Genomic DNA, 57,671 nt, shown 5'->3' with positions numbered 1-57,671 from the left:
CTGCCATCAAGCGCGATAACGCACTGCCCAATTGATCTTGCGCCTGTTGATAGCGTTGGAAAGCCGCTGGGTCATTGAGCACATCAGCACTTACATTGATAGTCGTCGCTTGTGAACGCGCTTGTGTGACTTGGGTTAAGGTCGCTTGTTCGTGCTGGGCATAACGCTCAACAACTTTGACTAAGTTTGGAATCAAGTCAGCACGGCGCTGATACTGGTTGACTACTTCTGACCATGAGGCGTTGATTTGCTCATCTTGCGCTTGCATAGCGTTATAACCACAACCGGTTAAATTGGCAGAACCCACCACTAACGCTGCGGCTAATACGGTGTTTTTTGCTGTGGTATTGAATGATTTCATAAGTTTTCCTCAAAAATAAATTAAATAAAGTGATGTCTAGGTTTTTGAGAAATTATGAAGCTATGTGTGACTACTGTAAATTTACGTTTTGTATAGTGCTGTATGGTTTTGTATCAAACCGCAGCCCTATGAAACCGCGCTCACAAATCCTACTCGGTTTGGTTGAAAGATGCCCTATCAGTGTTCCATAAAAAAAGACCAGCCAATCAGTGTTCCATAAAAAAAGACCAGCCAACGCTGATCTTTTTGATTACTTTGATTGTTTGCTAAATAATTATTGCTGTACCGCTTCAACTTGGATATTAAGTTTGACGTCTTTAGCAAAACCCATTTTGACATAAGTATCCATGCCCCATTTGGTGCGGTCAATGGTAGTCTCAAAATCACCACCACATACTTGTGCATTTTTTAGCATTGGGCTGTTGTAGCAATTAAATTTGGTGGCTTTTAGGCTGACTGGGTTGGTTTTGCCCAATAGCGTTAAATTACCGTCAACTTTCGTTACTTTGCCATTTTTGAAATGGAATTTAGTTGATTTAAAATTAGCCGTTGGGTATTTTTCAGCGTTAAAGAATTCAGCTGATTTTAAATGATTGGTAAAATTTTCGTTACCGGTGTCAAGACTATTGATAGGAATATCAACATTGATGCTGCCCATACGCTTGGCAGGGTTGTATTCCATGTCACCGGTTAAGCCGTAAAATCCGCCGGTATTGGTGGTCGTACCAAAATGATCAATGGCAAAACGTACATTGGCGTGGTTTGGGTCTAGTTTGTAGCTGGTGCTAGTGCTTGGCTTAACTTTTTCTACTTTGGCGGTTTTAGGCGCTTTTGTGACCGCTGCAGATTGAGCTGCGGCTTCACCAATTTTTTGCGTTTCACCGTTTTGCGAGATAATTAATTCTGCGTTGGCAAATTGTGTGGCTAACAACGCTGCGATAGCGGTAGTGACTAAAAGTTTGCTATTCATGGGATTTTCCTCGATATATTATAAAAACTGTATGGGCTTACAAAACATTGTTAATGAAACTTAACTTATTCCATGTAGGATTAAGTTATTATAACATATAGTTTTTCCTTGTTATCGTGTATTGTTTGTAAATTGTTGCTAGTTTTTGACCGAGCCAAGGTTTTTATCGTGACAGCCTTTATTACCCAGCCTTTATTAATTAAGTCGGGTTAGGTCATTAAAAAAGGATAGCTTTTGCCATCCTTTTATAAAAAAATCCACTATGTTAACTTTTATCTTAACTTTTATCTTAACTTTTATCTTAAGAATGCCCGAGCATTTCTAAACATCCGCATCCACGCCCCGTCATTGTCCCAAGCTTTAGGCTTCCAGCTGTGGTTATATGCCATCAAATTGCGCTCTGGGTGTGGCATCATCAAGGTCACACGCCCATCGGTGCTACAAATCCCTGTCACCCCTTGCGGTGAGCCATTTGGATTGAGCGGATAATGCTCGGTTGCTGTGCCAAGACTGTCCACATAACGCATCACAATTTGCCCATGTGCGCTCATCCCTGCGATATCGGTATCGCTCAAGCTCGCAAAGCCTTCGCCATGTGCCACAGCAATCGGTAGAATGCTCTCTTGCATACCTTTTAACAGCACCGACTTGGTACGTTCAATTTTCACATTCACCGTGCGCGCTTCAAACCGTGCCGATTTATTGGCGACAAAACGGGGAAAATTTTCTGCGCCTGGTATCAAGTCTTTAAGCTGGCTCATCATCTGACAGCCGTTACACACGCCAAGCGAGAAGGTTTCTGGTCGGGTAAAGAATCGCACAAATTGCATGCGTAGTTCGTCATGGAACAGTACCGATTTTGCCCAGCCAGCACCAGCGCCAAGCACATCGCCATAACTAAAGCCGCCGCAAGCCACCAGCCCATCAAAGTCACGCAAGTTGACACGCCCTTTGAGCAAGTCACTCATATGCACATCGACGGCTTCTAGTCCTGCGCGTTTAAAGCCTGCCGCCATTTCTAGCTGACCATTCACGCCTTGCTCACGCAAAATGGCGACTTTAGGCTGCACCGTGCGGCTATTGATGTAGGGGGCTTCAATCGCTTGATTTAAGTCATAATTGGCTTGGGCAATTAAGCCTTGATGTGAGTTATCACCAATCAAATCAAAGGCCTGTTGTACGCATTCGGGGTTGTCACGGTTTTTGGTGATATGGTAGCCCACTTTGCTCCATTCTTGCTCAAGCTCGCTACGCTCAAAACGTAAATTTTGCGTGGCCGTTTGGATGAGTAAACTGTCTTCATCGGTGCTTTGACCAACTAGGCTTAACAACTCGCTGACGCCTGTGGTTTCGGCAAGCGCTAGCAATTGAGCCACTTGATGGGTTTTAACTTGAATCACCGCACCGAGTTCCTCAGCAAACAACTGACCGAGTAAATTATCATCAGTTAACACCAATTTTACGCCTTGACGACTGGTGAATTGCATTTCAGCGATGGTGGCAAGCAAACCGCCATCACCAATGTCATGATATGCCGTGATTAAGCCTTGGTTGTTGGCTTCTTGGATAAAGTTAAAAAAGTTAATTAAATCTTGCGGATTATCCAAGTCTGGGCACGTATCACCCAGTTGGCTTAGGGTTTGGGCAAGGATTGAGCCACCCAAGCGGAACTGACCTTTTGATAAGTCTAAGCGATAAAAAGCGGTTTCGCCAAGCGCCGAGCTGGTTAGCAATTCTGGGGTTAGGGTTTTGGTAACATCTTGCACAGGGGCAAAGGCAGTGATAACGAGCGACATCGGTGACACCACGGACTTGTTTGCCTGCTCATCTGACCAATTCGCCCGCATCGACAAGCTATCTTTGCCCACAGGAATGGCAATGCCAAGTGCCGGACAAAGCGCTTCGCCCACGGCATACACCGCATCAAACAACGCTTGGTCTTCTTTGTCCTCACCACAGGCTGCCATCCAGTTCGCCGACAAGGTAATGTCTGATAACTTGGCGATATTCGCCCCTGCGATATTGGTAATGGCTTCAGCGACCGCAAGGCGCGCAGATGCCGCAGGATTAATCAAAGCAACTGGGGTACGCTCACCCATACTCATGGCCTCGCCTGTCATCGGTTTGCCATCGACAGGGATGAGAGCAGAAGCGGTAACAGCACAGTCCGCCACTGGCACTTGGTAACGTCCAACATATTGGTCACGTACTACCATACCCGTGATGGAACGATCACCAATGCTGATTAAGAAAGATTTACTGGCAACTGTGGGGTGACGCAGCACGTCTTTGACCGCTTCAGCCAAATCGACTTTATCAAGGTTTAACGCTGTCAAATCTGGCGTGCTACGGCTAAAGCTACGCTGCATTTTTGGCGTGCCACCGAGTAGCACTTGTAGGGGCATATCGACCGGTTGTTGGTCGCCTTTGGTGTTGAGTAGTGGGTCATTGACCACCAACTCACGCACGTCAGTCGCTTCACCCAAAATCGCATACGGGCAACGCTCACGCTCACAGATACTATCAAATAGCTCACGGCTCTGTGGACGGATTGCCAATACGTAACGCTCTTGGGCTTCATTTGACCAAATCGCCATTGGCGACATACCATGCTCAAGCGACGGCACTTTACGCAAGTTTAACACCGCCCCAAGTTCGTGGTCATTCACAAGCTCGGGCATGGCATTTGATAAGCCACCTGCCCCCACGTCATGAATCGACACAATCGGATTGTTATCTTCATCTGGTTGGTTTCCCGCCATTGCCCAACAGCGGTCAATGACTTCTTGACAGCGGCGTTCCATCTCGGCATTGTCACGTTGCACGGACGCAAAATCCAAGCCTTCATCAAGCTCACCACTATCCACCGAACTTGCCGCGCCGCCGCCCAAGCCGATTTGCATGGCAGGACCCCCTAGCACAATCAGCAAATCGCCTTGCTGAATCGGATTTTTTTCCACCAAATTGCGTTTGATATTACCGTAACCACCGGCAATCATAATAGGTTTGTGATAGCCCCGCATTTGGCTGCCATCTTGGTCTATTGAGGTATCCAATTGAAATGAGCGAAAATAACCGACCAGATTTGGACGACCAAATTCATTGGAAAACGCCGCACTACCAAGCGGTGCTTGGGTCATGATTTCTAATGCAGACGCCATACGCGCGGGCTTGCCGTAGTCAGCCGTGGAGACTTTTCCGCTGTGCTCCCATTTTTCTGGCATATCAGGCAGCTGCAAATGCGACACATGGAATCCTGCCAAGCCTGCTTTGGGTTTACCGCCACGACCTGTCGCGCCCTCGTCACGGATTTCCCCGCCCGAGCCTGTCGCCGCGCCTGCATACGGTGCAATCGCCGTTGGGTGATTGTGGGTTTCTACTTTCATCAAGATATCAATCGGCTCTTGGTGAAAATCGTATGCTAAATGATTGTTGTCGCTGTTTAATAGCGGATAAAAACGCTGCCCTTCATGCCCTTTTACCACCGCGGCATTGTCTTTATAGGCGGATAAAATGTCGTTGGGATTTTGCTCGAAGGTATTTTTAATCATGCCAAACAAGGATTTTGGCTGTACTTCGCCATCAATCGTCCATTGAGCATTAAAAATCTTGTGGCGGCAATGCTCCGAGTTGGCTTGGGCAAACATCATGAGCTCAACATCGGTCGGATTGCGTTTGAGTTCATTGACGTAGGCATCCATCAAGTAGTCAATATCTTGGCTCGATAACGCAAAACCAAACTCACGGTTCGCCGACTCTAACGCCTCACGCCCTTTGCCCATCACATCGACATGGTTGAGCGGTGCTGGCTCGTGGTCATCGAATAAGTGCTGAGCCTTTGCCAAGTCATAAAATAGGCTTTGGGTCATGCGGTCGTACAACATCATCTCGATATCATGCGGTAGCTTTTCAGGCAAATTTTCGCCGATGAGCGTGTACACCACCAAGCGCTCAACACGTTCAATCGCTATCTCACAATTATTAAAAATATCCGTCGCTTTACTTGCCCAAGGGCTAATCGTACCAAAACGTGGGCTGACGATAATTTGCAGCGCCTCTTGGTTTTCATTTTGATTCTCACCTTGGCTTGCTTGATTGAGCGCGATTTCGTCACCATGATTGAGCAAATCTATCGCTTTCTTATAATCGTGTTCTGCCAAATCTTTAGAAAAAATATAAACTTGCTGGCTTTTTAAGTGAGTGATTTTGAGATTGGTTTTTTGGCTAAGGGAATTTAGCAGTTTGGTGGTTTGAAAATCGGTTAAAAATGGGTGTCCAGCGATGATAGTCATAGAAAGTTCCGCTTGCTTTGGGAAAAGTTGGGAAAATAACAGAAAAATTTGCGGCTATTATAGCATTAAACCCACGGGCGTATCACTTGTCTTGATGGCGATAGACTGTGATTTTACCCTGTGTTTTTTATAAAGTACCTTTCAATTGCGTTACCTTGCGATAACATCGTTAACGGTTTTATACCATTTATTTGCAGCTTTTCGACAGACTTAAATAACAAAAGCCGATATTATCGGCCAAGTTAATGACTTTAACCCAGTTTTAGCGTAACTTTTTAACCAGTTAGCAATAAATTTTTTAGTAGTAAATTCGAGACGTATAATAACCATATAATAACAAGGACATTCTCATGGCAGATCTCACCAAAGAGCAACATATTGAAAATATTAATAAAGTGATTAAAGGCGTCAAATATGCAATGATGACCACCATTACTGCAGACGAAAAACATTTACATGCGTGCCCAATGACCACCAATAAAAATGAATTAGAAAATGGTAAAATTTGGTTCATCGGCGATCGTAAATCAGAAACTATCGAAGACTTGGAAAAAAACCCACAAGTCAACTTATCCTATACCTCAAGCGACCAAAAAGACTTTGTATCTATCAACGGTACGGCTAAGCTAGTTAATGACAAAGCCAAACTAGATGAGCTTTGGAGCCCAATTTATGCGGCGTTCTATGAAAAAGGCAAAGAAGATCCTAACGTGCAAGTGATTTGCATTGAATGTAACGGTGCGCAGTATTGGCTAAGCGGTAATACGGTGGTGGACATGTTTAAGATGGTATCCGCGGCTGTCCAAGAAGGTAAAACTGCAGAAAATATGGGTGAAAACCACTCCGTGACGTTTTAATTATTGGCTTTAAAAAAATACAACCCCAGTTTTTAACTGGGGTTTTTTATGGTAAATTCTGAACTAACAATTTTTTAGAATAATCCATTTTTTTAACGTCATTAGCTTTTTTTAAAGTTATCAATTAGGGCTGTTTTAGATAGGGCCATGCCGCTTTTAGATAAATAAACATTGACCATAACGTCAACACCACTGAAATGACCAATAGTAAATATCCCGTCATTTCAAGTGATTCCCAATTGAGTAGTAATACCGTAATCGCCACCATTTGAAAAGTGGTTTTCATCTTGCCCACATATGACACTGCAACGCTGGTACGATTGCCCAGCTCTGCCATCCACTCACGCAAGGCTGAGACGGCAATCTCCCGTGAGATGATAACAATCGCTGAAATCGCCATGACAATATCAGGATGCCACTGCACCAAAATAATTAACGCAGCAGCAACCATCAATTTATCCGCCACAGGGTCAAGAAACCGCCCAAATGCCGATGTCATATTGAGCTTGCGAGCAAAGTAGCCATCTAACCAATCGGTAATTGCCGCCAAAATAAATACGGCTGTCAATAAAAAATGGCGTAGTAGGCTATCGCTAAACTGATACATGCCGATGTTGGCAATTGCATTGTCACTAATGGCGCTCTGCCCAATCCCCATCGCAGGCGGCCAATAAGCAATCGCCACAAACAGTGGAATCATCACGATGCGCGCAATGGTCAAGTTGTTAGGCAAGTTAAAAATACTGCCCGAGGCAACAGAGGGGTTGGCTGTCTCGTCGGTCACTGGCTTATCGGTCATGGGATTTTTCGTTCATTCTTGTTGTAAGGCGCGGCGTAACGCTAATTTTAGTTGAAATAATTATAACGGTTCTCAAATTAATGTCATTATTTTTTGCCCATAATGCTCGTTTTTGTCATACTTATCAACAAATAAGCGGCTTTACCGTATTGATTTTATGGTATTTTTTACCAAATATGTCATTGTATAAAAAACACTTCAAAAGTAACAAGGTGTAATTAGCTAGTCAAAAATTTAGACTTTTATTGCTATGATAACGTCCGACAACGAAATAATAATAACAATAATAAGAATTATTTCGCTATTAGCAAATTTTGCTGTTGTTAGGTGATTGAAATTTAACTATTTTTTACCCAATTCATTCATCATAGCGTATCAACTTGCGAATTTTTTTATCAATATAGTACTTGGACAATTTTGATAAACCGCGTTTATTGTCAAAAATTTTCGGACTTTTAACACTTACTTGTGCTTTTCCTCAGCCCATTGCTCACCTCCTGCAATGGGTTTTTTTTATTCTCTTAAACCATTGATATATATATACTTATTAAAATTAATATGAAATTTGACCACACTTTTGACCACACTTTCGCAATTCCGCTTGCCCTTTTCTGACTTAAACTATTTTTGTAACTGCGAAAAAATACCCCTGTCCATACTTGGGCAAGGGTAAAAAAATCTTAGGGTAATTATTTCGCAATCAATAACATCTAATTTGGTGCAAACCTATATTTCATTTAAAGAATTATTTTGTTATATTTGACCTTGGATATTAAGTAAGGACTAGGAATGTTAAGTAATTCAATTTACTTTTCACTAGTAGGTACTACTTAATATCCTTTTTTTTACTTCGCAAAACCATACTCCACGTGCTCAATATATGCGATATATAGGGGCTATAATTATTGGTGCTATGGTTATCTATCCAATGGCGTAACGTGGCGATATGGGGTAATAAAAAAGGGGTGTCGTAAAATCACCATACCCCCATCATGCCTGCCAATGGCTAGTTACTCTTTAACCTTGCCATAATTAACCCTATCATTATGCCAGTCATTTAAATGCTGTCTTAATGCCTCAAGCTGGTTAAAGCCCATCTCTAAATAAATCAGTTGCCCAAAATCTCTATCTTTAAAAAATAGGTTTATTTGTACCCCGTCATAACTGCCATCTTTGGGGAAATGTGGGCAATCAGTTAACCCCATGTTTAATGAATAGCCTATTTCGCCCCGTGTATTTGGGGCGGGGTATGCTGTCTTAAGGCTTAAATGCTGTTTATCCTGTGATAAATAGGCTTCAAACTTACCCCACTCATTTTTATATACTGGTTTAAACTTACTCATGTTGAAACATTCCTTTTCGTGGTGAAATAAATATATATTTCTAGAAAACTAGCTAAAGTAGCTAAAGTTGCCGTTAAGCCTTGCTATTACTGGGTTCTAGGTTAGCGGTATGTCTAGCTAAGGATAGCTAAAGTAGCTAAAGTTGCGCTAAAGTTCCCTTATATTTGGCTTGTTTAGCTGAAGTTTAGCTACTTTAGCGGGCTTTAGCTAAGGTTCTAGCTAAACCACAAACCTTGATATATCTAGCGTTCAGCCAAGTTTAGCTAAATTAGCTAATTTTCTAAGGTTTATATTTTTATTTGAATAAAATTGGATTGATAAAAACTAGCTTTTTACGTTCTTGTTGCTCAATCCTTAAATAACCCATACTTTCTAAATCACATAATAAAACGTCTAGCTTTTTACCCCTTAGGGCGGTTGGTGCATTTTGACTAATGAATGACTTGTTGAGCATAGGTGGGTTTTTGCCTGTTGCCTTGCTGATTATCCACTCTATTAATTTTTCAGTGTCGTTTTTATCTTGGGTTTGGATTTCTGCATATCTCAAACGCTCATTAATAGAGTATTCCACCAATAAAAAAGCCCGTTCTAAATACTCTACATTTAACGCCTTTTGATTATCAAAGTAAGCAAAAAGGGTGGCTATGCGGGTGGCATTTTCAGCCATACGCCCCGCAAATGCTCGTAAATACTCTAATTGCTTGCCTTGCTTTTGGCGGTGTTCTACCGATTGCTGATAGTCTGCCAATAGTTTTTTTGCACCAATGCCAAAAGGTAGGTTAAAACGCTCGTCTAGGCGTTCAGTTGGCAAGGGGTCAAGCAAACAGTTGCACCGTTGCCAAAAAGTAATTAATCGTTGATCTGTGTATGGGTTGGCGTTTAATCGCTGTTCACTGTTCCAGTCACGTTCACCAATTAATGACGGTTCACAAGATATTAAAAACCTTGCTAAAAAGCCTTGTCCATTCATTAAGCTATCGTTTAACGCTGGCTCAATAATCGCCCGTTGCCCTGCTAAATCAATCGTTAATCTAACATCATAGGCGGTAGTTTTTGGCGTTCCGTATTGGCTCTTAATACTGCGCTCTCGGTTGGCTCTGCCATCACTCCATAGAGTAGTAAGGCTAGATAGGGCATTGCTCACCGTGTCTGATTTCATGGTATGCCCACCAAAAAATTGCCCTGCTTCATCACTGGATAAAGATAGGTTTTTACAATCGCCTATGATGAATTTATCTAATAAGGCTTCAATGGTGATATCTCTTACAGTGGTGTTTGGGTTTTGTGGCTGGGGTTCGCTTGCGATAAATTCGGCTCGCTCTTTACCTTTTAGGCTATCTTTTTGGGTTTGCCATTCGTCTATCGCTTCAATAAAAGCCTTATATTGCATTTTTTCATGTTGGTGTATCGCATAGTAAGCTAATCGGCTGGCTTGGGTTTTGCCTGCGGTGCTTTCGGCTTCAGTAAGCAAAAATAGGCTTGCTGGCTTATGCTCATAGCCCATAGGGGCATTAACATAGCCTTGCCCTAAAGTGGATAACGCACCTAGAACCGCTTGACCTGCGATTGATAAGGGTACTTGGGCATAATAGGCGATTGCCTGCACCGCTTCACCCAAAACGCCATTAAATGCGCCCAATGGGTAAGGGTTCTTGAATATTACTTTCTGTCTTAGCGGTTCGGGCTCGCCCCATTCAATGCCGTTTAATTCCTTGACCTTAGTTTGCAAGGCTGGCTCTTTGTTTGGGTCGTTGATGATTTCATCTAATGAATAACTGATAACTAAATCGGTTATCGTGTCCACTGTTGCCACCAATCGCACGTTATACCCCTTGAATGTGGTTTCCAGTTGCTTGCCTGTGGGGTAATCGGTGAATAGGGTTACTTGGCTGTGGCTGGCGTGGGCTTTAACCATGCGCTCAAACTGCCAATCCTTCAATGGTGCAATCAGTGAGTATTCGCCATTGATTGTTAAATAGGGGTATAGCTCGATAGCAGTATCAATATTTGCGACTGCCACCACTTGCCCGCCATTGCCCAATATAAAACAATCATTTTCTAAGCCGTGTAACGGGAATGGCTCTGTATTGTCCAATGGGAATATGGCAAGGTTAGACGGCTGGTAATGCTCATCAAATAATATAACGCCTATGCTATTGGCGGTAGGCTGTTCGGTGTGGTCCACGGTGATATTACTATCAATAAAAAGCAATTTATCTTTACCGATACAGTGGGCAAGGTTCACCAATGCGGGGTTATGCTGGTAGGTTTCATAACTTGCCGTTGGCTGTCCTTTGATAAATTCATGAAAGGCTTTATTTGTATTTTTTGATATGGCTGAATTATTCATTTTGATAGCCTCCCATTACTCATAGCTTGGCGTTTATTGGCTTTTTGGCGGTGAGTGCTGGTGTAATACCACTTAGAGAAATAAAGGGCTTTACGCCCCTTATTTTTGCCAATTTTGCGGGCTTGTTTATTCATGGCTCGCACCTCCAAAATTAAGTTGGGGTTGCTGTTGTTCTATTAGTTGGTTTAAGTCTTTGAGCATTTGAGGTTTGGTTTGTTTGCCATGCAAAGCAAGGTTTCGCCCACAAAAAGTTAATAGCTGGGTGATGCTTTTTAGCTCATGGCATAGCTGGTTAATTTGAGCGGTGTGATTGGTCGTTCTAGTTTGCCCTGTTAAAACCTTATCAAATACCTTATAGACTACTGCGTGAAAATCAGCGTCTAGCCATGCGGTATATGCAAACATTAAAGGCTTGCAAGCATACACGCCTTGCATATCGCCACCGTTTATTACTCTTAGCACTTGTTCAGAACCCATTAATGGGTTGTGGGGGTCAGAACCCATTTTTTGATACTGGCGGTTAAAGGCTTGTATTAATTCCTGCGTTTTATCCAGCCGGATAAATCGGCTTGGGGTGTCTTTTTTATGCCCTCCCGCCATGCGGTGCAAGTCATTAAGACAATAAAGCCCATCTAATTGCTTGATTGCTTGAGGGTCGAATGTGATTAACTGGTTCATGCCTTGCCCTCCATCATCACGTTATAATCATTCATGGGCTGCCATGAAATAGGCTTGATAATGAAGTTATCAGTTGATACGGCTTGTAGGTGCATTAAGATATGGTTAGCAACTTCATAGCGATAACCAAACGATACGCCTAATGGCTCTAACGGTTCACCATTGTTAAAAATTTCATAGCTAGGCTTATGAAATACGCCATCTTTAAAGTAACCGTCTTTGCGTTCCCAATAGCTAGGAATATATAACGGCTTTTCGTCTTGGGCTGGCGTGTGAGCTGTGGTATCGGTCGCACTGTGGGCAAGTGCATTTTTGCGTTGGCTGCTTTGGATTTCGTCATTGTGACGTGGTGAAGTAGTTAAACTAGGCATGAAAAATGCCCTCCTGTGGTTTTTTGATTAGAGAAATTAACCTTACTGCTATGCAATAGGGTGACGGGTTCATCTCTAATAGCCCCACAAGGCTATCCCAGCTTATTCGCCATACGGCTGTTGTATTAGGCTGTGTAAACCCGTCATAGCTGATTGCCAATGCTGGCATGATATGACGGTTCGCCCCTGTTGATTTGGGGCGGTGGGTTGTGTCTTTATCTTGGTTCGCTTGAGAGGCTTTCCAAAATTTAGGCACAAAAAAAGCCAATGAGTAACGGCTTGGCTTGCCGTTGTGGGTTTTATTAGAGAGGTCTCTATTGTCCATCATGCCTGCCACCAATGGCAAGCTATTCTTAAGTGAATTAAATTCACCAATATTTAATAGTCTTAAAATTTTACTCATGCTATTATTTCCATAAGGTCATGTGGTGTGACTTGGGGCGTTATCTGTAAAAGGATAATGCCCTTTTTCATGTTCAAGCCATTTTTAAAAATAGTATTTTTTGCTTTCATTTTTGATGATTGCTCTCTAAAGTTTTTTGGTGCATTTTGCACAAATTCTGTTGCATGAGTTGATGTTTGTTGCACGCTCCACCCCTTGACTGGCAAGGGATACAAGCTTTTTGATAATTCCCCCGAATTGCCTGTTTTGTTGCATAAAATAGTGGTTTATTTCCTATTTTGTTGCTTGCTTCCACTGGCTGACATTGGGTAATCACTACCAAAACTATCAACAATAAAATAGCGATATTGATTTTTTGGATAATCTCGCCCAACTTTCCCCTAATCTTGCCAATATCCTGCCCACGGATAGCACGTTGTAGCTTGTTTGGGTGTTGAGTGGTATGTTTATATCGACTCATGTTAAAACCCTTAAAATTGCCTGTTGTGGTGGCTCTATAAATACTGCCCTTTTAATACTGAATACTTGATTAGGGTTCACGGCTTGTAAAAACTCTACAACGGTTTCGGCTGTCCAGTAATCCATGAATATATCGGTATTCGCTGGTTGTATCGGCTCATTATTCATTACTACAAAATAATCATCATTCGGGTTTATGGGCTCGATATCAGGATATAGGCTCATATCTCGCCCGCCTTTTGGTTATCCTGTGATGGCTCATTCAATGCCTTGACCTGTTCTTGTATGTCCCATATTTGAGCAGTCAAGATATCGAACTCATTTTCTATCTGTTCAGGGTTAAGATGATTATTCATTGCATGATTCGCCATAAATTCGGCTTGGTGCAGTAAATCTTCTAAACTGTCGGATAATTGATTCAACTGGTATTTCATGTCATGCCCCTGTTATCGCTTGGATATAACTAGGCTCTAGCCAATATTCTTTTATTCGCTTGCCATTTGGTAGTTTGATAAATTGGCTTTGAATGGGTATGCCATCATCTCGCCTTAAATCGCCATAGCGTTGTGAGGCACTCATGCAACCGAATAAGTCTAATACTTCTAAAGGTGTCCTACGGTTGCCCGCCATTAAATCAGCAAGTAATAAGCGTTTGTGCGTTTTAGTATCGTTTGGGCTTGGGGTGTTGTTTGTCATGGTTTGCCCCTTATGCTGTCTTATTGTCTAAATAGTCGATTAACTCGCTATTTCTAAAATAATGGGCATTACCAATGGTGATAGGTTTTACAAACTTGTCCGCCTTAATCCAACGTGTGAGCGTCAAAACGTGGATTTCCAGTAGCTTTGCTACGGTGCTACGGCTGGTTATGCCTTTGGGGTTGTTGGCAAGGTCGGTAAAGGTGGGTAGTGGCTCGCCTGTCACCTTTTCGGCTGGCGTGTTTTCCACTTGTTGCGGGGTTTTGGTTTTTACTGGCATTGCATTAACTCCTTTAGTGTTTATTCGGGGTTTGATATCGAATGTTGCTAAAGGAAGTGTAATGTTTAGGAATTTTTATTGGGATATAACTGCTTTTTAAATACTAGGGTTTACGGCGTAATACCTACTTTTTATTCTCTCTAACCGCCTCTCTTAGAAGTTCAAGAATTCTTTCATAAGTAATTTTATAATTATTATGATGACTAGCTATCCATTCCGCTACAGAAGTCGCAGCAAGTTTCTTATTTAACTCTAGACACCTTTTTTCATATAAACTTAGGTAAAAAGCTTTTTGTTCTTCTACTCTGTTTCCCCAACGTTGCTGCGCAATTTTAGTTTTCATACGAGATTCATTAGCATTATATTGATTTTCATAATCAACTCTAGCTGACCATCTAGCGTATTTGATATTAGCGAGTTGAGTACAAAAAATTGATGTAGAGGCTCGTTTCCAGCGAAAATAAACTAACAGTGCCATTTCTCTTAAAAAAATAATGTTTTTCAATTCTTCAACAATGTCCATTGCTACTTTTAAGTCTCTATCATCTTCAATATCAAATTGACTAAGTAAGTTATTTAAAACACGTTTAGGTATTTTAAATTTTTTATATAGACTTATGACATCATCAGATGAAATAGCCTCCTTGCTCTCTAATAGCTCTCTGATTTTTCGATATATAAAGGTATCTAAATCATAAACAACTGCAATATTCTCAAACTCAATTTCATCGCTAAAAATAGGCTTAAAACAATTTTTAAATATTGCTTCGTTGGTTGGATTACCTAAAATATACTCTAACGTCTTATCTTCATCATTAAACATCACTCGCACCATACGCACCGAACAAAGAAAGGTGCAAGGCGTTGGCGGGCTTGGTGCGGTTGCCTGCCGTTCGGGTAGCTATCCCTAGCCTTGCAAAACTGGTCTTAAACTCTAATCAAGCGATAACCCCGCATAAATAACGCCTGTTGTAAGTCATTCAGTGGTAAAAAAGGATTGTCCAAAATATCGCCTAACTGGTCTATTTCCTCCCGGGTCATTACCAAAATATGCCCGCTTGGGGTGGGCTTGGTGTCCAATGCTGGCAAGGTATCATTCATAGCTGGGGTATTATTCATGGTTCACCTACTCATTAACCGCCTGTTGGTTGGCTTTGGCTTTATCCAGGTAAATAATATTGTCCACCTTGCCCGCTTTGAGATCATCTAAGTAGTTTGCCCATGCGGCCATCATGTCATGACGTTTATTAAGCCATTTAACGCGGTTGTATGCCCTGCCGTTAGCGTCCCTCACGTTGTGGCCTAACTGCATTTCAATAAGGCGATAATCATAATTTAATCGTTCCTCTAACATGGTCCTGGCAGTTGCCCTAAACCCATGCGGGCTATGTACCCCAAAATAACCCCTATTGCAAAAATCCTTGCCTATGCCTGCCTTATTCATTGATTGACTATTGAGCAATTTATTAACTTGTTGCCCATCTGCAAAAGGTTTTGATTTTCGTCTGCCATTATAAAAAACGTATTCCATACCGCCTGTTATTGGCTTCATACGCTCAATAATGGCCATTGTTTGCGGTACTAGAGGTATTACTAAGCTATCAACCATATCATGCCGATTAACGCCCTTTTGTGGCTCAAATTCCCACTGTTTAGCGGTCAGGTCTAGATCAGCCCATTTCATAGTGCAAATATCACCAATGCGGGCAAAAGTAAGGGCCAGTAATTGCAATATCTCTTTATTGAAATTATCACTAGCGGGCAAGCTGTCTATTTCTTTTAGGAGTAGGCTAAATTCTTGGGGGTCAATAATAGCGGGGTGATGTTTTTGGCGTGTTGGCTTTAAGGCTCTAGCCTCTTTAACTGCCGTTACGGGGTTATGCTCTATCAAGCCATTGATAACCGCATGGGCAAAAATACGGCTTGCAATTCCCTTTACTCGGTTGCCCTTTTGAATATGCGTTTTTTGCACTTGTTTAAGTAGTCTTAATACCTGGGGGGTGCTTATTGTGTTTATCGGCGTGTCTGCAAACTCTTTTAACAACGGGTCTAAAAGAAAATTCCAATTTTTAAGGGTTTGCTCTGCTAGAACATGGGTAGGGTTATTGGTCTGTTCATCTAGCCAATCCATTGCAACGGCCTTAAATGTGGTGTCCATTGCATAGGCTTGCTTCTTAACTTCCTGTTGCCGGTTAGTCTTAGGATCAATCCCCTGCTCTAACAAGGCTAAATTATCACGGTGAGCTTGGCGGGCTTGTTCTAGTGTAAATCCGTTGGCATAGTTGCCTAATGTCATTTCGATTTTATTTTTTGTTAGCGGGTGTGTGTAACGGTGTTGAAATTCCACATAATCGCCCCTTATGCGTATTCTTAAGCCTTTATAACCATCAATAGAATAATAGGCTTTATCTTTGCCCACACTATCCTTGATCGCTTTTTTGATTTGGTTATCGCTTTTAATGCTTGCCACAATTAACCCCTAATCTTGACCACACTTTTGACCACACTTTTTTGCGTCTTATAATGTTGTCGATTGTTTACCAATAATTGCCATATTACCCTTGCAAGCCTTGATAGTAAAGGATTTTATGTTTTCGATTGTTGGGGTTTGTTTTCGTATGTTTTCGTTATATGTTCCCCTGCAATGGGTTTTTTTTATGGCGCAAGCGGTGAATTGAATGAATGTTGCAATTCATCGCATTTTTTAGGTTGGTACTTTTTTAGGTTGGTGATAGATGCAGCGGTTGGTATCTACCTAACCGTCAAAAATTTGCCAGCATTTTCAGCCCTGCAATGACTAATACGAGAGATAATAATTTATTGAGCATTGGGTCGGCAAGGCGTTTGCTACCATACGTTGCGCCAATGAAACCCCCTACACACACCGCTATAAGCCAGATTGGTAGTTGATTTGGCAGTTTTGCCCCTGTCGATAGCACACCAAACAAGCCTGAAATTGAATTCACCAAAATAAACCCCGACGCTACACCCGCGACAATTTTAGGGCTTGCCCAACGGTTAAACAATAAAATTGGACTTAAAAAAACACCACCGCCCACTCCCGTCAATCCCGAAAGCAACCCTAAAATAGCCCCCATGATTGCCAAAATCCATTTTGACACCTGTTTTAATGGTTGCTCGCTAGTGAGTTTTTTGGCAAAGATAAATGAATAAATAGCCGAAAAAATCAGTACCGTCCCAACAATCGGCTTATATAAATGACTGGGTAAATGGGTCATTCCCCCGATAAACGCCATCGGTACCGCGGTAATAGCAAGGGGAATAAAAATTTGCCAAGAAAAGTTTTTTGCAGAATAAAATCGCCAAAACGCAATGATTGACACCAAAATATTAAGACATAATGCGGTGGGTTTCATCATACTTGGCGCAACGCCGACTAACCCCATCATCGCAAGATAACCCGATGCACCGCCATGCCCGACTGATGAATAAAGCAAGGCAGAAATAAAAAACAGCACGCTTAATACGGTAGTTGTCATTGCTTGTTAACCATTATTAGAAAGCCACAGACTCTCAGTACTGTCGGCATAAAATTCTTGTTTCCACACAGGAATATCCGCTTTAATCGCATCTAGTAGCCAACGACACGCATCAAACGCAGGATAACGGTGGGCAGCCACCACCCCAATCCACACTGCCATCTCACCAATCGCAAGGTCGCCAATACGGTGTATGGCAATGGCGTTTTCGATATCAAACTGGGCTTTGGCTTGTTCAATCAGTTCTTTGCCTTGATTGAGTGCCAGTTGCTCGTAGCCGTAATAAGTGAGTTTGGTAACAGGGCGAGCGTTATTGTGATTACGTACCCAGCCTTCAAATGTCGCTAACGCCCCGCAAGTATCGCTCATTAAAGCGTGTTTAAGCCGTCTGTCGTCAATGGCTCGGTCAGTCAATGCAAAGCCGCTAGTAATCACGGTGTGGTAGGCTTGGTCTTCACTGATGCTAATGGTGGATGAGCCTTTATGCAATGCATTCATGGTTTTCTCTATATTGTTTAAAGGGCGTATGCGATATTCAACCACCCGCCACAGGCGGAATAAAGGCGACGATATCGCCATCTTGTAGCGGCGTTTGCCAGTTGGTAATATGGTGATTGATTGCCACAGCAAGTTTGGTTTGGGCGAGTTTAAAACCGTAGTGTGCGCTTAACGTTTGGTAAAGCTCGGTCAAGTTATCACCGTCAAAGCGGATTGTTTCTTCGTCTTTCCCTGCTTGTTCAGCAAGGCTTGCAAAGTATAAGATGGCTAAATTTTTCTCAGACGCGCTAGGTGTTGGCATAGTCGGATTTGCCCCCTGTTTTGGTGAGTAGCCTGATATCACTGATGGTGATGTCGTGAGATAATGCTTTGGTCATGTCGTAAATCGTTAGGCAAGCCACCGACACAGCGGTTAAGGCTTCCATTTCCACGCCTGTTTTGTGGGTGACTTTGACGGTGGCAGTGACGTGGATTGAGCAGTTGTTATCATCATACTCAAAGCCGATTTTTACCCCATCGAGTGGCAACTGGTGGCAAAGCGGAATCAGCTCGTGGGTGCGTTTGCTTGCCATGACCCCTGCAATGTGCGCGGTCTGAGTAATTGAGCCTTTTTTGGTGATGCCATCGGCGGATTTTATTATTTGGTAACTGTCGCTAGGGAAAATAACTTGCCCTACGGCGGTGGCAGTACGTTGGGTTATCGCTTTGCCCGACACATCGACCATGGCGATATAGCCGTGTGCGTCTAAATGCGTCAGGTCTAAGGGCGTTAATTGTGTTGTCATGTTTTGGATTTTCACCCCTCAAATGTGGCACAAAATTACATAAACTTATACGCTTATTAAGCTGCGTTTGAATGAGCAAATTTGTCCTAAATTTGCCTATTTTATATTTTAAAAAAATCTGCCATCGATTAGCCGCCAATCATCGACAAATTCGCCATGATACCACTGTCGTTTTGCTTGAGTAAATGATGCTCGGGCTTAATCGGCATTAAGCTTTGCAAGGCATGAACCAATCCATCGACATCGCCATTTGCCAAAAACGCACGCACATCATAACTGCCATTATCAAACAAACACAAATGTACTTTGCCTTGGCTACTCACTCGCAGGCGATTGCAACTGTCGCAGAACTGCGGGGCGTAAGGCTCAATCAGCCCAATACCGCCGACATAATCGGCATGGCGATATTCAATCGCAGGGCCTGCATCGCTTGCTCGACGTTGGGATTGCCAACCATTTTGTAACAAAAAATCTTTGATACGCTGACCACTGCTATGTTGGGCAAAAAACAAAGCTTTATTATCCGAAGTTTGCATAAACTCAATAAAACGGTAAGTGACAGGGCGATTTTTGACAAAACTTAACACGGACTGCAAGTTATCAAAGGCGGTGTCTGCCATCAAAATACCGTTGAGTTTTAGCTTAATATCGGTGGTTGCTAGCAATGTATCGATGTCTTGTAACAGCGTTGGCAATAGATCAAAGCCGGTGATTTGTTTAAAAATGGTGGGGTCAAAGCTGTCGATACTGATGTTAAGCTGATTTAGCCCTGCCGTTTGCCAATCGGATAAATGCTTGGCAAGCCGATAGCCGTTGGAGCTAACCGCCACTGTTTGGATGCCTTGGGTCTGTTTGGCAAGTTCGATGATGCGCGGTAAATCTTGTCGAATCGATGGCTCACCCCCCGTCAGCCGCACTTTGGTGGTACCTAGTTTGGCAAAGCCTTGTATTAAAACATCGATTTCGGATACAGAAAGCTCGTTGTCAGGGCGCTTACCCGCGTTGGCAGTATAGCCATTGGGCAGACAGTAATGACAGCGAAAGTTGCAAAAATCGGTAATCGACAGGCGTAAATAGCTTAACTGGCGATGAAAATTGTCCACCAAATTTAATGAAGAATGTTGCGGAGTCATCGTTAGCTAAAGTTCCAACTAAACGGCTGCACTGTCACTATTTCGCCTGCTTTTACCCCTGCATTGTCTTTGGGTAATACAAGCAAGCAATTGGCTTGGCTAAGCTGTTTTACACGGTGGGAGTCTTGGGCAGATAAAGGGGTTACGCTAAAACTGCCGTCTTCATGTTGGCAAAAAACCGCTCGCTGATAATCTTGGCGTCCTGCTCGCTTGTTGATGTCGTGGGTGGTTTTAGCAAACAGTTGCAGCGGTTTTGGGATATCTGATTGTACCACGCCCGATAGTTGCCACAGCGCAGGTTTGACAAAATTAAGGCAGCATACCACGGTAGATAGCGGATTGCCGGGTAACCCAAAATACATGACCGTTTTTTTGTCTTGTTCAAATTCCCCAAATATAAAGGGTTTACCTGGTTTCATCGCCACTTTGTAATGGTGAATTTTGCCGAGTTCCTGAATGACTTGGGTTAAAAAATCATAATCGCCCACCGATACACCCGCCGTAGAAATAATCACATCACATTCGGCTATCGCTTGCTGAACAGTGCGACGAGTGGTCTCAAGGTTGTCAGGGACAATGCCATAGTCTTGAATGGCAATCGGCAACTGCTTTAATAACGCTTTTAGCGTGGGCGTGTTGGAATTATAAATTTGGACAAGCGTTGCCAGCGGCTGCCCCACGTCGACCAGCTCATCGCCGGTGGCAATAATGCCAACCGTGAGTGGCTGAAATACCTGCACGTTATCCACGCCTAAATTGGCAAGTAAGCTGATATCACTGGGGTTTAGGCGTTTACCAATCGTTAGAACGGTTTCGCCTGCTTGCACTTCCTCGCCTTGGCGGCGAATATTTGCGCCCACTTTAGCGGTTTGGGTCAAGCGAATGTGATAGGCTTGGCTGTTATGCAAACTAGGCTTAATGTCGCTAAGGTTGGTGTCTTCCTGCATCACCACCGTGTCGCAGTCATTTGGCACCACCGCGCCGGTAAAAATTCGCACGCCTTGATTAGGTCGTAAACGACCGCTAAAAGGTTTACCTGCCCCCGATTCACCGATGATTTCAAGTTGGCTATCTTGGTTAAGATAGCTACCCATAGCAATCGCAAAACCATCCATGGATGATAGATTTTGGCGGGGAATATCAAAGGATGCGGCAATATCTTGGGCTAAGATGTGGTTTTGCGCCTCTAACAAACCTACTGTTATGGTCTTCACCTCGCCTAGATGCGACGTTAAATAGTTCTCTAGGCGCTCATTAATCGCTTGTTTTAGTTCATTGACAGAAATCATCAGGTTGTCTCAATTAAAATGTCGGGTCGGCGCTAAAAGGTGATAGGCTGTTTTTAGCTGCTCAAATTGTTCTAAGGTATCAATATCTTGGCTTAAATGCGGCAGCGGTATCGGATAAAGCTGATAAACTTTACCATCGGTGGGCGAAACGATAGCGGTTTGGTGTTGCCATAACGCCCGAAAACCTTTATCGCCTTGCAACTGATGACCAAATGCTCGCAAAAAACCCCAAGGTAAATTGACGGGAATCCCGCAAATTGGTTGATTCGTATCGCCATACTCACTCACAATCAGCTGATGGTCTTCAACATTTTGGCTTAATAGCTTCAAATCATCGAGGGTTATCGCCACTTGGTCAACAGTCAAGAACAAAATCCGCATCGCAGCACTTAATTGCTGTTGTTGTAATATTGTCATTGCATACTGAATCGATTGCGCCATCCCTGTTTGCGGCGTTGGATTATCAACGACTGTGACGGCAAATGGTGCAACTTCGTTGTGTAACGCTTTAGATATTGGGTTATCAAGTTTTGGCAAAACCACCAACACTTGATGAGGCTGCAATTGGCGAGCCAGTTGAATTTTTTCAGCCAGCAAGGTTTGATGATTTTTTACAATCAGCTGTTTGGCAAAACCAAGACGCTGGCTCAATCCTGCCGCCAAAATTACCACGGTTAAATTGCTAGGCGTGACGGTCATGATATACCTGTTGAATTTGGGCAGTGATAGATAAAGCCACCGCTTCGGGCGTATCGCCACCGAGCGCTAAACCCACAGGATAGAACAAATTAGCAGGTTTCACCCATTGATAACCATCGTCAATCTCACCAAGCAACTGTTCAGTGCGATATGTGGGCCCTAATTGCCCAATAAAAAAAGGCGAATTTTGGGCTTTAAAGGCTTGACTGAGCCATACTCTGTCTTGACTCAGACTATGGGTCATTATCACCACAGCGGTCGGCTGCGGTGACTCAAAAAAAGTCTGCACAGACTCGGCTTTTTCAAGGGCAATCTGCACAAAATTGGCGTGACCCTGCCCGCGACAATGGGCAATCACATCCAAACGACTATCAATCACCGTCACTTGCCAGCCTTGCAAATTTGCCATGGTCATCAAGGGTAAACAATCTTGCCCCGCCCCAAAAATTAATAACTGTAGCGGTGGTTGTAGCGTTTCTACAAAGAGGCTCAGTTGTTGCGCTTGTTTTTGATAAACATGCAGCATAAAACGACTTTTACGGCTGGCAGCGATTTGATTAACCAATTGCCAATCTTGCTGACCCAATTGCGACAACTGTGTCAAGGGCAGATGCTGTCCAACCACAAACTCATCTGAGTTTGAGGTGATAACTGTAGCCAGTGTTTGTGGCTGTTTTGTCTGTTTTAATTGCTGGAAACAGGCAAATAATGCAGATTGTTCATTCAAAACCAGACGTTCAAATAATACTTGAATGACGCCTTGACAGCCGAGTCCAAAGCCTTCTTGCTCATCACTGTCATCGGCTACCTCATCTTGTGATAACTGGCTATCGGTTGCAGTATGATAGGTTTTGAGCGTTGCCCCATCTCGCGTTAGCCAAAAGGCTCGCTGAACCAAGTGCTTTTCAAGACAACCGCCACTCACCATGCCTATGGATTGACCATCGGCTAAAATCAACATTCTAGCGCCAGGTTGCCGATAGGCTGACCCTTCGACACTCACCACTGTGGCTAGTACCGCTTCACTGTTGGGCGGTAACTGCTCAAGGGTATCAAAGATATCAAACAAGTGGTTCATAGCAAATGACAGTGTACTCGATTACAGTAATGGCAACTGGTACAGCAGTTTATCCAAGGTAATGGGATAGTCTCGTACTCTAACGCCTGTGGCATTAAAAATTGCATTGGCAATGGCTGCCCCTGCCCCTGATAATGCCAATTCACCTATGCCCTTGCTATGGAGCGGATTGGCATAGGGGTCAGTTTCGGGTAACATTATTACCTCTAAGTCAGGCACATCGGCATTCACACACACTTGATATTCGGCTAAATCGTGATTACATAGGCGACCGTCACGTTTGTCATGGTGAATTTGCTCCATCAAGGCAGCCCCTATACCAAACACCATACCACCAAAGCACTGCGAGCGCGCTGTTTTTTCATTTAAAATACGCCCTGCGGCAAATGTGCCTTGCATACGGCGAACCCGAATTTCACCCGTTACCCGGTGTACCGCGACTTCAGCGAACTGTGCGCCATAGCCTGCATGACGGTATTCTTTTTTGGTTTTACCAGGTTCGATTTCACCATTAGCTACCAAGCCATGAGGGGTATATTGCTGCAAAAAACTGCTCAGCGATAACTGGGTATCGACTTGTTCCCAATCGAGTACATTATCTTGGTGGTCCACAGAGACCCCAGAATTAAACCCTGTTTTTTCTGCTAGTCTATCCAACGTATCGGTTAACGTATGGTTAATTTTTTCGCCAATTTTTTCAGCTAGGCTAGGGTCATGCTCAAATTGTCTATATAGATTGCCTTGTTTAAAGCCAATGCTATCGGCATGCAGTCCCACACTCTGGGCAATCTTTTCTCGTAGCGCTTCACATGCCATATAAATAGAACTACCAGCACTTGATGCTCCCCAGCTACCGCCTGACCCTGCAGCAGGCGGCAAATCAGTATCGCCAAGTTTGACCTCGACATGGTCAATCGGTAAGCCTAGCATATCGGCAACCACTTGCGCAAAAATAGTATAGCTACCTGTACCGATATCAGTCATGTCAGTTTCGATACGAGCCATGACCCCAAGCGGTTTATCAGAGGGCAACAAGCTCACACGGGCTTGCGAGGGTTTTAATTCGTTGCTACGCGCGGCACACGCCATCCCATAGCCAATCAGCCAATCTCCCTCGAGGCGACTCGCGGGTGTTTGTGGGCGTTTATCCCACCCAAAGGCTTTTGCCCCTTGCTCCATACACGCCAGCAATTTTCGGGTGCTGTAGGGAATTTTTTTGCTTGGGTCTTCGCTCGGTTCATTGCGTTTTCGCAGTTCGATTGGGCACAGCTTTAGTGCATGCGCCAGTTCGTCCATGGCACATTCGAGTGCCAACTGACCCACTGCTTCGCCAGGGGCACGCATAGAACCTGTTAAGGTAAAATTCATGCGCGCCATTTCGTATTTGATTTGGCGATTGTCACCGCCATACAAAAAGTGAGTAGAGACCGCCACTGGCTCAAAAAACGTTTCTGAAGGTAAATTGGTGACAATGCTATTGTGAATAATGGTATGGATTTTACCATCTTTATCCGCCCCCAATGCCACCCGTTGTTCGGTGTTGGTGCGTCTGACGGTAGTTTCCATGACTTGCGGTCTGGTCATGTTCACCAGTACCGGGCGTTTTAAGTCTTTAGCTGCAATGGCTGCCATCACGGACTCTGGCGAAATACCCAGTTTTGAGCCAAACCCGCCACCAACATAGGGCGATAGCAAACGGACATCGTCTTCGGGTATATCTAAGGCTTTGGCAAGTTGTATTTTGGAAGAGGCAAGCATTTGGTTAGAGGTATGAAGCGTTAGCTTACTCTCAAACCAACGCGCCAACGAACTGTGCGGTTCCATCGGCATGTTACTTTGGCTTGGCGTGGTATAAGTCACATCGACCTTGACTTCTGCTTGCTTAAGCGTTTTTTCAGGTTTGCCAATGTCGTCACTTTTATCGGTTATCCAATCGATAAATTGGGTATGCTTTTTTTGCTTGTTAAAGTCAAAATGCCCGTGTTTTTCATCATTTTCATAGTCAATCTGTAACGCCTTCGCGCCTTCTTGAGCTGCCTCTAGGGTTTCTGCGACTACCAAAGCAATCGGCTGTCCATGATAAAAAACCTCGCTTGCGCCTTGCACAGGTGCCATTTTAACACCTCCTTGTTGCGGGTTGCGTAAGAACAGCGGGTCATGAAACACCCCAATCACACCTGCAACTTGTAAGGCGGTATCTTCATGTACTTTTTTTACTTTGCCTTTACCGATGGTTGCACCGACCATGACACCATGACACAAGTCGTCAAATTGGTGCTCAGCAGTATACGTGGCTTTGCCTGCGACTTTTAGGTGTCCTTCAATACGGCTCAGTGGTTTGCCAACGAGCTTGCTATCGGTCGTATCTAGCCGTGACTCGACAGGCTTGTCCATGGTCATTTTTTTTTCAAGGGGCGATTCGCCAAAAATTTGTGTTAGGCTCATGCACTCACTCCACTACTTAAAGGACTTGATTGATTGGGTTGTTGTAACGCCCGCTGCACAACATGGTGTAAAAGACGCTGTACTAGCACGGTCTTGTATTCGGTTTGTTCATCGGTTTTTGCTTCTTTGAATAGGGTCGCCACCGCAAGCTCAATACTCACGGCATCGCCTGTACTACCAATCAATATTTTTTCAATCTCGGTATTTCGCCACGGCTGACTGCCAATACCGCCAAATGCAAGTCGCACATTGGTGAGTGTATCATTATCATGCTCAATCACGGCAGCGACGGACACCAAAGCAAAGGCATACGACGCACGGTCACGCACTTTGTCATAGCTATGCACGCCTTTTAAGGGTGGCGGTAGAATGATATGGGTAATCAAATCACCTAAATTTAAACAAGTTTCAATATGGGGGGTTTGCTCAGGTAAGCGATAAAATTCAGCGATAGGTACTTGGCGGGTTTGTCCGTCGGCTTGCTGGATAACAATGACGGCATCAAGTAATCGCATTGCCACCGCCATATCCGATGGATGGGTGGCAATACACTGCTCGCTCGTACCTAAAATTGCCAAATTCTGATGAAGACCTGCTTTTGCCCCGCAGCCAGAATTGGGCTCACGCTTATTACACGGACTATCGGGCTGATAAAAATAATAACAACGGGTACGCTGTAGTAGATTGCCACCGGTACTGGCTTTGTTACGCAGTTGCGGCGATGCACCCGACAACAAGGCACGAGCAAGCACCGCGTAATCTTGACGAATAGCAGGGTGAGCCGCTAATTCACTATTACTGACCATAGCGCCAATTTTTAACCCACCTTCTGGCGTGGCTTCAATTGTATTAAGCGGCAAACGTGAAATATCAATCAGTTGTGTTGGCTGTTCGATTTCGAGTTTCATCAAATCAAGTAAATTGGTACCCCCAGCGATAAAAAACGGACGCTGCGCCTCAGCCAAATCCCCCTCAGCTAAAGTGGCTATTTTGATGGCATCATCCACCGAGTTGGCGCGCTGATAATCAAACGTTTTCATAGCGACACTCCTGTAGCCTGAGTAGCTGCTGTCTGAGCTGTCTGAATAGTTACCTTATCTGTCTCTGCCGAAAAACCTGTTTCTTGTAATACCTGTTTAATCGCTCGCACGATGTTGGGATATGCCGAGCAGCGACAGATATTGCCACTCATACGCTCAGAGATTTCTTTGTCTAATTGTTGTTTAAATTGCGCTGTATCGTTTGATAAAGGCTGCATCAAATCATCCGACACATGACTTGCCCAGTTTTGGCGGAGTTCTTCAATCATCGCTTTGGTCGAGCAAATTTGCCCAGGGGTACAATAACCACATTGAAAGGCGTCATGTTCCAAAAACGCTTGTTGAATCGGGTCAAGCGCTTCAGGTGAGCCAATGCCTTCAATGGTTTCGATGCTATCGCCTTCGTGCATGACCGCTAGGGTCAGACAGCTGTTGACCCGCTGACCGTTAATCAGCATGGTACACGCGCCACACTGACCGTGGTCACAGCCTTTTTTGCTGCCAGTCAAGCCAAGATGATTGCGACAGACATCTAGCACCGTGGTGCGTACATCTAGATTCGTCAACGTGTGTTGTTGCTGATTGATAGTGAGTGTTAGAGCTTGTGGCATAAAGTCGCTTCTCGTCTAGTTGTTATGGATTTATTGGTAAGTGTGTTATCTAGGATTGACGTATGTTATCAGACTTGTTTCTAAAAATTCGCTACGCCTTGCCTACGCAAGGACGATGGTAACATTAGAAGGGTTTGTTGTTTTCGCGTATGCAGCCATCCCGTTTTTTTGGCAATTTTTTTTGGCAGTTTATTTTGCTAGGTAATTGATTTTTTATTATATTTTTTTTAATCAGCTTTTGTATGTTTATTCGTGTAAAGGTCTCAATAAGCAATTTAGCTTTTATAAAATTTTGATGGTGTCAGCTTGGATGTTGTTAGCCTTGTTGACACTTGCCTATTTTGTACCAAGTAATTCATTAATATGGTATTAACTAGGTAATTTTTTTATCATTATCGTGACTGAAATTGTGACTGCAGAGTTTCATAACCTGCATAGACTATCAACGATTGTCAAACTTTCCACACTGCTTCGTAGTGTTGTGCCGCTCATCACTCACCTTTCTCACCGCTTGCCATGATTTTTTGCCTTTGCCATCGCAAAACACACCCTATGTTATCAATTTGAAAGATTGACCCGATTTTTTGCAAAAAAGACTGTATTTTTCACAAAAAAAGGGTATCATGCCCCCATAAATTTTGAGCGTTATATTGTTAGGTCTTGGGTGCAGTGTCATGGCATTTTGGGGTTTTGCGGTATAACGTTTTTGTTTTGGTGTCAGTCATCCTGACTGATATGTTATTCACAAGTTCGAGAAAGATAGCCACAAGCAAATTTTCTTAAACCCTTATCTGAGATGGTAATCCGATATGAGCGTTCACACCCCTGTACACCCTATTTCTCATGCCACTAACGAATATTACTTAACTCGTCAAAGCACGATGGAATCTAATGTTCGTAGTTATCCCCGCAAACTACCGCTAGCTATAGCTAAAGCCCAAGGTATTTGGGTCACCGATGTTGAAGGCAATGATTACCTTGATTGCCTAGCCGGTGCTGGTACATTAGCCTTGGGTCACAATCACCCAGCCGTCAAACAAGCCTTATACGATGTGTTAGAAAGTGGCCTGCCACTGCACACCCTAGATATCACCACACCTGTCAAAGATGCATTTACCGAATCCTTGCTGTCTTTTTTTCCAAAAGATTTTGTATTGCAATTTTGCGGTCCGACCGGTGCTGACGGTACAGAAGCGGCGATTAAATTAGCAAAAACTTATACAGGGCGTGACAACGTTATCGCATTTAGCGGTGGTTATCATGGTATGACCCATGGCGCGCTTGCCATGACCGGCAATTTGTCTGCCAAAGAGAAAGTTGGCAATTTGATGCCAGGGGTACAGTTTATGCCCTATCCGCATGAATACCGCTGCCCACTTGGGCTTGGTGGTGAAGCGGGCGTGGATGCGCTGACTTACTATTTTGAAAACTTTATTGAAGATGTTGAAAGCGGCGTGGTCAAACCTGCTGCGGTCATCCTAGAAGCAATTCAAGGTGAAGGCGGTGTTGTGCCTGCGCCCAAAAAATGGCTACAGAAAATCCGTGAAGTGACCGCTAAGCATGATATTGTATTGATTTTGGATGAAGTGCAAGCTGGGTTTGCGCGCTCAGGCAAAATGTTTGCCTTCGAACATGCCGACATCGTGCCTGACGTGGTGGTGATGAGTAAAGCGGTTGGGGGTGGTTTGCCATTGTGCGTACTTGCCATCAACAAAAAATTCGACGCATGGGCACCAGCCGGTCACACCGGTACTTTCCGTGGCAATCAGCTTGCAATGGCGGCATCGATTCAGGTATTGGATGAAATCCGCAGCAAAAACTTGGCAGAAAATGCACGTATTCGTGGTGAATTCTTGCGCGATGAACTCAAAAAAATCGCTAAAGAATTCCCTTGTATCGGTAACGTGCGCGGTCGCGGCTTGATGACGGGTATTGAGATTGTCGATGAGCGTAAACCTGCTGACCGTATCGGCTCGTATCCTGCTGATATTGACATGGCAAACGCGATTCAAAGAGCGTGTTTTGACAACAAGTTACTGCTGGAAAAAGGCGGTCGTGGCGGTACAGTCATTCGCTTGCTTTGCCCGATTAACATCACTCAAGAAGAATGTGATGCGGTGCTTGAACGCTTTAAAAAGGCAGTCAAAGAAGCCGTGCAAAAAGTACGTGGGTAGTTGATTGCATTGAAATAAAACGGTAAAGTTACCTTGTGGCTTTACCGTTTTTTGTGTAATTTTTAATGAAAGTTTCGATTGGGAAAGGATAATATTTAAAAAAATGACTAATGGTAAACGTCGTTCTCTCAATCAAATTAAAGAAGATAATTCAGCCCGGATTTTCCGACAGAAATTACCAGAAACTTGGGTTATTCATAACTATAGTCCTGATTATGGTATTGATTGTATTGTAGAGCTTTTCGAATACATAGATGATAGTAAATTTATGGCAGAAACTCTTGGTGAAAGTTTCTATGTACAACTAAAAGCTTCTGACTCTTTAAAATATACTAATAGGACTGCTTTTGCTAGAGGCAATGTAGCTAAAGCGGAATTAATTGAGAATAAGCAAGAATATACGAAAATTGATATTTTAAGCTTTAATCTTGATGTTTCTGATTTAATCACTGTTCAGCGTTTAGGTACTGCTATTCCTGTCCTATTAGTCGTAGTAGATGTCATTACAGAAAGAATTTTCTTTGTATGTCTAAATGATTATATTGATAAAGTTTTAATCCCTGAAGATCCAATTTTTTATCAAAAAAAATCAAAACAAATTTACATTCCATTGTCTAATGAAATTACAACTGAAAATGAGAGCTTAGTTCCTTTAAGGACTTATAGTAAAAGAGCCAAAATGTATGGTGCTTTTTCTAAATTTTTTTATCAATATTCTGAAATTGGCAGAATGATTGGTCAAGGATTTGTGAAAGAAAATTTAAGTAATGAAGACAAAATTAAGTTTATTAAGTATTTTGCTGAAAGTTGTTTGAATAATGATATTTGGAGAAGTCATGAGTTTTGGCAACCAATTTCAGCTTCTGAAAATGAGATTATCGATGTTTTAACAAGTATAAGTAATGGTACGGTTGTAAGCTACGAAATCCATTTTATAGAATATTGTTACAATCATGTCTGGCGTAGATTGGTTAATCTGGCGAATATGTATGAAGAAATTGTTCGAGAATGGTTTTTACCAACGCTATTAGGACAACTACTCTCAAACCCTAATAATGTAAATATTGTGAAGAAATAGTATATTTTTAGCTTTCATCAAATTTGAATTCTAAATTTATTAACTTAATTGGAGTTAAAATGTCAAATCTATCTAAGCACCGCCAAGCGTTATTTTGCAATGACAGCCAGTCCATTGCTGATTACCAAAAAAACATGAATACTGCTGTACAAGCCGTCACCGATTGGCTCAAAAATGACAAAATGTACACCGGCGGTAGTATCAAGCAGCTGCGCGCTGAGATTGCTTTTCAGCCATCAAAAGAAGGACTTGGCTTGGAAGCCGCATTAAAACGTTCAGTCGAATTATTCCTTAATAAAAGCCTAAAGGTGCATCACCCCCATTCGCTCGCTCACTTGCACTGCCCAACGATGGTGACCAGTCAAATCGCCGAAGTGCTGATTAATGCCACCAACCAATCGATGGACTCTTGGGATCAAAGCCCAGCTGGGTCACTGATGGAAGTGCAACTGATTGATTGGCTACGTCAAAAAGTCGGTTTTGGTAGCGGACAAGCGGGCGTATTTACCTCAGGTGGTACCCAATCCAACTTGATGGGCGTGTTACTCGCCCGTGATTGGTGTATTGCCAACAACTATAAAAATGACGATGGGTCAGAATGGTCCGTACAGCGTGACGGTATCCCAGCCGATGCCATGCAAAAAGTGAAAGTCATCTGCTCAGAAAACGCGCATTTTAGCGTGCAAAAAAACATGGCAATGATGGGCATGGGTTTTCAATCGGTGGTCACTGTGCCAGTCAATGACCAAGCGCAGATGGATGTTGCCGCACTTGAACACACCATGGCGCAATTGAAAGCTGAAGGCAAAATCATCGCCTGTGTGGTCGCTACCGCAGGCACTACCGACGCGGGCGCGATTGACCCAATCCCTGCGATTCGTAAGCTCACCCATGAGTACGGTGCATGGCTTCATATTGATGCCGCTTGGGGCGGTGCGCTGATTTTATCGAATAACTATCGCGATAAACTTGCAGGCATTGAGCAAGCCGACTCTATCACCCTCGACTTCCATAAACATTACTTCCAAAGCATCTCTTGCGGGGCATTTTTGCTCAAAGATGAAGCCAACTATCGCTTCATGCATTATGAAGCTGAGTATTTGAACTCTGCGTATGACGAAGAACATGGCGTACCCAACCTAGTCTCTAAGTCGCTACAAACCACGCGCCGTTTTGATGCGCTAAAATTATGGCTCACGGTGGAAGCCTTGGGCGAAGAATTATACGGCTCGATGATTGACCATGGCGTTGATTTGACCCGAGAAGTCGCTGATTACATCAAAGCGACTGATGGACTTGAATTGTTGGTAGAGCCACAGTTTGCCTCCGTGCTATTTCGCGTGGTACCCAAAGACTACCCGGCTGAGTTGATTGATAGCTTGAACCAAAATGTCGCCGATGAGCTATTCGCCAAAGGTGAAGCCAATATCGGCGTGACGCGCGTCAGTTACCAAAAGCAAGGGGATGCTCACCAAGATGTGCAATCGCTTAAAATGACCACGTTAAGCCCCATCGCGACGCTTGACAATGTCAAAGCCTTATTGGCGCAAGTGTTGGCGCAAGCCGATGACATCAAAGACGGTATTATCACAGGGGATTATCAGCCTGCGATTGATTGATAAGCACAAAAAAACCGATTCCTTAGCGAATCGGTTTTTTATTGTAGCACTAACACTGACTGTAATTGACCGTCACATCCAGCGTCGGAATCAGATTTGACTGGGCGGCAACATCCTCATCTAGGACATTGATAGCAAGCCCGCCCATTGCGGTCTCTTTATATTTTGACATCATATCTCTGCCTGTCTCTTTCATGGTTTTGATGGCTTTATCAAGCGATACCACATGTTGTCCATTGCCTTTAAGCGCAAGCCTTGAGGCATTAATCGCTTTTACTGCCGCCATGGCATTGCGTTCGATACAAGGCACTTGCACCAACCCCGCAATCGGGTCACACGTCATGCCAAGGTGATGTTCGATGCCAATTTCGGCAGCATTGGCACATTGGGCAGGACTACCGCCAAGCACATAGGTTAACCCTGCCGCCGCCATCGCACACGCCGATCCGACTTCCCCTTGACAGCCCACTTCTGCGCCTGAGATGCTGGCATTTTCTTTGATAATGATGCCAATCGCCGCAGCAGTTAGCAGAAAATCATGCAAACCTTGCAGCGTATAACTTGGACAAAAATCTCGATAATAATGCATAACCGCAGGTATCACGCCTGCCGCACCATTGGTGGGTGCGGTCACCACACGTCCGCCACTGGCGTTTTCTTCATTAACTGCCAACGCGTACAGATTCACCCAATCCATCACGGCAAGGGCATCATTAAACGCTTTTCGGCTATCGGCAGCGGATAACTGCTGATAAATCGCCTTGGCGCGGCGCTGTACTTGTAAGCCCCCTGGCAAAATACCATCGTGGCAACAACCATCATTGACACAGTCTTGCATGACTCGCCAAATGTCATTAAGTCCACCCAGCAGCTCATCTTCACTCAAGTTAGCCAGTTCATTGGCTCGAACGACCTGGGCGATTGACAGTTGATGGTGTTGGCAAATTTGTAATAATTCTTTGGCGTTGTTAAAAGGATAAGGTACTGGTTTTTTGACACTTTCAATCACCGGTTCTTTTGCTTGGGCTTCTTGCTCAGTCTGCACAAACCCGCCGCCGATTGAATAATAAGTATTTTGGTAAACAATGTCATTGCCTGTAAAAGCAGTGATAGTCAAAGCATTGGGATGATGGGGCAGCGATACCCTACCATTTAGGATTAAATCTTTGTCAGCAACAAAGTTAATCTCATGCTGCTGATTGAGACACAGCGTGTTTTGCGTTTGGATATCGGCAATTTTTTGTGAAATAGCGGTGACATCAGTCGTCTGTGGTTGCTCCCCCATCAAACCTAGCATCACCGCTATATCACTACCATGCCCTTTACCCGTCGCACCGAGCGAACCAAACAGCTCGGCTTGCACCCTATCTACCTGCGTGAATAGCTGCTGCTGTGATAATGCGCTAACGAACAGATTCGCCGCTTTCATCGGTCCGACGGTATGCGAACTTGAAGGTCCAATCCCAATTTTAAATAAATCAAAAATACTGATCACTGATAAATCCTATATGCCAATCAGTTGAAAAATTCAATTATGTTGTGTTCATTGTGTTAGATAACCACGAATTGCCCATGTGTGTCAATGTGCTATCGAAAAGTTTATCAAATGATAGATGATAGATACTTGCTACACGCATCGCAAATTTGGCAAGTAACCAGATTTATAGCCACGTGTGTAACCGCATGAGGAAGAAAATAACCGTTGGCAAGGATTAATCTGCTAACGATTCACTTTCTTTACTCGCTAATAAAAGCAGCAGCAATAAACAAACCAAGAAGATCATCATGAGCGCCATGAGATACACGTTAACATACGCCAGTGGCACGCCCATTTGGTTCAGCATCACAGATGCATTCATCCCAGAGGTGCTAGGTAACACCCAGCGTATATACTGCAGTGGCTCAGGCAGCATTTGATACGGCCATGAAATCCCTGAGACAAACAGCATCGGCATTGAACTTGCGACCAAGATTTGCATCGCCCGTTCTCGCGCCCCAAACCACACCCCAAGTAGACAGCCCAGTGCCGTTACCGCGGGGAAAAACAGGGCAAGCAGTACCAGTGAACCCGTTAGATTTTGGTTACGGATATAATCATTGTTGGAAAATACCCAGCCATAATAAAAGCAGCCGAGCACAAAACCAAAACACGCTAAGCCCAATATTCGCGCAAGCCACGTTTTCATCGAAGCGCGGTGCATGTCTTGCTCTGCCCAAGTACCCACTAGCATTGCTGTGCCCATCAAAAACATCTGCTGCAGAATCAATATCGCAACCGCAGGGACAATGTAGCTGCCATAGCCTTCGGTACGGTTGTATAACGGATTAATCGTCAGCGCAACAGGGGAAATATTGTTTTTGGCAACCGTGATATCTTGCCCGATGGCGACATTTTTTTGTACCTTCGCCCCTGCAGACACGGTGCCGATGACTTCTAAAAACCCCGATTGTACTTGTTTATTGAGCAAAAAATAGTTACCGTTGGCAAGGATACTCACCTTGGCAGGTTGTCCTGTAGTCACTTTTTGATACAGCCCTGAGGGTATCACCATGTAGCCTGCAATTTTGCCTTGCCACATCAGCTGCTTGGCACTGTTTTCATCGTTTACAATGGTGCTTTGGATGCGCGGATTGGCTTGGGCGTAGCTGATTATGGTTTGCGATAAACTTGAATGGTCATAATCCACTACTGCCACAGGAACATGACGCACCACTTCTTTTGAATACGGCCACGGATAAAAAAAGCCATAAATAATCGGGGCAATCAGTAGCATACTGAGCACCCCTTTGTCTTGAAACACGCTGCGCCATACATGCAAAACTTGCAGCAAAAAACCGCGCTCCCAAATGTTTGCAGTTTTGTTTACGTCGACTTTGCAGGGCGTTGTCTGGGTAGGCATCAGCGTTGCCCCCATTTTTCAGGCTTCAGCAAGGCCTTTTTGGTCAACAAGGCGGCTAACAACAAGGTAATCATAACGGCAATAAAAAATCCCATAAAGCTGCTATAGGCAAACGATGGCGGTGCACCCATTTGTAATTGGGCGGTCTGCAAGTTGAGATAATGGGTTAATGGCAGGGCATTTGCCCAACGCTGTGCGGCAGGACTCATCGCCAAAAATGGAAACGTCACCCCTGAAAAAGCAAATGACGGCGCGGAGATAAATCCGGTAAATGACAAGCCTTGACGATACGAAAACGTGCCGACCGTGACAATCACCCCAAGCCAGAACGACACCATCATAAACATTAAAAATATCAGATAAGTAATCGCCACGGATGCCAAACGAATGGGGAAAATTTGCATCACCAACGTCAATGCCACCGCTGCCCAAAGCGTATAGGCAAACATCGCCCAAATTAGTTTGCCATTGAGCCCTGCGATAATCAGCGATAGTTTGGGTTTTTGTTGCCCTAGTGTGGCAGGATGGTTAGGGTTAAAGGGGCGGTTAAAGGGGCGGTTAAAGGGGCGGTTAAAGGCATGGTTACTGGCAAATTTGGGGGATTTTAGCGACTGGTACCATTCACCTAGCGTCTTGTCGACAAGCTCTCGCCCGACAGTTGACGCGCCAATCACCATTGATAAAATATGTAGCAAGGCTGGTACCACAGTGACCGCCAAAAATTGCTGATAATTATTGGCGGTATTAAACAGTGCCACACTTTGCGATTGTATCGGTGCATAACTGGTTTTGGTCAGAGTGACATCTTCGCCAATGGCGACTCGCCGCTGCATCTCTGCCCCTGCCGAAAAGGTACTAACTGCTGTCTGTACCGCTTTTTGTATCATGCCTGAATGCGTGCCATACTGGGCATTGACATTGAGTAGCAAGCGCGAGGTTTTGCCAGCCAGTAGATTGGTTGAAAAATTCTCTGGGATTTCAACCACCGCCATGACACCGGTAGTCTCGATGGCTTGCTGAGCGGCAGCGGCACTATGAAGACTTTTGGCCACTGCAACTTCAGGCGTCGCATCAATATAACGGATAATCGTCGCAGATTGCGCGGAGTGGTCATTGTCTATGACCGCAATCGGAATCCCGACTGCCATGCCTTTGCTAAAAATCCACCAAACCAAAAATATCAGCACAATGGGCATCCAAAACATCAAGGAAAAATCCCAACGATTTTGCACCAAAAAATCCCATTCTCGGCGCGCACTGTACCAAAACGCCGCAAAGAATTGCACAAAGCCTGAGCGGTTATCAAACTGCGCATACGCATGACGCTCATGGTCATTGTCACTAGCCCTAGCACTGTCACTAGCACTGACACTGGCATTTGGCACAGCGGACGATGTCGGTGACGCTTTAGAGCGCTTATTTGATGTCAGTTTTGATGTCATGGTTGACTTCATTGTGTTTGGGTTGGCTGCTGGCTTGCCGGTATATCAACCAATACGGTCATGCCCTGTCTTAGGCGTGTATCTGACTGGCTCGGGCGCGCACGAATCTCAAAGGTACGCATATCAAAGCCGTCTTTGCTGTTGGTCGGGCGCCACGTGGCAAAATCTGATAGCACGGAACTTGCGTACACTTTAAACACTTGGCGGTAAGGCTGATTGTTGACCGATAACGCAGGAACAGTACCGCTAAATTCACTACCGACTGCAAAATGATTTAGATTGTTTTCGGTAACGTTAAGCACGACCCATTGGTCTTTGGGGTCAACAATGGTCATCAGTGGTACGCCCTGTCCAACCACTTGACCTGGTTTGACAATCACGTTGTCCACGATACCCGCAATCGGGCATTTAAGATTGGCTTCTTCTTTGGCCACCATCGCTTCTTTAAGCTTGCCTTCTACTTGGCTGACTTGCGCTTGGGCGGCGGTTTTATCTTCACTGCGCGCGCCCGTTTTGGCTAACTCATATTGGGCTTTGGCGATTTTGGCTTTATCGACACTGGCGACATAGTTGGTATAGGCTTCGTCACGTTTTTGCCGCGACATCAAGCCTTCTGCCGCTAGTCGGTTGATACGCTCGTAGGTGACTTTGGCAAGGTCAGCAGCGGATTGGGCAGCATCGTACTGGTATTTTGCCATTTCAATTTCTTGCGGTCTTGCGCCATTGTTGGCTTTGTCCAGTTGGCTTTGGGCTAACTCTTTGCCTGCTTGTGCTTCTTCGACCTTGGCATTGATTTCTGGGCTATCCATATCAATTAGGCGTGTGCCGACGCTAATTTCATCGCCTTCTTTGACATAAATATTGGCAATACGACCGGCAACTTTGGCAGCGACAGGCGTTTGCTCTACTTCCATATGCCCTTGGATGGTCACAGGCGCGCTGCGCGTTTCGCGCTTGTCTTTGATTAGCCCCCATGCGACCAGTCCAATCAGCCCAAGGATAATCAAGGCTATAATGATGGTGCGAATTTTACTGGGTTTTTTGTTAGGCGGCACGTAGCGGCTATCCGTCGTAGCGGCTGACAGGCTGTCCTCTATGTGCGGCTCATCGGCAGCTTGGGCGTTCATCGCTGCATTAGCATTATCCGCAGCGCTGTCCAAAGTGTTGTCTTTAGCGTTGTCCATCGCATTGTCTGGTGTTGGGTTTTGTGGATCAGCCATACGGTAAGCCTACTGGTGAAATAAAGACACGGGTTAAAATAATTGATTAGTTCTTACGATGTTCAAAATAAATCGCGGGTAGCTTGACGTCCGCTGCCTGCATATAACGGTTAAACTCTAGCGGCGTACCGCAGCTTTGCATCAAGTCGGCCATTGCCTGCACATAATCATTTGCCGCTTTGGCTTGCTCGGTTTTGGCTTTTTCCAAATTGGCTTCGGCTTGCATCACTTCTACGGCCGTGTTGACGCCTTCTTTAAAGCCAAGCTGACGAAAGCGCAGCATCTCACTGGCGAGCTCAATATTGGTATTTAAGGCAATGAAATTATCGCGTGCATTGTTGACTGTTTGCCAATTTTTTTCTACCAACAACATAATATTATCATTGACATCCACTTGGCTAAATTCGGCTTGGTGCAGCTTGGCAAGGCTAGATTGGGTGCTAATGCGGCGATCTACCCCGCCCCAAAGTTTCCAGTTGGCAGACACCCCGGCAATCCAATTTGGGTCAGCGTCGATTTCAGAGCGACCAAAGACGGTAACATTGGGTTTGTAGGCGGATTCACTAAATTCATGCAGCGCTTTGGCTTGGTTGTACTTGGCGGCAACCTTATCAAAACCTGGGTGATGCATTTTAGCCTGCTGCTGAAAATAACTCAGTGGCGGCAACGGCTTGGTGGATACAAATAAAGGCGATGTTGGTTTGATAAAATACGGCGCCCGCAGTAACCGCTGTAGCGCGGTCATGGCAAGCTCAGCATCATTCAACGCTTTGCTATTTTCGTATTCGGCATCGGCTAAGGCTTTTTTGGCTTCCAAACGCTCGACTTTTGAAATCAGCCCCACATCCAGTGCGCGCTGTGCGGCATGGTCGGTGGCACGAATCGCATTGAGCGCATCGGCGCGTAGATAAGCTGCCATGATGGCAAGCTGGGTTTGAAAATAGCGTTTGGTAAGCGTGGTGTATTGTTCATCCAGTGATAAATCAGCATCGGCACGGCTTTCATCAGTCATACCATTGAGCAAACTGGTCACTGCTTCGGTTTTGTGTCCGTTATAAGCAGACCATAGCACGGTGACATTTGCGCCTGTTCTATTTTTATCGACATTGACAGGGATGCTATTGGGAATCGGATCGGTGATTAAGCCACCGATATCTACTGGCGTGGTAGGCAGCGGCAAGGTGATGGGTAAATTGCCAATATTGTTATTGACTGCGTTGTCAATGGCATTGGCTAGATTGTTTTTAATGCCCGTGGTATCTATATTGTCATCCACATGTACATGCGTGGCACTGGCACCCAGATACACAATTGGTTTGTTTAAGCCTTTGGTTGACTCAGCTCGCAGCTCATTACTCACGATTGCCGCATTGTCAGCCGCGACTTTGGGTGATACTTTGACTAGGTACTGCTGCGCTTGTGCCAGTGTCAAATTACTGGGTACATCCAGGCCATAACTTGGCGGATAAGGCACCCCATTATTGATAGTAGGATCGTAGCTGAGCCCAGCTGCTTTGCCACCTTTGACTTCATTGGAGCGGGTCACGTTTTTTTTTGACGGCGTGTCTGCTGATGGTGCGTCCGTGGCAGGGCTAGCATTTAGCACAGGCTCAGGGTTGGGCGGGGTATTGATTACCGGCGTAAACTCTGCGATGTCGCCACTGGTACTGGGCTGCAATCTGCTAGTGGGCTTTGTGGTTGGCGCTGCCGCTGTGGTTTTAGCCGATATTTTAACAGGCGGCTTGTTAGCATTTTTAGTGGGGGTACTGGTCGTTTTGGTGGTTTTTGTTGTTGTCGTGGTTTTTGTTGTAGTTTTTGTCGGGGTCGTTTTGGTAGTGCTAGGTTTGGTGACCGTGGTCGCAGCAGTCGCTGCCAAAGATAAGGACAAATTCAACGAAACCATTGCCATCGTAAACGCAGACAGGGTAAGCACGCGTGATAGTGGCTGTAGATGATGGCTTACTGGGTAAGTCGATGGTTTGATGGATTGATGTAATTTCATACGACTCGCTAATAACTTGCCTATGGCTTTGCCGCAACATAACAACCCCGCAAGCCGTCAATTACCCTAGTAATTGATGCGGTCGCCGTTATGATGCCCGTATTACCAAAAAACTGTCTAATAAAAAACTGTCTTATTAAATACTAATGAAATACCAAAGTGAGCACTAACTGTCAGTTTGAATATTAACTAAAGTATGAGATTGTAAAAAGAAAAAAATGACCCGTCAATCTACACTTGTCATATTAACAATATTGTAGTTTTTTTAAAAATATGGCTCATTAAGACTCACATCATTACTGTTTATTTTTATTTAACAAAGTAAAAATATTTCTCAATCCAAGTAGTCACACAAATCAAACAACTTAGCTTACTGCTGTCGTTTAGGCATGCTAAAATTCTTAAAAAATCCGCATTGTTTTTGATGCAGTTACTTTTACCAAGCTACTTTTACTAAGCTACTTTCACTAAATTACTTTTACTAAATAAGTACCGCACTTAGCTACAATCCCAATTTAAAAAATAGTGAAATCGCTGAAGACCTTCGACTAAGTAATCCAATTAAACTTATACCTTAATGATGAATCAACTCGCTCAAATCCCCCTTGCCCAACGTGTCCGCCCAAAGTCGCTTGACGAGGTGATCGGACAAACCCATTTGCTTGGTGTCAACGCACCGATTCGCCGTATTGTTGAGCAAGGTTACTTGCCATCGATTATTTTGCATGGGGAAGCAGGCATTGGCAAAACCACCCTAGCCATGCTATTAGCCGATGCAGTGGGTCGTCCTTTTCGCCCGCTCTCGGCTATCAATGCAGGGGTCAAAGAGCTGCGTGAAGTACTGGCAAAAGATGATGGCTTGTTTGGCGAGCCGCCGGTGGTATTTGTCGATGAGATTCATCGGTTTAACAAAGCCCAGCAAGATGCACTCCTCGGCGCGGTTGAGTCTGGGGATATTACTTTAATTGGTGCGACCACCGAAAATCCCTCGTTTAGTGTCAACAATGCGCTATTGTCCCGTTGCCAAGTATATCGGCTCAACCCCTTGAGTGAAGATGAAATCAGCCAAGTACTACAACGTGCCATTGACGATGATGCAGTTTTTAAACAATTTAAGATTGACATACAATCAAGCCAAGCGATTTTTGCGCTATCGCAAGGCGATGCGCGTAAGGCGTTAAATTTACTTGAACTCGCCATTCAATCAAGCCCCAATTTTAAGCAAGGCAGCCAGTCAGCGATTGTGGTGACTGATGACAATGTCATCGCGGTCGCAGGTGTAAGCCTGGTCCGCTACGACAAATCAGGTGATGGCCATTATGACCTAGTGTCAGCGATGATTAAATCAGTCCGCGGTAGCGACCCTGATGCGGCACTGTATTGGATGGCGCGGATGCTGACAGCGGGCGAAGACCCTGCCTTTATTGCGCGGCGGTTGGTGATTTTGGCAAGTGAGGATATCGGACTTGCCAATCCCAATGCGTTACTACTGGCTGATACCGCCCTGCGAAGTGTGCAGAGCATCGGTATGCCTGAAGCGCGGATTATTTTGGGGCAAGTGGTGGTGTATTTGGCGACCTCGCCGAAGTCCAATTCTAGTTATCAGGCCATTAATAAAGCGATGCGACTGGCTGAAAATGACCAATCCCCTGTACCGCTACATTTGCGTAATGGCGTCACCAAGCTGATGCGCGCCGATGGTTATGGCGCCAATTATATCTATCCGCATGACTACCCCAACCATTACCACCCACAGCAGTATCTACCCGATAATTTGCTGGGCACGCGGTTGTTTGACTTTGCTGATAATGCCAAAGAACAACAAACCTATGCCTTTATACAGTGGTTAAAAAGCAGTGGCTAAAGGGCAATCATTGAAGAGCGGTGATTAAAGAGCGATGATTAAAGAGCGGCGGCTAAAAAACCCGTCAAAGTAGACAACGGATGATTTAGCGCAGCCAAATGAACCCTATTTTGTAATAACCAGTACACCATCAGCAATAAAAATACCAACAAAAACCCAAGCTGAATCCACAAAAAATAGCGATGTTTAACGCCCAAGCGGCGCAGCTTGGTATGGCTATAACTACCCTTATCAAAGTTGGTATGTTGATGCCTTTGCCATTTGCCCGAACGATAATAGTTTTCTACATCCGCAAGCAACCTTGGTACACTGGCGCTATCAAATTGCGCAGTTTCAAAATAGTCTAGCAGGGGGCTGATATCATCGACATCATCCATATCGTCGACGTTATCTAAATTGATGCAGTGCATTTTCCAGTGCCCAAACAGCGCATTGGGCGCCTGTCCCTGCTCGATGACGCGAATATTTCTGTGTCTTTTATCGGCTTTGATTTTGTCAAACAGCTGGGTGATAGTGCGCTCACTACCTTCCATATATTGTAGAAAGTTGCCTTGCTTGAGAAATATTACGCTATTGACATTTGCCTGGGTGTTGCGCGCGACTGACTGACGATAGATATCAGGCAACGTCATCGTATGCAAGCTTGCTTGTAAGGTGATTTTACTGGTGTAGATAAGATAAAAGACTGACATCACAGGATCCTTAGATAAATAAATCGGTTAGACGTCTATGACTTTTAAAAACGTTTTCTTTGAACGTATTAAGAATGTAATTTTTATTAATCATTAAGTAATAATATACCAGTTTTTTTAATTTTTGGTCAAAAATTATACAAAATCACCCCTTTTTGTTAAATTTTTCAACTAATTTACTCTAACCTTATGTCTGCGTGCACTACCAGCGCGTATGGCTATCAATATTTCGCTGCTTAGACTCACTAAGTTAATGCTATAATAGCGCGCAAATATGAAATGGGCGCCCATACTAGCTTTCCTAAGTTTGATAAGGTGATTGTTAAGGTTGGTTTGGACAATATTTTGAACAATACTAGCTGATAGCGCTTATTTTCTGTCCCTATTTGTTAATCAGTTTTTTAATCAATGTTATTTTAATAAATCGCTAAAAAAGGCACTTTTATGGCATTTAATACAACAGCAGAAATTATCGATGACATCCGTGCAGGCAAAATGGTCGTTTTGATGGATGATGAAGACCGTGAGAATGAAGGCGACTTGGTGATGGCAGCCACCCATGTACGCCCAGAAGATATTAATTTTATGATTACCCATGCGCGTGGCTTGGTGTGTTTGACCATCACTGCTGACCGCAGTGAACAGCTCAATTTACCGCTTATGTCGGATAAAAATGGCGCTAAATTTAGCACCAACTTCACAGTATCGATTGAAGCGGCAGAAGGGGTCACCACAGGTATCTCAGCAGCAGATCGCGCTAGAACCATCCAAACAGCAGTGTCTTCGACTGCCAAGCCCGAAGACATCGTACAACCGGGACATGTATTCCCAATCGTGGCACAAAATGGCGGTGTACTACACCGTGCCGGTCATACCGAAGCCGGCTGTGACCTAACACGCTTGGCAGGACTTGAACCTGCCGCAGTGATTTGTGAAATTATCAAAGAAGATGGCGAAATGGCGCGCCGTGATGACCTAGAGATTTTTGCCAAAGAACATGGCTTAAAAATCGGCACCATCGCCGATTTGATTAATTACCGTATTGCCAATGAGCAAACGGTAGAAGCCATTGCCAATTATCCCATGCAAACTGAGTTTGGTGAGTTTACTGCTTATCGTTTTAAAGAAAAAAATTCAGAGGATACCCATTTGGCACTGGTCAAGGGCAACCCTCAAGAAGGCGTGAGCACTGTGCGGGTGCATAGCTTCCAGCCATTGCGCGATTTATTCACCGTGCAGCTACCCAACAGCGGTAAGAGTAACTGGGATATCCATGCCTCACTCAAAGAAATTAGCGAAGCAGAGCGTGGCGTGTTTGTCTGGATTGGGCATCAGCAAGCGATTGATATAGGCGAAGCGCTCGATAACTTTGTCGCTGACAAACCCAACTCACCGCTTAAACACCAACCCTACCGCAGCATTGGGGTTGGCTCACAGATTTTACGTTATCTGGGCGTGCGTGATATGCGTTTGCTGTCATCACCGCTCAAATTCAACGCGTTATCAGGGTTTGACCTAAACTTGGTCGAAACCGTTGCTAACCCAGACCACAAAGAGTGATTTACGAGATAGCAATTTATCAGACAAAAAAGCCACCAGCATTGCAGCTTGTGGCTTTTTTATTAACAATTTTAGTAACAATTAAATTTTAGTAATAGTCAAACACTATAACTTTCAAACCGTATGACTTTCTAACTCGGCAAGTTGTTGGCGTTGACCATCAGAAATCGGTTGCTTGTTTTTACCGGATTGGTCAAAAAATACAATGACTGAGGAGGCGGTAGCGACGACTTTTTGCTGGGCCGTGCTAAAGTAAACATAGTCATGGGTCAGACTGGTATTGCCTATTTTTTTGGCACGAATGCCAATCCAAAGCACATCGGGGAAAGTGACCGAATTCAAATACTGGCAAGATGACGAAGCAATCACGGTATGGGTTTGTAAGTTAAACATATCAACTTGTTCAAGGTAGTGGATACGCGCGCGCTGGGCATAGTTGTAATACACCACGTTATTGACGTGATTGAACGCATCCATATCGCCCCATTCCACTTTTTGCTCATAGATAACAGCAAAGCCTTTTAATGGGTGATTGTGTTGTTGGGCGATATCCTTGCGGGCGGCATCACTCATTGGGGGATTGGACATATTTCTCTCTCTCATACGGCTACTATTTAATATAAGGTAAAATTATTGAATCACTAGCGCAGTCGCATTAGCCCTTGCTGCTGGGTTGTGGCGACCAATTTGCCATTTTGCCAAAATTGACCGTGGTTTAAGCTTTTTGACTGTGACGTGGTATCACACCACATGTTATAGAGTAACCAATCATTCATATCAAATGGGCGGTGAAAATGCATACTATGGTCGATACTTGCCGCTTGCAACCCTTTAGTCATAAAGCTAATCCCATGTGGCATCAGCCCCGTACCAATCAAATAAAAATCAGAAGAAAATGCGAGCAGTGCTTGTTGTACTTGAATTGACTGTTTACCCAGCTGCGGAATACGCAGCCAGTTGGCTTGGCTAGGTTCCATGATTTTTGGATGGATTGGGTCACGCGGCTGTACTGGCTTGATTTCGATGTGACGCTGGCGCATAAAGCGCGCTTTTAGTGTATCGGGGATTTTGCCTACCACTTGGTCTTTGAGCTGTTGCTCGGTCAGCAACACATCTGGCGCAGGATACGTTGGCATCGCTTGTTGATACTCAAGCCCTTCTTCAAAGGGTGAAAAAGACGCCATCATGGTAAAAATTATGCTCGGTTGGTTATCGTCATCATATTGGCGTGCTGTTACTTGACGTGAAGCAAGGCTACGACCATCACGTAATTTCTCGACTTGGTAATATACAGGCTTATTGATATCGCCACCGCGCAAAAAATAGCCATGAAATGAGTGGCAAGGTTTTGAATGCTCCACAGTATGGCTGGCTGCCATCAACGCTTGCCCCAGTACTTGCCCACCAAAAATACGCGCGCCGACATAATCGTGGCTTTGCCCAATAAATACATTGTCTTGATACGGCACGAGGGTTAAGGTTTCCAATAACTGCGTGACTAATTGTTGCCAAATCGCTTGCTGCTCAAACTGCTGCTGCGTTACGGCTGTTACGGGCACCTGTGGTTGGTGAGTGATATCAATCGTATGGGTATGGTTTATATCTTGCTGGCTTGCCATAGACGCTCTTATGATTAACGTTATTCTTGGGTAGATAAAATGGATTAAAGTCACTCATTATACAAGAATTTTTGCGTGATAAGGTTTAGAAATTCATCAATCTATGGCATGATAAGACATATTTTAAACCTTGTATTTATCTTTAAAAAACTTACGAAAAAACTCACGCAATCACTAGGCATACTATGACTCACGTAGGGAAAAATTCAGGCACTACCGAAGCGAAAAACAAAGGTAACTATCCTGCTGCGACCCCGCTGTTAAAAAATCTATACCGACAAGTCTCTGGCAAATTATTGGGGCTCGCCGTCAAATCCAAACTGATCGGCGACATCCCCAATATTAGCCAAGCTAGCACCCATGTTAGCGCTGATAAGCTACCGCCAGCTAGCGATAGCTTAGCAAGCGCCAATACCAATACGTCAAGCCAGCGACTCACCTTTTATGTGCTCAAAGAGTATTCTCGTAGCAACAGTATTTTAATTGACCTAGAAACCAAACAATATGACTTACCCCCTGCCCTAGCCAATGTCATCGATCGGGCGCATGGTATTGATGAAAATACCGCAATGATTTTTTTGCATCACCATAAAACAGAAAAACTGTCTGATAACAGTGCCGTATTTTCACCTCGCCTATTACGTTTGATTGAAGCCGTCGAGCAATACCCAACGCTACACATTGATTTTATCCCTGTCACCATCTTGTGGGGGCGCGCGCCAGAAAAAGAAGATTCGCTGTTTAACCTCCTCACGGCTGATGAATGGCAAGTACCTAGCCTCAGTAAACAGCTATTTAATATCGGGGTTAAAGGGCGAGATACCTATGTGCAGTTTCACTCACCCAAAGATTTGCGTGCCATCATCGAAGATGAGATTAGCAAAAACCCTGTGCTGCAAGCCGATAGCGTGGCATCCACTGATACTGCTAGTAACGACCGCTATCATTTACACACCGTCGCTGCACGGGTACAACAGCGCTTAGAAGGTTATTTGGATAAAAAACAAGAAGCCATCTTAGGTCCTGACTTATCAGACCGTCGTAATGTGGTCGATAAAATTCTGTATACGCCTGCCATTCAGCACGCCATCAATATCGATAGCAAAGAAAACTCGCGTGAACTCGCCAAAAGCCGAAAATTGGCGCGTGGGTATTTGAACGAGATTGCCAGTGATTACTCGTCTGCAACCGTGCGCTTTTTTGACCGCTTTTTGACCTGGCTTTGGACACAGTTGTATGACGGGGTTGAAGTAGCGCACTTTGAGCGGGTACGCGAACTGGCATCCGACCATGAAATCATCTACGTGCCTTGCCACCGCAGTCACATGGACTATCTGTTGCTGTCATACGTGATTTATAAACGTGGGTTACGGGTGCCCTACGTTGCCGCAGGGGAGAACCTAAATATCCCCGTGCTAGGTCAAATACTACGCAATGGCGGCGCTTTCTTTATGCGTCGCAGTTTTAAAGGCAATCCGCTGTACTCTGCGGTGTTTCGTGAATACGTGCATAGTATGTTGATGCGCAACACGCCGATTGAGTACTTCATCGAAGGCGGTCGCTCGCGCTCAGGTCGCTTGTTACCGCCCAAAAAAGGGATGCTAGCGATGACGGTACAAAGCCATCTGCGCCAAGCAGGCAAACCGATTGTCTTTATCCCGACTTACATCGGTTATGAACGTATTATGGAAGGCGGCACTTATGTCGGCGAGCTTAAAGGTAAGCCCAAAGAATCCGAGTCGTTATTGGGTCTGTTAAAAGCCAGCCGAAAAATCGAGCGTATCTTCGGTCATGTGCACGTCAGTTTTGGTCAGCCGCTGTATCTAGCTAATTTTATGAAAAAATTTGACGTTGCCCCAAATACCCTACCCAAAGACCGTACCGATAGTGATATGCCTGCCAATGTCACTCACATGATTGACAATTTGGGCATCAAAATCATGCAGCGTATCAACCGCTCTGCGGTGCTTAACCCAGTCACTTTGCTAGCTTTGGTATTGCTCGATACGCCCCATGGCGCACTCGATGAGCAAAGCTGTCGTGAACAGTTGGCGCTGTATCAACGTATCGCAGAAAAAATTCCGTATGATGATGATGTATCAATCACCCAGCAAAGCCCAGAAGCCATTATCAATTATGGTGTCAAGCTTAAACTCATCGAGCGCACCCCACATGTGCTCGGTGATTTGATTCGTATTGCGGACGGTCAAGCACCGCTACTGAGCTATTTTCGCAACAATATTTTGCATATTTATATCATCGCGTCACTGTGTGCCTCATTGATACAGCGTAATGGCACCATGAGCCTAAACACCATTGAGCGAGTGGTAGGTATCATGTATCCCTTCTTGCAAGCAGAGTTGTTTTTGAAATACCCACTACGCACCCTAAATGACACTTTGCGTGAACATATCGATACTTTGGTCGAAGAAAACATCATCGTGGACAAAGGAGTGAATGCTGATGGTCATCGCATCCTGACCACGCCAGAGCCGAATACCCGTAGCTATCAGCAGTTAACAGTGCTTGCCAACTCAGTTGAGCAAAGTCTAGAGCGCTACTTTATGGTACTTGCGCTGCTGAGTCAGCAAGGCTCAGGCAAACTCACCAAAGATCAAGTGATTGATTTGGGTCATCTGCTCGGTCAGCGCCTATCCGTGCTATACGAAGATGACATGCCAGATTTTTTTGACCGTGCCTTGTTCACTAGCTTTATGGATGCGCTAGAGCGTTTGGGCTATATCACGGTATCGGCCAGCGGGGTGATTGAGTTTGATGCGCGCATTCATACCATGGCAAAAAGCGCGCGATTTATCCTTAATATGGACGTGATGCATATCTTACAGCAAATTTCACAACTGACTGATGAGGAAATCAAACGCACCTTGACTGAACTGCAAAACAAAAAGCAACGCAAATTTAGTCGTAAAAAAGCTTAATGCCACCGAACAATAAAAAACCGTGTTGCGATAACACGGTTTTTTTTGCGTGCAAATCAGCCTAGCGACGCTGCTCGACAATCAATGAATCAATGCGGCTATTTTGTAGTTGGCGCTGGGCTTGTGCTGCCATTTCTGGGCTACTCATGGCGCGCGAGATGACTTGATAGACAGTTTGGTCATTGTTTAAGCGTTTTTTGACGATTTGGGCATCCACCCCCGCCATTAGCACTTCAGCACGGCGTTTATCGGCATCATCGGCATTGTCAAAACTATTGATTTGCAAGATATATGTCCGCGTAGGCTCTTCATTGCCAATCACAATGGCATCGGCACTGCTTTTGTCATCGGCAGCGGTGCTGGTGTCTATCGTGCTATTGTTGGCTGAAGTGCGTGGTTTGGTACCGTTATCATCAGACAACAACGGATTATCAACCACGCTGACATTCGCTGATTTGGGCGCACTGGTGCTGTCAGCTTGGGTCAACACCACATCAGGCTGCACCGAGACTGGCTGACTGGCAGCCGCCTCGTCGGGGACGGCACTGACCTGTTGTTCTTTGAGCAAGTCATAGAACTCGTAGTTATTGGTTTTGGGTTTGTCTTGCACCTTTGGCTGCACCATCGGCGCTTCGTCGCTGCTCGTGGTTTTGCCTTGGTTAAATGGATTCCACAAATAAACAAACAGACCAATCCCCACGGTCAATATCATGCCCACCAACATGGCAGCAAAAAACGACATCGTGCTTGGCGCTTTACGCGGGGTCGCTCCTTTGGGTCTTGCCATCATCATCTCCTACGACATGGGATACGGTAATATTACAGCGTTTTTAGCGTATCTTAATCATATCACATACTGGTTGGTGCCGTTAATCCCAACAAAATTAAGCCGTTTTGAATCACTTGGCGTACCGATTTTGATAAACGCAGACGCGCTTGCATCAAGTCAAGCTCGTCTTGGGTTGGGGTTTCGCCATCTTTGGGCAAGATACGGTTGTCGTTGTACCAACCGTGGAACAAGCTTGCCAAATCTTTGAGGTAATTGGTCAATAAATGCGGCTCATAATTGACTGCAGCACGGCGTAGCACTTCAGGGTAAGAAGCCAGTAAGCTCAATAAATCCGTTTCAACCGGTTGGGTCAGCAGATGTTGGTGGGCTTTGCCCGCTTTGTCATCAACTTTGATACCGCGCTCTTCAGTACGCTCAAGCACCCGGCAAATACGCGCATGCGCATATTGAATATAATACACTGCATTATCTTTGGTATGCGATTTGGCAAGTTCTAAGTCAAAGTCAATGTGCTGTTCTGGTTTACGCGCGACATAATAAAAGCGCGCGGCATCATTGCCTACTTCTTGACGCAGTTCACGTAAGGTCACAAACTGACCTGAGCGTGATGACATCTGAATTTGCTCTGTACCACGCCATAGGGTGACAAACTGCACCAAAATCACATCCATACGCTGCGCATCGTAGCCCATCGCCGTCAATGCCGCTTTCACGCGTTTGATGTAGCCGTGGTGGTCTGAGCCCCAAACATCAATAATTTTGTCATAGCCGCGGTCAAGCTTGTCCTTATGGTAGGCGATATCCGAGGCAAAATAAGTAAATTGACCATTGGCACGGCGGACGACACGGTCTTTTTCATCGCCAAATTCGGTGGATTTGAACCATAAATTACCGTCTTTTTGGTATAGAAAACCCCGCTGCTCTAATAATTCCAAAGCAGGCACAATGGCATCTTGGATGGATTTTTCGCTAAACCATTGGTCAAAATGGACATTAAAATCCGCCAAATCATCTTGAATATCTGCCAAGATGGTACTTAGTGCGGCTTCATGAAAAATCTGATAATTATCGCCCAAATTGGCTTTGGCATTGGCAATCAGCCCGTCAATATGGGCTTCTTTATCACCTGAGACACATACTTTTTCGCCGTTGGCATCGATTTGGTACTCAGCATCGGCAGGTACATTGAGTAGCATATGTTCCCAAGCGGTTTTTAGGCTATCGCCATGCTGTTTTTTGATGGGTTTGGCAATATCTTTGACATAATCGCCTTGGTACGCATTGGTGGGAAATACAATTGGCTCACCGCACAGCTCAAGGTAGCGCAAATAGGTACTGGTTGCCAAAATATCCATCTGACGACCCGCATCATTGACATAATACTCACGCCCGACTTGGTAGCCGACGGCTTCTAGTAAATTGGCCACACTCATGCCAAACGCAGCGCCGCGACCGTGACCCACGTGCAGGCTTGAGGTTGGGTTGGCAGAGACAAACTCAACTTGGATTTTTTGACCGGCAAATTCTTCGGATGTACCGAAGTCGCCTTTTTGCTGCATGATGGTGTCTAAGATAGCAAAACGCGCGTTATCATCTAAGAAAAAGTTAATAAACCCCGGTCCTGCAATCTCAACTTTGCTAATCATGTCCGAGGCAGGCAACATCGCCACGATGGTTTGCGCCAGTTCACGCGGGTTTTTCTTGGCAGTCTTGGCCGCTATCATGGCAAGGTTACTGGCAAAATCGCCGTGCGCTTGGTCTTTGGTGCGGCTGATGGTACTGTTATCAACCCAATCGATTGGCAAAATTTGCTGTTGTTTTAGTGATTCCACCACTAATGCTAAGGCTTGCGAAATGACGGGTTGTTGTTCTGACATGGAAATTCTCTTTGTTGGCTCACAGGTTTTGTTGCAGGGTTGATAGCTAAAAAAGCACGATAAATCAATGAATCACCATCGATTTGACGCTATCACTCGCTCATAATCAATGGGCATGGATTTTGGCGTTCAATATACCAATTTTTGATGGTTTTTTCATTATAATCCTGTCAAAAGATACATGCTATTACAAGGAAACGCGGTTTTTTGGCGTATAATACGGGCTAAAATTTTGTAATATCTGATGACAATCATAGGATAATAACATGTTTGTTTTAGTCTCTAGTGAGTTAATCACCAAACTTGGTATGTATGTGCTGCTGCCTATCTTTATCGCGTTTTTATTTTTTATCATGTACGATATTTCAAAGAAAAACAATGCCGGCAAACAAGGCACATTTTGGATTTTTTTGGCACTGGGCGGTGGTTTTTTTGGCTTTCTTATCAAAATGGTCTTGGAGTGGTACTTTAGTAGGACACTTTAAACTCCCCTACGCTAAACTTTACTAGCCTAAAACGCCATTACCCCAAACTGCATTACCCTTGTTACTTGTTCATCTACCGTTACGGTCGTTTGGCTATCATCACCGCACGGGTCGGGCGTTGATAGCCCTCGATGGTTTTGCTGCTATCATTGGGGTCAAGAAAATCGCTTAAAGATTGATAATCCATCCAGTCGGTTTTGCGTTGTTCATCCGTCGATGTCACATCCACATCGACACAGCGCACCGCCACAAAGCCTACTTTGTACAGCCATAGCGACAGTGCCGCAACCGATGGGATAAAATACACGTTATTCATCTGTGCATAGCGCTCACTTGGTACTAGCACGGATGTTGCATCCCCTTCAATCACCAAGGTTTCTAGTACCAATTCTCCGCCTTTTGCTAACTGATGGTATAATTGCTCAAGATGCTCAAACGGTGACGCGCGGTGATACAGCACGCCCATACTAAACACGGTATGAAACAGCCCTGCTTGCCCGCTAGTCAAGCTAGGATTGGGCAAAGCTTCAAGTGGTACGGGCACATAGTGCACTCTGTTGCGTCCAAAATCGTTACGGTCAGCCTGCCCCACAAAATGGCGAATCGCCATAAACTGGTGATAAAACAGACACGATGGGTCAATCACAATCACCGTGCTTGCCCCTGCGCCCGCCATACGCCAGCCGTGATAACCAGAACCGCCACCCACGTCTAGCACGCGTTTGCCGTGAAGTGGGCTGATATGCGGCAACACCCTATCCCATTTCCAATCACTGCGCCATTCGGTATCAATATGGATTTGCAGGTCATCTCGACCCAATAAAAAACCGCCTTTGCGCCACGGCATCAGACGTTTGAGTAGTGCATGAGTTTGCTTGTATTCACTCTCTTGCCAATCCAATGCTGCGGTGATACAGGGTTGATTCAACGCTACTTGCGCGTTGTCAACCACGGGCAATCTTTCAATGAGCGATTGATAAAATGGCGCATGGGCGTAGCGTGATTTGTCTTTGATGGTAGCCAGCCAGTTGGGCAACCGGGCAAGCCATTCATTGGCAACTGGGTATTTTTCCGCCAATTGCAGCAAGGTAAGATAGACATCGGTTTCGGCAGTTTTGATGGTAGCATTCATGATTGACTCTTTTAGGATTGACAGGTTTTCAGTGTTTAAGGGCAATCATCACTTAAACGCAATAATTGACGCGAAGTTTAAAAACTGAAACCACGTCAAATGGCGGTCAAACCCCACCGTTGCTAAACGCTGATGATGAAAATCGAGGGTATCGGTGATAAGCACATTCTCCAGCGCATTGCGTTTACCGCTGATTTCCATCTCACTATAGCCATTGGCGCGTTTAAAATCATAATACCGCTCAACGCGCCAGGCATCGTCCGCTTCATCGAGCAAATGGGTTTTTTCGGTCAAAATCAAAATACCGCCTTCAACCAACGCATCATAACAGCGTTTGAGTAACACCTCGCGCTTGTCAGGGGATAAAAACTGCAAGGTTAAATTAAGCACAATCATATCGCACCGCTCAAACGCCACCTCACACACATCGGCGCAAATCAGTTCGATATCATGCTCAGGATAATGCTGCATCAGTACACTTTGCGCGTTGCCAATCATCGGCTCTGAGATATCAATGGCTTTGATTTGCAGATCTTGCGGCGCAAACTCGCCTGCGAGCGCAAAACTCACCGCCCCGAGTGAACAGCCCAAATCATAGACGCGGCTGACTTTATTGCCGTCGCTATTGGTTTGGCGAAACTGACAATGGCGTTTGGCAAAAATCGGCAACATGGCGAGCATCTGCCCATACCCAGGCACACTACGGCGAATCATATCGGGAAAACAAGCCACCACTTGCTCATCAAAGCTAAACCGCGCATGGGTATCTAGCGGCGTGGTAAATAACGTATCGAGGGGTGGTTTGGCTTGGGGCTGACTCATGCGGCTGACTCACTATGGCTGATTGAGCGTTACTAAGACTTAATATCGCTGACAGTTTTATCATCGCTTCAACAATAAAACGCTTAAGAAACGCTTAAACTGTCAGGTTTTTAGATAGCGGAAACTTGGTTTACATTGCCTAACTTGAATGACCAGTAAACTTTGCTATTCTAACATTTTCACCCGTTTTACTTTTAATAATTTATTTTAACCCTTATATCAAACCAATGAAATAACCATAAAAAGGTACTATTATGCAAACGATTATTTTAGGTGGTGGCTGTTTTTGGTGTACCGAATCCGTATTTAGCCATGTCAAAGGTGTGACCGATGTCACCTCAGGCTATATGGGCGGTGATGAAGTAACCGCCAATTACAAAGCCGTCTGTGGCGGCGATACCGGTCATATCGAAGTGATTAAAGTCGATTTTGATGAGACCATTATTCCGCTTGAGACGGTATTAGATATTTTCTTTGCCACCCATGATCCAACGACACAAGACCGTCAAGGTAATGATGTCGGCAGACAATATGCCTCTGTGGTGTTTTATACCGATGAAGCGCAGCAAAAACCGACCATTGACCGTGTGATTGGTGAGCTTCGTGATGAGCAGGGCATCAAGGTGGTGACCGAAGTCCATCCTGCTGCGCAGTTTTTCGTTGCCGAGGACTATCACCAAGATTATTACGCCAACAACCCCACCCAAAGCTATTGCAACTTTGTGATTCCGCCCAAGCTTGCCAAGCTTAAACAATATTTTAGCGGTTTTATGATTGAACAATAACGCGTATTGTGATTGTATTAATACTTTGTTGATACTGTATTAGTGCTTCCAAAAGTTGGGCTTTATACTGTTGATGCCCAATTTTTTTGAGTTCAACAATTAAAATTACCACAATAATGCAAAAATTAACGCTTTATCACCCAATGTGAAAAAATGTAATTAACTGCATTTACTGCTTTCACTAAGCAAGCTTTTTTTATACCCTTGACCTAGTCAAAATTCATCCCGTTTGCTGATGTCTTTATTTGTCACTATTCAAGGTTTGTTATGCGTTTACTTCCGATTTTTATGGCGCTGGCAGGCGTGGCGATGATTAGCCAAGCCAATGCCGCACCGACACCGCCTAATCTTAGCAATGCCCAGTTTCAACAGTGTTTATCCAATCTCAAAAATAGCAGCACCTTTAGCGGTGTAGCCAGCACTTTAGAACAATATCGCCCAACTGAGCCTGACCCTAGCGTGATTGTCTCGCTCAACTATCAACCTGAGTTTCAAAAAGAAGTGTGGGACTATCTCTCAGGTCTGGTCGATGAAGAACGTGTGCAAGACGGTATCAATGCCAAAAACCAACTGCAAAGCACGCTAAACCGCATCGAGCAGCGCTATGGCGTGAAAGGAACGGATGTACTTGGCGTCTGGGGAGTAGAGTCGAACTTTGGTAAGCAGCTGGGTAAAAAAGACTTAATCCAGTCGTTAGCGACCTTGTCTTGCTTTGACCGTCGTCAGTCGTACTTTCGCACGGAATACGCCAACGCGCTGCGTATCTTGCGAAATGGTGACATCCGCCGTGATGATATGACTGGCTCATGGGCAGGGGCGTTTGGGCAAACCCAGTTTATGCCAAGTACCTTTTTACGCTTGGCGCAAGATTTTGATGGTGATGGACGCAAAGATTTGGTCAATAGCCAAGCTGATGCGCTCGCGTCAACGGCCAATTTCTTAGATAAAGCAGGTTATCGCACCGGCGAGCCTTGGGGTTTTGAAGTCAAGTTGCCTGCAGGGTTTTGGGCAGATAGCAACCGCAAGGCCAAAAAACCGATGAGCTACTGGCGCAGTCAAGGTCTGACCCTTGCCAATGGTCAGCCGCTACCCTCTAGCCTTGATAGTGCAGGTTTGCTATTACCTGCTGGCATTAAAGGTCCTGCGTTTTTAGTGGGTAAAAACTTCGATGCGTTTTATAGTTACAATGCGTCAGAGAACTACGCGCTAGCGATTGCGCATTTGTCCGATATGATTAGCCAAAACCGTACTAGCAACGTCGGCTTTGTCACACCTTGGCCAACGGATGATGCCGGTATTAGCCGCCGTCAAGCCCGTGAAATCCAGCAAGCACTGCTTAATCGTGGGTATGATATTGGTCAAGTCGATGGCATGATTGGCGATAAAACGCGCTATGCGATTCAAGATTTTCAGCGTCAGCAAGGTGTTAACCCTGATGGTCGTGCGGGTATGAAACTCTACCGTATGCTAATGACTCAGCCAACAGGCAATGCTCAGTACCCAAACCAATACCCAACCCAAACACCGGTTCGATACCAGTCTGTACCGAATTCAACGGTTACTGCCACGCCGACTAAAGTGGTACGCGATGCCAATGGTCGCACGAGTTACTATCGTATCGACAATGGACAAGGTGGGGTGACAACGCCTTAGTGTTTCCTGTTAATCATACCTTTCTAATCGCCCAATAAAAAACCCTTAATGTCACCATTAAGGGTTTTTGTTAATATCGATATGGTCTTGTCAGTATTGACACATTGGACAACTTTATACAAAAGGTGGCGGGGTGGGCTCTTCACCATCATCCATTTGGATCGGTTTGACTTCGCCTTTTGAATTGCTGCCCCAATTATCTTCTTCGTCTTCATCCCATTTTTTGAAGTTATCGCGTGGGTTGATGCCACGGCGTTTCATATCTTCGACTTGCTCTTCAAGGGTGCGAAACTGCTGCGCTTCGTGCATGGTGTCTTCAAGTTGGTTGATTTTGTTTTCAAGCTCGTCTGCTTGTTGGGTCACATGATTGCTCATATTTTCTCCTTTTTTTATCATCAATGTTATCGTTATGAGATTATCATAACACAAACAAATGTGACGCTAGTTAGCAGGTCTGTATAATATTATCATGACATGAGTAAATCATGGCTTGGTGAAAGCTGGTATAAAATTTGGGTAAAATACTGAGATAAAACACTCAAAAAGCCGTGTTAAAAACGACAGATTAAGCTTGTACAATGATGTTAATCTGCCACAGCTCGCGGATACTTCGCTCTTCTTTGACCGAGACCAACCATTGTTTTTTCACCAGTTGGCTTTTGATCCATTGATAATCGATATTACTGATTTGACAGCGAGAGACGGCATGGATTTTGGGTGAGATTTTGAGCGCCTCTGCCATCGCCGCATCTTTGAGGGCATCATTAATTTGGGTCAACATCATATTACTGGTAAACGGCTGCGGTAATGCTTGTAGCATTTGCACAATATTGCCCCAGCTAAATGTATAAGCTGCGCTGATTTCTCGCAAGTTGCCGCCTTCAAACGCGTGGGCAGTATAGTTGACCAATAACGCTTCATTGAGCGCTTTTGGCGTGACTTGGGTCGGTCTGGCTTCAAGTTCAGTCCGCTTTTGATCGCGCTCTAGACTGCTGGCAGTTAAGGCGGGTTGCACACTATTACGGATATGAAATCTATCTGAGACAAACACCGACTTTAAATCACTACTAGCGCCTGTCGGTAGCGTCCTTAATGGAAGGCTTTCTTTGACCCAACCTGACCGCGGAAACTTGTCTTTGATTTCCTCAAGCATTCGCACACAGTCTGGCACGCCATCATGGGTCTGATCGAAGTAAATTGCCCGCGAACCTTGCTCTTTAATCACCAAATTAAACAGGTCCAACCGTTGACGTAATAGCTCATGTTGGCTTGGTTGGGTATTGACCAACGCAATCATCGGCACCCGTTTTGAAGACGCGTAGATATAAGATAAGTGCAGATAACTGACACCTGATAGGCTTAAATGACCGTAATCATTGCCCAAAATAAAAATCATATAATCACATTGGTCGATTTGTTGGCGGCTGTATTCAACAAAATTGGTATGGGTCGCAAGCAAATCCCAAGTCAAAAAATAATCTGTCGATAGCGCATACTCTAGCGCGTTCTCTAAGTTGACATTTTCATTTCTCACCAAAGAGATATGAATATGATAACGCTTCTTTTGAGACATGCTATCTTCTCCATAACGCTCTAATGAACGCAATTAATTAAAAAAGTAAAGGGTTAAAGGCTGAATCGTTAAAAGTTGTAAGGGTAAAAGCCATGCTGACTAACCAACAAGCTCAATTCACTGCACGATGTTGAGTCACACACAAGGTAAAAAAATCAATCCCCAACTCTGGCAAAAACCGCTGCAACAAACGCGTTGCCGCCTGCTCAGTAGTGGGTAAGTTGGCGGTGGCATAAAACTGTAACCTTGGTCGCTCTTTATGAGAGGCAAGCTGATTGGCTTGCTCAAGCAAATCATATACGCGTTTGGCAATGGCATCGCCCGAATCAATCAATGCCACTTGCCCCATAGCTTGGTGGGTCATCAGCTCGTCGATACGCTGTGCCAAATAGGCTTTAAAAAAAGGAAAATGGGTACAGCCCAGTACCAATTGGTCTACCTTTTTAGCCTGTAACTCACTTAGCAAGTGATCTAAATCAGTCACGGCTGGGTGATGGCTTGGCATACC

Annotated in this window: 54 protein-coding genes (2 of these 54 cut by a window edge); 10 read left to right on the top strand and 44 right to left on the bottom strand. The window is 44.6% G+C overall.

All coding sequences use genetic code 11. The annotated features are described in order from the left end of the window. From ACAM39_RS00790 to purL, 3 genes are all read right to left on the bottom strand, one after another. A protein-coding gene (locus tag ACAM39_RS00790) for a LemA family protein (RefSeq protein ID WP_369627876.1) crosses the window boundary here: on the bottom strand, positions 1–361 show its 5' portion. 365 nt of this gene lie to the left of the window's left edge; only the first 361 of its 726 coding nucleotides appear in the window; it begins with the start codon at positions 359–361; its stop codon lies off the left edge, out of view. 274 nt (positions 362–635) lie between these two features. Continuing rightward, entirely contained in the window at positions 636–1,331 is a 696-nt protein-coding gene (locus tag ACAM39_RS00785) for a YceI family protein (RefSeq protein WP_369627875.1), read from the bottom strand. A gap of 296 nt (positions 1,332–1,627) precedes the next feature. Further along, a complete protein-coding gene (purL, locus tag ACAM39_RS00780) occupies positions 1,628–5,623 on the bottom strand; it encodes a phosphoribosylformylglycinamidine synthase (protein ID WP_369627874.1) in 3,996 nt (1,331 codons plus the stop codon). Positions 5,624–5,973: 350 nt separating this feature from the next. On the opposite strand from purL, the gene ACAM39_RS00775 reads away from it, so the two are divergent. After that, positions 5,974–6,480 (top strand): pyridoxamine 5'-phosphate oxidase family protein, encoded by a 507-nt coding sequence (locus ACAM39_RS00775; RefSeq protein WP_369627873.1) that lies wholly within the window; start codon positions 5,974–5,976, stop codon positions 6,478–6,480. Positions 6,481–6,604: 124 nt separating this feature from the next. Here ACAM39_RS00775 and pgsA read toward each other — a convergent pair whose 3' ends face one another. The 26 genes from pgsA to ACAM39_RS00645 form a co-directional block, all read right to left on the bottom strand. Beyond that, a complete protein-coding gene (gene pgsA / locus ACAM39_RS00770; RefSeq protein WP_369627872.1) occupies positions 6,605–7,279 on the bottom strand; it encodes a CDP-diacylglycerol--glycerol-3-phosphate 3-phosphatidyltransferase in 675 nt (224 codons plus the stop codon). Between the two features lie 1,010 nt (positions 7,280–8,289). Continuing rightward, complete coding sequence (locus tag ACAM39_RS00765; protein ID WP_369627871.1) at positions 8,290–8,622, bottom strand: hypothetical protein; 333 nt, start codon at positions 8,620–8,622, stop codon at positions 8,290–8,292. A gap of 295 nt (positions 8,623–8,917) precedes the next feature. Continuing rightward, positions 8,918–10,972: a DUF3987 domain-containing protein gene (locus ACAM39_RS00760; RefSeq protein WP_369627870.1), complete on the bottom strand. Its 2,055-nt coding sequence runs from the start codon at positions 10,970–10,972 to the stop codon at positions 8,918–8,920. Continuing rightward, positions 10,969–11,106 (bottom strand): hypothetical protein, encoded by a 138-nt coding sequence (locus ACAM39_RS00755; RefSeq protein ID WP_369627869.1) that lies wholly within the window; start codon positions 11,104–11,106, stop codon positions 10,969–10,971. The genes ACAM39_RS00760 and ACAM39_RS00755 overlap by 4 nt, the downstream gene beginning before the upstream one ends. Beyond that, positions 11,099–11,650, bottom strand: a complete 552-nt coding sequence (locus ACAM39_RS00750; protein ID WP_369627868.1) for a KilA-N domain-containing protein — start codon at positions 11,648–11,650, stop codon at positions 11,099–11,101. The genes ACAM39_RS00755 and ACAM39_RS00750 overlap by 8 nt, the downstream gene beginning before the upstream one ends. Continuing rightward, entirely contained in the window at positions 11,647–12,021 is a 375-nt protein-coding gene (locus tag ACAM39_RS00745; RefSeq protein WP_369627867.1) for a hypothetical protein, read from the bottom strand. Before ACAM39_RS00745 ends, ACAM39_RS00750 begins: the two co-directional genes overlap by 4 nt. Continuing rightward, positions 12,014–12,424: a hypothetical protein gene (locus ACAM39_RS00740; RefSeq protein ID WP_369627866.1), complete on the bottom strand. Its 411-nt coding sequence runs from the start codon at positions 12,422–12,424 to the stop codon at positions 12,014–12,016. The genes ACAM39_RS00745 and ACAM39_RS00740 overlap by 8 nt, the downstream gene beginning before the upstream one ends. A gap of 106 nt (positions 12,425–12,530) precedes the next feature. After that, positions 12,531–12,884 (bottom strand): hypothetical protein, encoded by a 354-nt coding sequence (locus ACAM39_RS00735; protein ID WP_369627865.1) that lies wholly within the window; start codon positions 12,882–12,884, stop codon positions 12,531–12,533. Next, positions 12,881–13,108: a hypothetical protein gene (locus ACAM39_RS00730; protein ID WP_369627864.1), complete on the bottom strand. Its 228-nt coding sequence runs from the start codon at positions 13,106–13,108 to the stop codon at positions 12,881–12,883. Before ACAM39_RS00730 ends, ACAM39_RS00735 begins: the two co-directional genes overlap by 4 nt. Continuing rightward, positions 13,105–13,317 carry a hypothetical protein gene (locus ACAM39_RS00725; protein WP_369627863.1) on the bottom strand — a complete coding sequence of 71 codons (213 nt, stop codon included), beginning with the start codon at positions 13,315–13,317 and terminating at the stop codon, positions 13,105–13,107. The genes ACAM39_RS00730 and ACAM39_RS00725 overlap by 4 nt, the downstream gene beginning before the upstream one ends. A 1-nt stretch (position 13,318) precedes the next feature. Then, complete coding sequence (locus ACAM39_RS00720; RefSeq protein ID WP_369627862.1) at positions 13,319–13,579, bottom strand: hypothetical protein; 261 nt, start codon at positions 13,577–13,579, stop codon at positions 13,319–13,321. A 10-nt stretch (positions 13,580–13,589) separates the two neighbouring features. Continuing rightward, a complete protein-coding gene (locus ACAM39_RS00715; protein ID WP_369627861.1) occupies positions 13,590–13,859 on the bottom strand; it encodes a helix-turn-helix domain-containing protein in 270 nt (89 codons plus the stop codon). Positions 13,860–13,983: 124 nt separating this feature from the next. Then, a complete protein-coding gene (locus ACAM39_RS00710; RefSeq protein WP_369627860.1) occupies positions 13,984–14,682 on the bottom strand; it encodes a hypothetical protein in 699 nt (232 codons plus the stop codon). Between the two features lie 104 nt (positions 14,683–14,786). Further along, positions 14,787–14,978 carry a hypothetical protein gene (locus ACAM39_RS00705; protein WP_065254020.1) on the bottom strand — a complete coding sequence of 64 codons (192 nt, stop codon included), beginning with the start codon at positions 14,976–14,978 and terminating at the stop codon, positions 14,787–14,789. A gap of 7 nt (positions 14,979–14,985) precedes the next feature. After that, on the bottom strand, positions 14,986–16,329 hold the full coding sequence (locus ACAM39_RS00700; protein ID WP_369627859.1) for a tyrosine-type recombinase/integrase: 1,344 nt from the start codon (positions 16,327–16,329) through the stop codon (positions 14,986–14,988). Positions 16,330–16,621: 292 nt separating this feature from the next. Then, positions 16,622–17,359 (bottom strand): sulfite exporter TauE/SafE family protein, encoded by a 738-nt coding sequence (locus ACAM39_RS00695; RefSeq protein ID WP_369627858.1) that lies wholly within the window; start codon positions 17,357–17,359, stop codon positions 16,622–16,624. A gap of 6 nt (positions 17,360–17,365) precedes the next feature. Then, positions 17,366–17,857, bottom strand: coding sequence for a molybdenum cofactor biosynthesis protein MoaE (locus tag ACAM39_RS00690; protein ID WP_369627857.1), 492 nt, complete (start codon positions 17,855–17,857; stop codon positions 17,366–17,368). A 37-nt stretch (positions 17,858–17,894) separates the two neighbouring features. Beyond that, positions 17,895–18,158: a molybdopterin converting factor subunit 1 gene (gene moaD / locus ACAM39_RS00685; RefSeq protein ID WP_050325208.1), complete on the bottom strand. Its 264-nt coding sequence runs from the start codon at positions 18,156–18,158 to the stop codon at positions 17,895–17,897. After that, positions 18,145–18,642 carry a cyclic pyranopterin monophosphate synthase MoaC gene (gene moaC, locus ACAM39_RS00680; protein WP_369627856.1) on the bottom strand — a complete coding sequence of 166 codons (498 nt, stop codon included), beginning with the start codon at positions 18,640–18,642 and terminating at the stop codon, positions 18,145–18,147. The genes moaD and moaC overlap by 14 nt, the downstream gene beginning before the upstream one ends. A gap of 128 nt (positions 18,643–18,770) precedes the next feature. Further along, positions 18,771–19,775, bottom strand: coding sequence for a GTP 3',8-cyclase MoaA (gene moaA / locus ACAM39_RS00675; protein ID WP_369627855.1), 1,005 nt, complete (start codon positions 19,773–19,775; stop codon positions 18,771–18,773). Between the two features lie 2 nt (positions 19,776–19,777). Then, the gene (locus tag ACAM39_RS00670; RefSeq protein WP_369627854.1) at positions 19,778–21,064 is read right to left on the bottom strand and encodes a molybdopterin molybdotransferase MoeA; all 1,287 of its coding nucleotides are present in this window, start codon (positions 21,062–21,064) and stop codon (positions 19,778–19,780) included. Positions 21,065–21,073: 9 nt separating this feature from the next. Next, entirely contained in the window at positions 21,074–21,763 is a 690-nt protein-coding gene (locus ACAM39_RS00665; protein WP_369627853.1) for a nucleotidyltransferase family protein, read from the bottom strand. Then, positions 21,747–22,841: an XdhC family protein gene (locus ACAM39_RS00660; protein ID WP_369627852.1), complete on the bottom strand. Its 1,095-nt coding sequence runs from the start codon at positions 22,839–22,841 to the stop codon at positions 21,747–21,749. The genes ACAM39_RS00665 and ACAM39_RS00660 overlap by 17 nt, the downstream gene beginning before the upstream one ends. Before the next feature lie 21 nt (positions 22,842–22,862). Further along, the gene (locus ACAM39_RS00655) at positions 22,863–25,286 is read right to left on the bottom strand and encodes a molybdopterin cofactor-binding domain-containing protein (protein WP_369627851.1); all 2,424 of its coding nucleotides are present in this window, start codon (positions 25,284–25,286) and stop codon (positions 22,863–22,865) included. Beyond that, the gene (locus ACAM39_RS00650) at positions 25,283–26,326 is read right to left on the bottom strand and encodes an FAD binding domain-containing protein (protein ID WP_369627850.1); all 1,044 of its coding nucleotides are present in this window, start codon (positions 26,324–26,326) and stop codon (positions 25,283–25,285) included. The genes ACAM39_RS00655 and ACAM39_RS00650 overlap by 4 nt, the downstream gene beginning before the upstream one ends. Then, the gene (locus tag ACAM39_RS00645) at positions 26,323–26,937 is read right to left on the bottom strand and encodes a 2Fe-2S iron-sulfur cluster-binding protein (protein WP_369627849.1); all 615 of its coding nucleotides are present in this window, start codon (positions 26,935–26,937) and stop codon (positions 26,323–26,325) included. The genes ACAM39_RS00650 and ACAM39_RS00645 overlap by 4 nt, the downstream gene beginning before the upstream one ends. An 809-nt stretch (positions 26,938–27,746) precedes the next feature. Between ACAM39_RS00645 and ACAM39_RS00640 the strand changes: the two genes are divergently transcribed. From ACAM39_RS00640 to ACAM39_RS00630, 3 genes are all read left to right on the top strand, one after another. Further along, positions 27,747–29,111 (top strand): diaminobutyrate--2-oxoglutarate transaminase, encoded by a 1,365-nt coding sequence (locus tag ACAM39_RS00640; RefSeq protein WP_369627848.1) that lies wholly within the window; start codon positions 27,747–27,749, stop codon positions 29,109–29,111. Positions 29,112–29,214: 103 nt separating this feature from the next. Beyond that, positions 29,215–30,189 (top strand): DUF4365 domain-containing protein, encoded by a 975-nt coding sequence (locus ACAM39_RS00635; RefSeq protein ID WP_369627847.1) that lies wholly within the window; start codon positions 29,215–29,217, stop codon positions 30,187–30,189. A gap of 59 nt (positions 30,190–30,248) precedes the next feature. Continuing rightward, positions 30,249–31,808, top strand: a complete 1,560-nt coding sequence (locus ACAM39_RS00630; protein WP_369627846.1) for a pyridoxal phosphate-dependent decarboxylase family protein — start codon at positions 30,249–30,251, stop codon at positions 31,806–31,808. Positions 31,809–31,857: 49 nt separating this feature from the next. On the opposite strand, the gene ACAM39_RS00625 is transcribed toward ACAM39_RS00630, so the two are convergent. The 5 genes from ACAM39_RS00625 to ACAM39_RS00605 form a co-directional block, all read right to left on the bottom strand. Then, complete coding sequence (locus ACAM39_RS00625; RefSeq protein ID WP_369627845.1) at positions 31,858–33,303, bottom strand: L-serine ammonia-lyase; 1,446 nt, start codon at positions 33,301–33,303, stop codon at positions 31,858–31,860. 217 nt (positions 33,304–33,520) lie between these two features. Then, complete coding sequence (locus tag ACAM39_RS00620) at positions 33,521–34,708, bottom strand: ABC transporter permease (protein ID WP_369627844.1); 1,188 nt, start codon at positions 34,706–34,708, stop codon at positions 33,521–33,523. Further along, positions 34,708–36,150 (bottom strand): ABC transporter permease, encoded by a 1,443-nt coding sequence (locus ACAM39_RS00615; protein ID WP_369627843.1) that lies wholly within the window; start codon positions 36,148–36,150, stop codon positions 34,708–34,710. The genes ACAM39_RS00620 and ACAM39_RS00615 overlap by 1 nt, the downstream gene beginning before the upstream one ends. Before the next feature lie 8 nt (positions 36,151–36,158). Continuing rightward, complete coding sequence (locus tag ACAM39_RS00610) at positions 36,159–37,370, bottom strand: HlyD family secretion protein (protein ID WP_369627842.1); 1,212 nt, start codon at positions 37,368–37,370, stop codon at positions 36,159–36,161. Between the two features lie 46 nt (positions 37,371–37,416). After that, the gene (locus tag ACAM39_RS00605) at positions 37,417–39,372 is read right to left on the bottom strand and encodes a TolC family protein (protein WP_369627841.1); all 1,956 of its coding nucleotides are present in this window, start codon (positions 39,370–39,372) and stop codon (positions 37,417–37,419) included. A gap of 577 nt (positions 39,373–39,949) precedes the next feature. Between ACAM39_RS00605 and ACAM39_RS00600 the strand changes: the two genes are divergently transcribed. After that, the gene (locus tag ACAM39_RS00600; protein ID WP_369627840.1) at positions 39,950–41,236 is read left to right on the top strand and encodes a replication-associated recombination protein A; all 1,287 of its coding nucleotides are present in this window, start codon (positions 39,950–39,952) and stop codon (positions 41,234–41,236) included. Between the two features lie 38 nt (positions 41,237–41,274). Here ACAM39_RS00600 and ACAM39_RS00595 read toward each other — a convergent pair whose 3' ends face one another. Next, positions 41,275–41,928 carry a BLUF domain-containing protein gene (locus tag ACAM39_RS00595; protein ID WP_369627839.1) on the bottom strand — a complete coding sequence of 218 codons (654 nt, stop codon included), beginning with the start codon at positions 41,926–41,928 and terminating at the stop codon, positions 41,275–41,277. A gap of 444 nt (positions 41,929–42,372) precedes the next feature. On the opposite strand from ACAM39_RS00595, the gene ribBA reads away from it, so the two are divergent. Then, positions 42,373–43,488, top strand: coding sequence for a bifunctional 3,4-dihydroxy-2-butanone-4-phosphate synthase/GTP cyclohydrolase II (ribBA, locus tag ACAM39_RS00590; protein WP_369627838.1), 1,116 nt, complete (start codon positions 42,373–42,375; stop codon positions 43,486–43,488). A 114-nt stretch (positions 43,489–43,602) separates the two neighbouring features. Here the strand turns inward: ribBA and ACAM39_RS00585 are convergent, their stop codons facing one another. Both ACAM39_RS00585 and ACAM39_RS00580 read right to left on the bottom strand, forming a co-directional pair. Next, positions 43,603–44,076 carry an acyl-CoA thioesterase gene (locus ACAM39_RS00585; RefSeq protein ID WP_369627837.1) on the bottom strand — a complete coding sequence of 158 codons (474 nt, stop codon included), beginning with the start codon at positions 44,074–44,076 and terminating at the stop codon, positions 43,603–43,605. Between the two features lie 53 nt (positions 44,077–44,129). Continuing rightward, complete coding sequence (locus tag ACAM39_RS00580) at positions 44,130–45,107, bottom strand: acyl-CoA thioesterase (RefSeq protein ID WP_369627836.1); 978 nt, start codon at positions 45,105–45,107, stop codon at positions 44,130–44,132. A 185-nt stretch (positions 45,108–45,292) separates the two neighbouring features. Here ACAM39_RS00580 and plsB point away from each other — a divergent pair, with 185 nt between their 5' ends. Next, a complete protein-coding gene (plsB, locus tag ACAM39_RS00575) occupies positions 45,293–48,046 on the top strand; it encodes a glycerol-3-phosphate 1-O-acyltransferase PlsB (protein ID WP_369627835.1) in 2,754 nt (917 codons plus the stop codon). Positions 48,047–48,107: 61 nt separating this feature from the next. Here the strand turns inward: plsB and ACAM39_RS00570 are convergent, their stop codons facing one another. Next, complete coding sequence (locus ACAM39_RS00570; protein WP_369627834.1) at positions 48,108–48,833, bottom strand: SPOR domain-containing protein; 726 nt, start codon at positions 48,831–48,833, stop codon at positions 48,108–48,110. A 62-nt stretch (positions 48,834–48,895) separates the two neighbouring features. Further along, on the bottom strand, positions 48,896–50,713 hold the full coding sequence (gene argS / locus ACAM39_RS00565; protein ID WP_369627833.1) for an arginine--tRNA ligase: 1,818 nt from the start codon (positions 50,711–50,713) through the stop codon (positions 48,896–48,898). A gap of 266 nt (positions 50,714–50,979) precedes the next feature. Between argS and ACAM39_RS00560 the strand changes: the two genes are divergently transcribed. Beyond that, positions 50,980–51,198, top strand: coding sequence for a DUF2788 domain-containing protein (locus tag ACAM39_RS00560; protein ID WP_007117392.1), 219 nt, complete (start codon positions 50,980–50,982; stop codon positions 51,196–51,198). Between the two features lie 79 nt (positions 51,199–51,277). Here the strand turns inward: ACAM39_RS00560 and cmoB are convergent, their stop codons facing one another. Further along, positions 51,278–52,333 carry a tRNA 5-methoxyuridine(34)/uridine 5-oxyacetic acid(34) synthase CmoB gene (gene cmoB / locus ACAM39_RS00555; protein WP_472828257.1) on the bottom strand — a complete coding sequence of 352 codons (1,056 nt, stop codon included), beginning with the start codon at positions 52,331–52,333 and terminating at the stop codon, positions 51,278–51,280. 45 nt (positions 52,334–52,378) lie between these two features. Then, on the bottom strand, positions 52,379–53,152 hold the full coding sequence (gene cmoA / locus ACAM39_RS00550; RefSeq protein ID WP_369627831.1) for a carboxy-S-adenosyl-L-methionine synthase CmoA: 774 nt from the start codon (positions 53,150–53,152) through the stop codon (positions 52,379–52,381). Positions 53,153–53,406: 254 nt separating this feature from the next. On the opposite strand from cmoA, the gene msrA reads away from it, so the two are divergent. Both msrA and ACAM39_RS00540 read left to right on the top strand, forming a co-directional pair. Further along, a complete protein-coding gene (gene msrA / locus ACAM39_RS00545) occupies positions 53,407–53,937 on the top strand; it encodes a peptide-methionine (S)-S-oxide reductase MsrA (RefSeq protein WP_065262829.1) in 531 nt (176 codons plus the stop codon). 267 nt (positions 53,938–54,204) lie between these two features. Then, on the top strand, positions 54,205–55,590 hold the full coding sequence (locus ACAM39_RS00540) for a lytic murein transglycosylase (RefSeq protein WP_369627830.1): 1,386 nt from the start codon (positions 54,205–54,207) through the stop codon (positions 55,588–55,590). 114 nt (positions 55,591–55,704) lie between these two features. Here the strand turns inward: ACAM39_RS00540 and ACAM39_RS00535 are convergent, their stop codons facing one another. The 3 genes from ACAM39_RS00535 to murI form a co-directional block, all read right to left on the bottom strand. After that, positions 55,705–55,965: a hypothetical protein gene (locus tag ACAM39_RS00535; RefSeq protein WP_369627829.1), complete on the bottom strand. Its 261-nt coding sequence runs from the start codon at positions 55,963–55,965 to the stop codon at positions 55,705–55,707. A 190-nt stretch (positions 55,966–56,155) separates the two neighbouring features. Continuing rightward, positions 56,156–57,163, bottom strand: coding sequence for a DUF4062 domain-containing protein (locus tag ACAM39_RS00530; RefSeq protein ID WP_369627828.1), 1,008 nt, complete (start codon positions 57,161–57,163; stop codon positions 56,156–56,158). Between the two features lie 112 nt (positions 57,164–57,275). Continuing rightward, positions 57,276–57,671, bottom strand: the 3' end of a protein-coding gene (gene murI, locus ACAM39_RS00525; protein ID WP_369627827.1) for a glutamate racemase. Its footprint extends 474 nt past the window's final position; the window shows 396 of its 870 coding nt (coding positions 475–870); its start codon lies off the right edge, out of view — the gene reads right to left on this strand; its stop codon occupies positions 57,276–57,278.

This window comes from Moraxella sp. K02, assembly GCF_041154755.1.
In the GTDB taxonomy this organism is placed as follows: Bacteria; Pseudomonadota; Gammaproteobacteria; order Pseudomonadales; family Moraxellaceae; genus Faucicola.
Note: the sequence above shows the minus strand (reverse complement) of the source record. Positions and strands in the feature narration are given on the sequence as shown.

Coding starts and splice junctions, on each gene's coding strand:
- ACAM39_RS00775 (WP_369627873.1), top strand. CDS start 5,974: ATGGCAGATCTCACCAAAGAGCAACATATTGAAAATATTAATAAAGTG.
- cmoA (WP_369627831.1), bottom strand. CDS start 53,152: ATGAGTCAGCCCCAAGCCAAACCACCCCTCGATACGTTATTTACCACG.
- ACAM39_RS00760 (WP_369627870.1), bottom strand. CDS start 10,972: ATGAATAATTCAGCCATATCAAAAAATACAAATAAAGCCTTTCATGAA.
- ACAM39_RS00740 (WP_369627866.1), bottom strand. CDS start 12,424: ATGAGTAAAATTTTAAGACTATTAAATATTGGTGAATTTAATTCACTT.
- ACAM39_RS00660 (WP_369627852.1), bottom strand. CDS start 22,841: ATGAACCACTTGTTTGATATCTTTGATACCCTTGAGCAGTTACCGCCC.
- ACAM39_RS00585 (WP_369627837.1), bottom strand. CDS start 44,076: ATGTCCAATCCCCCAATGAGTGATGCCGCCCGCAAGGATATCGCCCAA.
- moaC (WP_369627856.1), bottom strand. CDS start 18,642: ATGACAACACAATTAACGCCCTTAGACCTGACGCATTTAGACGCACAC.
- argS (WP_369627833.1), bottom strand. CDS start 50,713: ATGTCAGAACAACAACCCGTCATTTCGCAAGCCTTAGCATTAGTGGTG.
- ACAM39_RS00610 (WP_369627842.1), bottom strand. CDS start 37,370: ATGGCTGATCCACAAAACCCAACACCAGACAATGCGATGGACAACGCT.
- ACAM39_RS00635 (WP_369627847.1), top strand. CDS start 29,215: ATGACTAATGGTAAACGTCGTTCTCTCAATCAAATTAAAGAAGATAAT.
- ACAM39_RS00710 (WP_369627860.1), bottom strand. CDS start 14,682: ATGTTTAATGATGAAGATAAGACGTTAGAGTATATTTTAGGTAATCCA.
- ACAM39_RS00620 (WP_369627844.1), bottom strand. CDS start 34,708: ATGCCTACCCAGACAACGCCCTGCAAAGTCGACGTAAACAAAACTGCA.
- plsB (WP_369627835.1), top strand. CDS start 45,293: ATGACTCACGTAGGGAAAAATTCAGGCACTACCGAAGCGAAAAACAAA.
- ACAM39_RS00640 (WP_369627848.1), top strand. CDS start 27,747: ATGAGCGTTCACACCCCTGTACACCCTATTTCTCATGCCACTAACGAA.
- ACAM39_RS00765 (WP_369627871.1), bottom strand. CDS start 8,622: ATGAGTAAGTTTAAACCAGTATATAAAAATGAGTGGGGTAAGTTTGAA.
- ACAM39_RS00755 (WP_369627869.1), bottom strand. CDS start 11,106: ATGAATAAACAAGCCCGCAAAATTGGCAAAAATAAGGGGCGTAAAGCC.
- moaD (WP_050325208.1), bottom strand. CDS start 18,158: ATGCCAACACCTAGCGCGTCTGAGAAAAATTTAGCCATCTTATACTTT.
- ACAM39_RS00650 (WP_369627850.1), bottom strand. CDS start 26,326: ATGAAAACGTTTGATTATCAGCGCGCCAACTCGGTGGATGATGCCATC.
- ACAM39_RS00735 (WP_369627865.1), bottom strand. CDS start 12,884: ATGAGTCGATATAAACATACCACTCAACACCCAAACAAGCTACAACGT.
- ACAM39_RS00595 (WP_369627839.1), bottom strand. CDS start 41,928: ATGTCAGTCTTTTATCTTATCTACACCAGTAAAATCACCTTACAAGCA.
- ACAM39_RS00615 (WP_369627843.1), bottom strand. CDS start 36,150: ATGACATCAAAACTGACATCAAATAAGCGCTCTAAAGCGTCACCGACA.
- ACAM39_RS00670 (WP_369627854.1), bottom strand. CDS start 21,064: ATGATTTCTGTCAATGAACTAAAACAAGCGATTAATGAGCGCCTAGAG.
- ACAM39_RS00580 (WP_369627836.1), bottom strand. CDS start 45,107: ATGGCAAGCCAGCAAGATATAAACCATACCCATACGATTGATATCACT.
- ACAM39_RS00720 (WP_369627862.1), bottom strand. CDS start 13,579: ATGACAAACAACACCCCAAGCCCAAACGATACTAAAACGCACAAACGC.
- ribBA (WP_369627838.1), top strand. CDS start 42,373: ATGGCATTTAATACAACAGCAGAAATTATCGATGACATCCGTGCAGGC.
- ACAM39_RS00695 (WP_369627858.1), bottom strand. CDS start 17,359: ATGACAACTACCGTATTAAGCGTGCTGTTTTTTATTTCTGCCTTGCTT.
- ACAM39_RS00570 (WP_369627834.1), bottom strand. CDS start 48,833: ATGGCAAGACCCAAAGGAGCGACCCCGCGTAAAGCGCCAAGCACGATG.
- ACAM39_RS00785 (WP_369627875.1), bottom strand. CDS start 1,331: ATGAATAGCAAACTTTTAGTCACTACCGCTATCGCAGCGTTGTTAGCC.
- ACAM39_RS00715 (WP_369627861.1), bottom strand. CDS start 13,859: ATGCCAGTAAAAACCAAAACCCCGCAACAAGTGGAAAACACGCCAGCC.
- ACAM39_RS00655 (WP_369627851.1), bottom strand. CDS start 25,286: ATGAGCCTAACACAAATTTTTGGCGAATCGCCCCTTGAAAAAAAAATG.
- ACAM39_RS00730 (WP_369627864.1), bottom strand. CDS start 13,108: ATGAGCCTATATCCTGATATCGAGCCCATAAACCCGAATGATGATTAT.
- ACAM39_RS00745 (WP_369627867.1), bottom strand. CDS start 12,021: ATGCCTAGTTTAACTACTTCACCACGTCACAATGACGAAATCCAAAGC.
- ACAM39_RS00540 (WP_369627830.1), top strand. CDS start 54,205: ATGCGTTTACTTCCGATTTTTATGGCGCTGGCAGGCGTGGCGATGATT.
- ACAM39_RS00645 (WP_369627849.1), bottom strand. CDS start 26,937: ATGCCACAAGCTCTAACACTCACTATCAATCAGCAACAACACACGTTG.
- ACAM39_RS00600 (WP_369627840.1), top strand. CDS start 39,950: ATGATGAATCAACTCGCTCAAATCCCCCTTGCCCAACGTGTCCGCCCA.
- ACAM39_RS00605 (WP_369627841.1), bottom strand. CDS start 39,372: ATGAAATTACATCAATCCATCAAACCATCGACTTACCCAGTAAGCCAT.
- ACAM39_RS00665 (WP_369627853.1), bottom strand. CDS start 21,763: ATGACCGTCACGCCTAGCAATTTAACCGTGGTAATTTTGGCGGCAGGA.
- msrA (WP_065262829.1), top strand. CDS start 53,407: ATGCAAACGATTATTTTAGGTGGTGGCTGTTTTTGGTGTACCGAATCC.
- ACAM39_RS00750 (WP_369627868.1), bottom strand. CDS start 11,650: ATGAACCAGTTAATCACATTCGACCCTCAAGCAATCAAGCAATTAGAT.
- ACAM39_RS00630 (WP_369627846.1), top strand. CDS start 30,249: ATGTCAAATCTATCTAAGCACCGCCAAGCGTTATTTTGCAATGACAGC.
- ACAM39_RS00725 (WP_369627863.1), bottom strand. CDS start 13,317: ATGAAATACCAGTTGAATCAATTATCCGACAGTTTAGAAGATTTACTG.
- moaA (WP_369627855.1), bottom strand. CDS start 19,775: ATGACTCCGCAACATTCTTCATTAAATTTGGTGGACAATTTTCATCGC.
- purL (WP_369627874.1), bottom strand. CDS start 5,623: ATGACTATCATCGCTGGACACCCATTTTTAACCGATTTTCAAACCACC.
- ACAM39_RS00560 (WP_007117392.1), top strand. CDS start 50,980: ATGTTTGTTTTAGTCTCTAGTGAGTTAATCACCAAACTTGGTATGTAT.
- ACAM39_RS00535 (WP_369627829.1), bottom strand. CDS start 55,965: ATGAGCAATCATGTGACCCAACAAGCAGACGAGCTTGAAAACAAAATC.
- ACAM39_RS00705 (WP_065254020.1), bottom strand. CDS start 14,978: ATGAATAATACCCCAGCTATGAATGATACCTTGCCAGCATTGGACACC.
- ACAM39_RS00530 (WP_369627828.1), bottom strand. CDS start 57,163: ATGTCTCAAAAGAAGCGTTATCATATTCATATCTCTTTGGTGAGAAAT.
- pgsA (WP_369627872.1), bottom strand. CDS start 7,279: ATGACCGATAAGCCAGTGACCGACGAGACAGCCAACCCCTCTGTTGCC.
- ACAM39_RS00690 (WP_369627857.1), bottom strand. CDS start 17,857: ATGAATGCATTGCATAAAGGCTCATCCACCATTAGCATCAGTGAAGAC.